At 70.3% G+C, this 48,506-nt stretch carries 46 protein-coding genes (1 of these 46 only partly in view); 17 read left to right on the top strand and 29 right to left on the bottom strand.

Annotation, left to right across the window (positions count from 1 at the left end; all coding sequences use genetic code 11):
- Positions 1–227: 227 nt before the first annotated feature.
- The 8 genes from ABDZ66_RS08515 to ABDZ66_RS08480 form a co-directional block, all read right to left on the bottom strand.
- A complete protein-coding gene (locus tag ABDZ66_RS08515; protein ID WP_343757767.1) occupies positions 228–776 on the bottom strand; it encodes an NIF family HAD-type phosphatase in 549 nt (182 codons plus the stop codon).
- A gap of 52 nt (positions 777–828) precedes the next feature.
- On the bottom strand, positions 829–1,326 hold the full coding sequence (locus tag ABDZ66_RS08510; RefSeq protein WP_343757765.1) for a hypothetical protein: 498 nt from the start codon (positions 1,324–1,326) through the stop codon (positions 829–831).
- Between the two features lie 146 nt (positions 1,327–1,472).
- On the bottom strand, positions 1,473–2,705 hold the full coding sequence (locus tag ABDZ66_RS08505; RefSeq protein WP_343757763.1) for a 2,3-bisphosphoglycerate-independent phosphoglycerate mutase: 1,233 nt from the start codon (positions 2,703–2,705) through the stop codon (positions 1,473–1,475).
- A gap of 88 nt (positions 2,706–2,793) precedes the next feature.
- Entirely contained in the window at positions 2,794–3,459 is a 666-nt protein-coding gene (gene trmH / locus ABDZ66_RS08500; protein WP_343757761.1) for a tRNA (guanosine(18)-2'-O)-methyltransferase TrmH, read from the bottom strand.
- Between the two features lie 31 nt (positions 3,460–3,490).
- Positions 3,491–4,507 carry an MBL fold metallo-hydrolase gene (locus ABDZ66_RS08495; RefSeq protein WP_343757759.1) on the bottom strand — a complete coding sequence of 339 codons (1,017 nt, stop codon included), beginning with the start codon at positions 4,505–4,507 and terminating at the stop codon, positions 3,491–3,493.
- A gap of 58 nt (positions 4,508–4,565) precedes the next feature.
- Positions 4,566–5,039 (bottom strand): hypothetical protein, encoded by a 474-nt coding sequence (locus ABDZ66_RS08490; protein ID WP_343757757.1) that lies wholly within the window; start codon positions 5,037–5,039, stop codon positions 4,566–4,568.
- Between the two features lie 41 nt (positions 5,040–5,080).
- Entirely contained in the window at positions 5,081–6,436 is a 1,356-nt protein-coding gene (locus ABDZ66_RS08485; protein ID WP_343757755.1) for a deoxyribodipyrimidine photo-lyase, read from the bottom strand.
- 66 nt (positions 6,437–6,502) lie between these two features.
- The gene (locus tag ABDZ66_RS08480; RefSeq protein ID WP_343757753.1) at positions 6,503–7,153 is read right to left on the bottom strand and encodes a trimeric intracellular cation channel family protein; all 651 of its coding nucleotides are present in this window, start codon (positions 7,151–7,153) and stop codon (positions 6,503–6,505) included.
- Between the two features lie 157 nt (positions 7,154–7,310).
- On the opposite strand from ABDZ66_RS08480, the gene rpmF reads away from it, so the two are divergent.
- Complete coding sequence (gene rpmF / locus ABDZ66_RS08475) at positions 7,311–7,493, top strand: 50S ribosomal protein L32 (RefSeq protein ID WP_055363851.1); 183 nt, start codon at positions 7,311–7,313, stop codon at positions 7,491–7,493.
- A 476-nt stretch (positions 7,494–7,969) separates the two neighbouring features.
- On the opposite strand, the gene ABDZ66_RS08470 is transcribed toward rpmF, so the two are convergent.
- Positions 7,970–10,381 (bottom strand): ATP-binding protein, encoded by a 2,412-nt coding sequence (locus ABDZ66_RS08470; RefSeq protein ID WP_343757746.1) that lies wholly within the window; start codon positions 10,379–10,381, stop codon positions 7,970–7,972.
- Positions 10,382–10,487: 106 nt separating this feature from the next.
- On the opposite strand from ABDZ66_RS08470, the gene ABDZ66_RS08465 reads away from it, so the two are divergent.
- The gene (locus tag ABDZ66_RS08465) at positions 10,488–11,414 is read left to right on the top strand and encodes an AEC family transporter (protein WP_343757744.1); all 927 of its coding nucleotides are present in this window, start codon (positions 10,488–10,490) and stop codon (positions 11,412–11,414) included.
- Positions 11,415–11,632: 218 nt separating this feature from the next.
- Complete coding sequence (locus ABDZ66_RS08460) at positions 11,633–12,052, top strand: bleomycin resistance protein (protein ID WP_343757742.1); 420 nt, start codon at positions 11,633–11,635, stop codon at positions 12,050–12,052.
- 158 nt (positions 12,053–12,210) lie between these two features.
- On the opposite strand, the gene ABDZ66_RS08455 is transcribed toward ABDZ66_RS08460, so the two are convergent.
- Positions 12,211–12,672: a hypothetical protein gene (locus ABDZ66_RS08455; RefSeq protein WP_343757740.1), complete on the bottom strand. Its 462-nt coding sequence runs from the start codon at positions 12,670–12,672 to the stop codon at positions 12,211–12,213.
- Positions 12,673–12,731: 59 nt separating this feature from the next.
- Here ABDZ66_RS08455 and ABDZ66_RS08450 point away from each other — a divergent pair, with 59 nt between their 5' ends.
- Positions 12,732–13,220, top strand: a complete 489-nt coding sequence (locus tag ABDZ66_RS08450) for a hypothetical protein (protein ID WP_343757738.1) — start codon at positions 12,732–12,734, stop codon at positions 13,218–13,220.
- Positions 13,221–13,237: 17 nt separating this feature from the next.
- On the opposite strand, the gene ABDZ66_RS08445 is transcribed toward ABDZ66_RS08450, so the two are convergent.
- Entirely contained in the window at positions 13,238–13,750 is a 513-nt protein-coding gene (locus tag ABDZ66_RS08445) for a PaaI family thioesterase (protein WP_343757736.1), read from the bottom strand.
- Positions 13,751–13,779: 29 nt separating this feature from the next.
- Between ABDZ66_RS08445 and hemW the strand changes: the two genes are divergently transcribed.
- The 7 genes from hemW (at position 13,780) to ubiE (ending at position 21,310) form a co-directional block, all read left to right on the top strand.
- Positions 13,780–14,961, top strand: coding sequence for a radical SAM family heme chaperone HemW (gene hemW / locus ABDZ66_RS08440; RefSeq protein WP_343757734.1), 1,182 nt, complete (start codon positions 13,780–13,782; stop codon positions 14,959–14,961).
- Positions 14,962–15,237: 276 nt separating this feature from the next.
- A complete protein-coding gene (gene lpdA / locus ABDZ66_RS08435; RefSeq protein WP_343757732.1) occupies positions 15,238–16,641 on the top strand; it encodes a dihydrolipoyl dehydrogenase in 1,404 nt (467 codons plus the stop codon).
- 156 nt (positions 16,642–16,797) lie between these two features.
- Complete coding sequence (locus tag ABDZ66_RS08430) at positions 16,798–17,508, top strand: hypothetical protein (RefSeq protein WP_343757730.1); 711 nt, start codon at positions 16,798–16,800, stop codon at positions 17,506–17,508.
- The gene (locus ABDZ66_RS08425) at positions 17,505–18,125 is read left to right on the top strand and encodes a hypothetical protein (RefSeq protein WP_343757728.1); all 621 of its coding nucleotides are present in this window, start codon (positions 17,505–17,507) and stop codon (positions 18,123–18,125) included. The genes ABDZ66_RS08430 and ABDZ66_RS08425 overlap by 4 nt, the downstream gene beginning before the upstream one ends.
- Before the next feature lie 114 nt (positions 18,126–18,239).
- Positions 18,240–19,319 carry an Atu2307/SP_0267 family LLM class monooxygenase gene (locus ABDZ66_RS08420; protein ID WP_343757726.1) on the top strand — a complete coding sequence of 360 codons (1,080 nt, stop codon included), beginning with the start codon at positions 18,240–18,242 and terminating at the stop codon, positions 19,317–19,319.
- Positions 19,320–19,329: 10 nt separating this feature from the next.
- A complete protein-coding gene (locus tag ABDZ66_RS08415) occupies positions 19,330–20,517 on the top strand; it encodes a BioF/Kbl family PLP-dependent acyltransferase (protein WP_343757724.1) in 1,188 nt (395 codons plus the stop codon).
- A 70-nt stretch (positions 20,518–20,587) separates the two neighbouring features.
- Positions 20,588–21,310, top strand: coding sequence for a bifunctional demethylmenaquinone methyltransferase/2-methoxy-6-polyprenyl-1,4-benzoquinol methylase UbiE (ubiE, locus tag ABDZ66_RS08410; protein ID WP_088250258.1), 723 nt, complete (start codon positions 20,588–20,590; stop codon positions 21,308–21,310).
- Between the two features lie 52 nt (positions 21,311–21,362).
- Here the strand turns inward: ubiE and ABDZ66_RS08405 are convergent, their stop codons facing one another.
- On the bottom strand, positions 21,363–21,674 hold the full coding sequence (locus ABDZ66_RS08405; RefSeq protein WP_343757720.1) for a TM2 domain-containing protein: 312 nt from the start codon (positions 21,672–21,674) through the stop codon (positions 21,363–21,365).
- 79 nt (positions 21,675–21,753) lie between these two features.
- On the opposite strand from ABDZ66_RS08405, the gene ABDZ66_RS08400 reads away from it, so the two are divergent.
- Positions 21,754–22,539 (top strand): IS982 family transposase, encoded by a 786-nt coding sequence (locus ABDZ66_RS08400; protein ID WP_343757718.1) that lies wholly within the window; start codon positions 21,754–21,756, stop codon positions 22,537–22,539.
- Positions 22,540–22,577: 38 nt separating this feature from the next.
- Here the strand turns inward: ABDZ66_RS08400 and ABDZ66_RS08395 are convergent, their stop codons facing one another.
- From ABDZ66_RS08395 to ABDZ66_RS08370, 6 genes are all read right to left on the bottom strand, one after another.
- Positions 22,578–23,306 carry a class I SAM-dependent methyltransferase gene (locus ABDZ66_RS08395; protein ID WP_343757716.1) on the bottom strand — a complete coding sequence of 243 codons (729 nt, stop codon included), beginning with the start codon at positions 23,304–23,306 and terminating at the stop codon, positions 22,578–22,580.
- 160 nt (positions 23,307–23,466) lie between these two features.
- Positions 23,467–25,293, bottom strand: coding sequence for an ABC transporter ATP-binding protein (locus ABDZ66_RS08390; protein WP_343757714.1), 1,827 nt, complete (start codon positions 25,291–25,293; stop codon positions 23,467–23,469).
- Between the two features lie 65 nt (positions 25,294–25,358).
- Positions 25,359–25,910 carry a c-type cytochrome gene (locus ABDZ66_RS08385; RefSeq protein WP_343757712.1) on the bottom strand — a complete coding sequence of 184 codons (552 nt, stop codon included), beginning with the start codon at positions 25,908–25,910 and terminating at the stop codon, positions 25,359–25,361.
- Between the two features lie 74 nt (positions 25,911–25,984).
- Entirely contained in the window at positions 25,985–26,356 is a 372-nt protein-coding gene (locus ABDZ66_RS08380; RefSeq protein WP_343757710.1) for an MGMT family protein, read from the bottom strand.
- Positions 26,357–26,535: 179 nt separating this feature from the next.
- On the bottom strand, positions 26,536–28,311 hold the full coding sequence (locus ABDZ66_RS08375; RefSeq protein ID WP_343757708.1) for an N-acetylmuramoyl-L-alanine amidase: 1,776 nt from the start codon (positions 28,309–28,311) through the stop codon (positions 26,536–26,538).
- 211 nt (positions 28,312–28,522) lie between these two features.
- On the bottom strand, positions 28,523–29,329 hold the full coding sequence (locus ABDZ66_RS08370) for a peptidoglycan-binding domain-containing protein (protein ID WP_343757706.1): 807 nt from the start codon (positions 29,327–29,329) through the stop codon (positions 28,523–28,525).
- 147 nt (positions 29,330–29,476) lie between these two features.
- Between ABDZ66_RS08370 and ABDZ66_RS08365 the strand changes: the two genes are divergently transcribed.
- Positions 29,477–30,229, top strand: coding sequence for a DsbA family oxidoreductase (locus ABDZ66_RS08365; protein ID WP_343757704.1), 753 nt, complete (start codon positions 29,477–29,479; stop codon positions 30,227–30,229).
- 88 nt (positions 30,230–30,317) lie between these two features.
- On the opposite strand, the gene ftsH is transcribed toward ABDZ66_RS08365, so the two are convergent.
- Positions 30,318–32,183, bottom strand: a complete 1,866-nt coding sequence (gene ftsH, locus ABDZ66_RS08360) for an ATP-dependent zinc metalloprotease FtsH (RefSeq protein ID WP_343757702.1) — start codon at positions 32,181–32,183, stop codon at positions 30,318–30,320.
- A gap of 258 nt (positions 32,184–32,441) precedes the next feature.
- On the opposite strand from ftsH, the gene ABDZ66_RS08355 reads away from it, so the two are divergent.
- Together ABDZ66_RS08355 and ABDZ66_RS08350 are read left to right on the top strand one after the other, a co-directional pair.
- Entirely contained in the window at positions 32,442–34,271 is a 1,830-nt protein-coding gene (locus ABDZ66_RS08355) for a stalk domain-containing protein (protein WP_343757700.1), read from the top strand.
- A gap of 229 nt (positions 34,272–34,500) precedes the next feature.
- Positions 34,501–36,267 (top strand): DUF6851 domain-containing protein, encoded by a 1,767-nt coding sequence (locus tag ABDZ66_RS08350; RefSeq protein ID WP_343757697.1) that lies wholly within the window; start codon positions 34,501–34,503, stop codon positions 36,265–36,267.
- Between the two features lie 156 nt (positions 36,268–36,423).
- Here the strand turns inward: ABDZ66_RS08350 and der are convergent, their stop codons facing one another.
- Entirely contained in the window at positions 36,424–37,746 is a 1,323-nt protein-coding gene (gene der / locus ABDZ66_RS08345; RefSeq protein WP_343757695.1) for a ribosome biogenesis GTPase Der, read from the bottom strand.
- Between the two features lie 327 nt (positions 37,747–38,073).
- Between der and ABDZ66_RS08340 the strand changes: the two genes are divergently transcribed.
- On the top strand, positions 38,074–38,940 hold the full coding sequence (locus ABDZ66_RS08340; RefSeq protein WP_343757693.1) for a sulfurtransferase: 867 nt from the start codon (positions 38,074–38,076) through the stop codon (positions 38,938–38,940).
- Between the two features lie 28 nt (positions 38,941–38,968).
- Here ABDZ66_RS08340 and xseA read toward each other — a convergent pair whose 3' ends face one another.
- On the bottom strand, positions 38,969–40,189 hold the full coding sequence (gene xseA, locus ABDZ66_RS08335; protein WP_343757691.1) for an exodeoxyribonuclease VII large subunit: 1,221 nt from the start codon (positions 40,187–40,189) through the stop codon (positions 38,969–38,971).
- A gap of 154 nt (positions 40,190–40,343) precedes the next feature.
- On the bottom strand, positions 40,344–40,733 hold the full coding sequence (gene crcB, locus ABDZ66_RS08330; protein WP_343757689.1) for a fluoride efflux transporter CrcB: 390 nt from the start codon (positions 40,731–40,733) through the stop codon (positions 40,344–40,346).
- Positions 40,734–40,811: 78 nt separating this feature from the next.
- Here crcB and ABDZ66_RS08325 point away from each other — a divergent pair, with 78 nt between their 5' ends.
- On the top strand, positions 40,812–41,729 hold the full coding sequence (locus ABDZ66_RS08325; RefSeq protein WP_343757687.1) for a magnesium transporter CorA family protein: 918 nt from the start codon (positions 40,812–40,814) through the stop codon (positions 41,727–41,729).
- 72 nt (positions 41,730–41,801) lie between these two features.
- Here ABDZ66_RS08325 and ABDZ66_RS08320 read toward each other — a convergent pair whose 3' ends face one another.
- From ABDZ66_RS08320 to ABDZ66_RS08290, 7 genes are all read right to left on the bottom strand, one after another.
- Positions 41,802–43,061: a metallophosphoesterase gene (locus tag ABDZ66_RS08320; RefSeq protein WP_343757685.1), complete on the bottom strand. Its 1,260-nt coding sequence runs from the start codon at positions 43,059–43,061 to the stop codon at positions 41,802–41,804.
- Positions 43,062–43,094: 33 nt separating this feature from the next.
- Positions 43,095–43,895 carry a nucleotidyltransferase domain-containing protein gene (locus ABDZ66_RS08315; RefSeq protein ID WP_343757683.1) on the bottom strand — a complete coding sequence of 267 codons (801 nt, stop codon included), beginning with the start codon at positions 43,893–43,895 and terminating at the stop codon, positions 43,095–43,097.
- Positions 43,883–45,136 (bottom strand): AAA family ATPase, encoded by a 1,254-nt coding sequence (locus tag ABDZ66_RS08310; protein ID WP_343757681.1) that lies wholly within the window; start codon positions 45,134–45,136, stop codon positions 43,883–43,885. Before ABDZ66_RS08310 ends, ABDZ66_RS08315 begins: the two co-directional genes overlap by 13 nt.
- The gene (locus tag ABDZ66_RS08305; protein ID WP_343757679.1) at positions 45,123–45,767 is read right to left on the bottom strand and encodes an RNA ligase family protein; all 645 of its coding nucleotides are present in this window, start codon (positions 45,765–45,767) and stop codon (positions 45,123–45,125) included. Before ABDZ66_RS08305 ends, ABDZ66_RS08310 begins: the two co-directional genes overlap by 14 nt.
- 114 nt (positions 45,768–45,881) lie before the next feature.
- Positions 45,882–46,448, bottom strand: coding sequence for a nucleotidyltransferase domain-containing protein (locus ABDZ66_RS08300; protein ID WP_343757776.1), 567 nt, complete (start codon positions 46,446–46,448; stop codon positions 45,882–45,884).
- 8 nt (positions 46,449–46,456) lie between these two features.
- Entirely contained in the window at positions 46,457–46,786 is a 330-nt protein-coding gene (locus ABDZ66_RS08295; protein WP_343757677.1) for a hypothetical protein, read from the bottom strand.
- 193 nt (positions 46,787–46,979) lie between these two features.
- Positions 46,980–48,506, bottom strand: the 3' portion of a protein-coding gene (locus tag ABDZ66_RS08290; RefSeq protein ID WP_343757675.1) for a DUF4132 domain-containing protein. Its footprint extends 465 nt past the window's final position; 1,527 of the gene's 1,992 nt are visible here — the last part of the coding sequence; its start codon lies beyond the right edge, outside the window; the stop codon is at positions 46,980–46,982.

Genomic DNA, 48,506 nt, shown 5'->3' with positions numbered 1-48,506 from the left:
CACAACGGCAGGCAGCTCAGAATGCTGAAAAGTACGTCCTGACCGGGATGGAGCAGGACGGACTCCTGCTTAAGGCCGCGTGACACGACATCGGCAGGGAAGTGGAAACTCTTGCTTGCCCAGTGCCAACGTAAGCCCCCCCTGCCCCTCTGGGGTACTCGTATGAGCCGCTTGTGGAGGGGGCTGGGGGGTGGGGCAGCCCGCCGCAGGCGCAACCAATCAAACAATCAGTCCAGAACCCGACCCCGCCACCCCCGCTTCTCCACCCGCCGCAGGTCGGGCGTGTCCGCGATGCTCAGCAGGTACCGGGCTAGGCGGGGCAGTTCGTCGTCGGTGGGGTCGCCGGTCCAGGGGGTGACGCGGACGAGATGGCCGTAACCGGAGGCCCAGTTCTGGGGTCGGTCGTCAATGGCGAGGATGCGTTCGCGGGGGTAGCGGGATCGTATCCAGGTGGCGCGGAGTTTCCGGGCGGGTTTGCGGGGTTGGAGGTCGCCGTGTTCGTCGCGGTGCCAGGAGCAGCGGTCGCGGTGCCAGAGGAATGCGGCGGTGTGGGTGAGGTCGAGGCCGGTTTCGGTGTGGATGAGTTGGAGTCCGGCGTGCATCCAGTCGAGGCTGGCGGCAGTCCAGATGGCGTGGTCGTACGCGGCGCTGGTGCTCTGGAGGAAGTCGCGCAGGTGGGGGCGGAGGGTGATATGGGCGGTGGTGTGGGTGGGGTCGGGGGTGCCGTGCCAGAGGGTTTCGTCCAGGTCGAGGATCAGGAGGGCTCTGGGGGGCATGGGTCAGGATAGGAGAAACCCCTCCGCGTGGGAGGGGTCTGTGGGGCTGGGATTACTTGTTGCCCTGGCTTTTCTTGTACTGGCCGGGTGGCATCCCGCCGGGTTTTTTCTGCAGGCCGGGGGCTTTGGCCCAGGCGGCCTGGCGGGCCATGACGTTCATGAGGGGTTGGCGGGTGCCGTCTTTGGCTTTGACGACGATGCTCTGCGCGGTGAGGGGTTGGGCGGTGGTGATGGGTTGCGCGAGGGGGTAGATCTCTCTGGCGTAGGTGGTGGTGCCGGGGACCTGGGTCATGACCTGGACCTGGGTGAGGCGGGTGGTGGGGTAGGCGGGGTTGACGACGATGCCGCCGCTGCCGAGGGTGGCGGCGGGTTGGTTGGTGGGGGTGAGGAGGGTGACTTTGACGCCCTGGCTGAGGAGGTTGAGGAGGTTGGCGGTGGTCTGGATGACGCTGGGGTACTGGAGGCTGGCGTTGATGTTGACGCTGAGGGTCTGGGCGCTGGCGCTGGCGAGGGTGGCCGCGAGGGCGGTGGTCAGGATGGCTCTGTGCATGGTGGTCCTCCGTGTTCCGTCCTGGAACGTGTTGGTTTCACCTTGCCGTGTGAATCTGACCCTGGGCTGAATGGGGGGTTGAGGTTGGGTTGCGGAAACGACCCCTCCGCCGGGGGGGCGAGGGGGCCGTGCGGGGAAGGTTGTGGTTACGCGCCGTACTTGTTGAGTTTCAGGGCGTTGGCCATGAGGAGCGGCATGAGGTCGGTGCCTTTGCGCAGGCCGAGGCTGCCTTTCAGGGCTTCGTCTTCGGTGTAGCGCTGGGCGAGGTCCTTGCGTCCGTAGTTGCTGCGGATGAGGAGCGGGACGGGGTGCCAGGAGTGGGTGGCGAGTTTGCTGGGGGTGCTGTGGTCGCCGACGATGGCGATGACGTCAGGGTTCAGCGCGAGGAGCTGGGGCAGCAGGGCGTCGAAGAGTTCAATTTTCTTGACTTTGGCTTTGAAGTCGCCGTCCTCGCCGGTGCTGTCGGTTTTCTTGACGTGGAAGTAGAAGAAGTCGTACTTGTCCCAGTTGTCGCGCAGCGCCTGGACTTTGCCGTCGAGGGCGTCTTCTTCGCCCTGCACGGTGAGGACGTCCATGCCGACGAGGCTGGCGAGGCCCTTGTACATGGGGTAGCTGGCGATGCAGGCGGCCTTGAGCTGGTAGGCGGCGTCGAAGCTGGGGAAGTGGGGGACGTCGCTGTATCCGCGGAAGAGGACGCCGTTGACCTGCGTCTCGTCCTTGAGGGCGGTTTCGGCGCGCTGCACGAAGGCGTTGACGAGGTGGGCGGTTTTCTGGCTGGCGTCGTCGTGGGCCTGGGCGGTCATGGGGGGCACGCCGGTCGCCTGGGGGTCGACGTCGCTGAGGTTCGCGCCGAGGGGGCTGCCGCCGCTGGCGCGGAAGACGACCACGAAGCGGTGCTCCGACTCGGTGTAGATCTCGACGGGGGTGCCGTCGATGTCGGGGATGGCGGCCCTGAGTTTGGTGACGATCTCGGCGTTCTTCTCGTCGCTGGGGCGGCCGGCGCGGCGGTCCTGCACGATGCGGTCGTCGCCGAGGGTGGCGAAGTTGCCGCGCACGGCGACGTCACCGGCACCGAGCTTCACGCCGATCCCGACGGCCGAGAGGGCGCCGCGTCCGACGATGTACTTCAGGGGGTCGTACCCGAAGAGGCTGAGGTGGCCGGGGCCGCTGCCGGGCGTGATGCCGGCGCCGACGAGTTCGACCTGCCCGAGCTGGCTCTGCGCGGCGAGTGCGTCGAGGTTGGGGGTCTTCGCGGCGGCGAGTTCGGTGTCGCCGTTCGTTTCGAGGGGCAGGCCGCCCACGCCGTCGAGGACGACCATCAGGATCTTGCTGTCGGTCGGTTTGGCGAGGTCGCGGATGGTGTCCAGAAGGTCGCTCATGTCTGTCAGTGTACGCCGGACACGAAGGGGGCCGGTCAGCCCATATGACCAGCCCCTCATCAACCCGCGCCGGGGGGCGGGTGACCGGTCAGGCGATGATCTGCCCGTGCTCGTCCAGCGGGGGGTACGCCTCGCCACGCTCGCGGTAGGCGGGGGCCAGGTCCGGGTACGCCCACTCGAACGCGCGGTCCGCGAGGGCCTGCGGGGTCAGTTGGGGCGTGTCGTACATCCCGGCGGCGAGCCGCTGGCGTTGCGCCTCGAACAGGATGGTGGCGGCGGCGACCGACACGTTCAGGCTCTGCACCATGCCGAACATGGGAATGATGATGTTCCCGTCGGCAGCGTCGGCGGCCTCGTCGCCCACGCCCCACTTCTCGGCGCCCAGCAGCACGCAGGTGGGGCGGGTGTAGTCGGCGTCGCGGTAGTCCACGCTGCGCTGCGAGAGGTGCGTGGCGAGCACCTGCACGCCCTGCGCCTGGAGGTCGCGGACGGCCTGCGCGGCGTCCTGGTGGCGGTTCACGGTCACCCACTTGTGGGCGCTGCCGCTCGTGGCTTCGAAGGTGTGCCCCTCGAATTCCGCGAGTTTCCCGCCCTTGGGAGCCACGGCGTGCGCTTCGAGGACGCCCACGGCGTCGCAGGTGCGGATGATGGCGGACAGGTTGTGGGGTTTGTTCACCTGGTCCATCAGGACGGTCAGGGTCGGCTGGCGTCGGCTCAGCACCCGCATGATTTTCGCGTAACGCTCCGGGGTCATAACGCTCCAGAGTACCGCACGGCGCGCAGGTTCAGGTGCGGGTGAACAGGCCCGCGCCGTCCCCGCGCGCAGTCTCGCTCAGGGCGCCTGTGCCAGCCAGATACTCCGCGAGGGCGGCGGTCTGGTCGAGCAGCAGCACCGCCTGAATGGACCGCAGGCGTGGGTGCAGCGCCAGCAGCAGGTCGTGGATGGTCATGGGGTGCGTGCAGGCGGCGAGCAGGCCGTCCAGTTTCTCGTGCGTGCGGGTGCGCAGCGCGTGGATGCGGGCGCGGGGGTCGCGCATGGGGCCGTCGTGCCCGCCCAGGGCGAGGGTCACGCCGTCCAGCGCCTCCACGCGGTCCAGCGACGCCAGGAACGCCGCCACGCCACTGCCGCGCAGGAAGCGGGCAGGCATCAGCGGCGGGGAGTTCAGCGGCAGCAGGTGATCGGCGCTGAGCAGCATGTCGTCCACGCGCAGGCAGATCTGGTTCCCCTCGTGCCCCGGCGTGTGGATGACGTGCAGCAGGTCGTCCAGCACGTCCCCATCACACAGGGGCGTGGCGACGGGGAGGGCGCGCGGCACGCTGAGGTTCGCACCCCGTCGGCGGACCCGGCCGTCCAGTTCGCTCCCGGGCGGCAGGCCCAGCCACGCGGCCTGCGCGTCGGGCGGGGTCAGCCACGCCGCGCGGAGAACGCCGGGCTCCTCGATGAACGGCACGGCGCTGTGGAACGCCGCCACGGGCGCGTCCGTGTGCCCCCGCAGGGCACTCAGGCCGCCCAGGTGGTCCGGGTGCGGATGCGTGATCACGATCCGACTCAGGGTGTCCAGGCCCACCGCCTCGCCGTGACCGGCCCGCACCGCCGCCAGTCCGGCCTGAAGGTCCCCCAGGTTGTCCGGGCCAGACCCGCCGGTATCCACCAGCGCCGCGTACGCCGGGGCGTGCGGGTCGCCACGCACCAGCAGGTAGGCGTTCGCGCGGAAGTTCGGGAAGGCCCGCACGGGCAGCGTGTACACGCGCGTGCCGCCACTCGTCACGTGCAGCGCGGGAAGAGGGACAGCGTCGGTCATGAGCGGACTCTAGCGATTCAACTGGGAGCCTGCTGCGCTGCACGCAACGGTCTGGTGTTCAGGGGGCTGACTGTTCGGGATACTGCTGCCAGAACGCCTGCCGCTGATTCACGTCAAAGAACACCACCAGGTTGTCGGTTCTGCCTTCGATCTGCCCGGACAGCGGGTCGATTTCCGCAGTGACGATGAAAACTTCCTGCATCCCAAAGTTCAACCTCACCTCGTTCTGACCGACCTGCACGGCAGTCAGGGGCCGTTCGATGAGTGGCTGCCAATCGGCGTGGCTCCCCATGCGCTCGAAGTAGCCGGACAGGAGCCAGTCGATCAGGCGGCCCGGCTGCACCCGGATTTCTTCTTCCAGCGTCGTGTCCCAGGTGATGAAGCAGTGCCCACCATCGAAGCTGAGTTCCACACCCTGACCGACATCATGCCCGGCCGGGCCGTTCAATTCGCAGTCTTCATACTCAGAGGGGCGGTAGTACACCACCTCCCTCAGCGGCTGACCGATCAACGCGGCGATCTCAGCATTCACTCTGTCACTCTTGCACACGGGCCGTCAGCGGCAGACAACGTTCAAGGGCTTTTCCCCTCTTCTCCCCACTGCCGGGCGTATTTTTCGATGTCGAATTTGCGTTTCAGGCCGCCGGCGTTCATGTAGCGGACGGTGCCGAAGATGGGGCGGCGCGTCCAGGGGCGGTCGTGCAGGCCGAACACCCAGCCGACGCCCACCCAGGAGTTCGGGTCGCGGCCGTCCTGTTCGTGGCGGTTGTTCAGCCACAGCAGCGTGTCGAAGGCCTGCTGGGGGGTGGGTGTCCATTCGATGACTTTCTTGCCCCAGTACATGCGCATGTAGTTGTGCATGCGGCCGGTGCGGGTCATCTGGCGTTGCGCGGCGTTCCAGTACGGGTCGTGCGTCTGCGCGGCGTCCAGCTGATCGCGGGTGTAGGTGTACTCGCGGCGGTCTCCGGCGTGTTCTTCCAGGGTGGCACGGGCCCAGGCGGGGAGGCCCGCGTAGCGGTCGTAGTGGGGGTTGTAGGTGGTGTAGTTGAAGCTGAGTTCGCGCCGCACGATCAGTTCTTCCAGGAAGGCGTCGGTGTCCGGGCCGGGGTGTTCGCGCGCGGCGAGCGCGGCGGTCAGCGGGGAGAGGTGTCCGTAGTGCAGGTGCGCGCTGAGGCGGCTGCTGCCGTCCACGGTGGGGTCGCTTCGCCGCGCGGCGTACCCGTCGAGTTTGCGGGTGATGAAGTCTTCGAGCAGGTCGTGCGCGGCGTTCTCGCCGCCTTCCTCCTCGCCGGGGGGGACGCTGTGGTCGATGGGGAGGGTCTTCAGGAGGCGGGTGGGGTCGGTGACGTCCTCGCCGCCGTCCCAGTCGCGCGCCCGGCGTTTCAGGTCGTGGATGTCGAGTGGGACGAGGTGGTCGTGCCACAGCCGGTGGATCTTGGGGCGGATGGTGCGCGCCGCGTACTCCTGCTTGCCGCTGACCACGCCCACGGGAATGACCGCCTCGGATTCCACCTGCACGAGCGGAACATCCAGGCGGTCGGCCAGCCACCCGCGCCACTCGCGTTGCAGGCGGGTGTAGCCCACGTCGGTCACGACGAGCGCCGCGCCCTCCCCCGCCGCGTTCAGGGCCACCTCGGGCGGGCTGCCCAGGGTCACGCGCAGCGGCACGTCCCGCGCGGCGAGGTTGGCACGCAGGTCCCGCAGGCCCTCGAGCAGGTAGGCGTAGTGGCGGGCGTTCGCCTCGGGGTAACCGGGCGTCAGGCCGAACACGGCGACCAGGGGCAGGTTCAGGCGGTTGGCCTCGCGCAAGGCGTATTCCAGGGCGTGGTTGTCGCGGGTGCGGACGCTGGCCTGCACCCACAGCAGCACGAACCCCTGGCGGCGGGGCGTGCCGGGCCGCAGGACCTGCACGCGGGTGTCATGGATCATGCCTGCCGTTGTACCAGTCGCGGTCCCTGCCGAACGGTGGGAAGGCTTACCTGCGTGCGGGGCCGTTCAGCTTCCGGGGAGGCGGCGCACCGGGAGTTTCACCCAGCCGCGCCGCGACAGCCAGCGCAGCGCGACGACCACGGCCGCGCCCGCGAACTGCGACTGGAACGGCGTGGCGTGCGCGTGCAGCAGCCACACGGTCAGCGCTCCGGCGGCGGCGGCGGTGGCGTACAGCTGGTCGCGGCGGTACATGATTTCCGGGACCTCGTTGGCGATCAGGTCGCGGATGATGCCGCCGCCCACGCCGGACAGCATCCCGGCGAACACCACGCCCAGCGGCCCCAGGCCGATGTTGATCGCGCCGATCGCGCCGGACCCCGCGAACAGGGCCAGTCCGGCCGTGTCGAACACGCTGAGGGTCCGTTCGAAGCGTGCCAGTCGCTCACCGAACGCGAAGGCCAGCGCCGAGCCGATCAGGGCCGCCCACAGGTACGTCTCGTCGCGCAGGAACAGCGGCGGCGTCTGTCCGGTCAGGGTGTCGCGGATCGCGCCGCCACCGACGGCGGTCACGCAGCCCAGCACCAGCACCCCGAACAGGTCGAAGCGTTTACGCACGCCCAGCAGCGCCCCCGACATGGCGAAGGCCACCACCCCGATCAGGTCCAGGATGCGCAGGCCGGTTTCCAGCGTGATGGGCGTCCATTGCAGTTCATGCACCTGTCAACTGTACCGGAGTGGGCGGGACGGACGCGCGGTTGCATTGGCAGCGTGCGGGGCGTCTGTGCTATACTCCCCGCTGTTGTCTCGCCCGGGTTCGTTGTGGGCAGAGAATCGCGCCCCGGCGAGAAACGCCGTGCGGCCCAGGAGAAAAATCATGGCCAAGCACCCCGTTCCCAAGAAGAAGACCAGCAAGAGCAAGCGCGACATGCGCCGCAGCCACCACGCCCTCGTCGCGCCCAACCTGACCGAGTGCCCCCAGTGCCACGCGAAGAAGCTCAGCCACCACATCTGCCCCAGCTGCGGTTACTACGACGGCCGCCAGGTGCTGGCCGTCTAAGACGCGCCGCACCGGATGAACGCCCTCCCTCCGTGGAGGGCGTCGTTCATTTGCCCTGCTCACGGGAAGGCGGGCCCGGCCCGTGACCGCTGCATACCGGATCGCCCACCCGGACAGGAACCGCGTCCCACAGGGCGTTTTCAGGACTGCCCGCATCGACTTGACGCTGCCTGCATACCGCGCTATCCTGAACTTATCAATCGAGGACATTCCTCGATCCTCTCCGAGCAACACAGCCGCAAGCCGAAACAGCCGCCTGGGAAGGCGGATTTTTCATGTTTAGGCCGTGGCCTCCCGGAAGACGGGGAGGCCGCGGCCCGACCGCTCCTGCGGCTCCCACTCGCTTCGCTCGGATTGAACGGTTCTGGTAAACCGTTCAATCCGAGCGGATGCGAGTGGGAGCAAAACGGGTTCCGGACGTGGAGTTGGCAACCCGGTGCTGTTCCGGGTTGTTAACGAAACAAACGGAATCCGTATCAGGTGGGCGTGTCCCAGGCGGGCGTCAGCTGGCCGCTGGCCGCGCGGGTGTACGGCAGCCACGCCAGCGCGACCAGCGGCACGGTCACGTCGGTACTCTTCGCTTTCACGTCCAGCGGCACGAGGTCGCTGCTGGCGGTCAGGGTCAGGGCGTCCACCTCGGCCTGCACCTGCGCCTGCAACTCCTGCAGTTGCGCCGCAACCTGCGCCAGTTCGGTCTGCGCGGCCTGCACGTCCTGCCCCTCGCGCATGGAGCGGCCCACGCCGGACACGCCGCTGCGCAGCGCGGTCGTCTTTCGCCCGCCGCCGAACAGTGCGCCCAGCACGCCCACGCCGACACTCATGGCCGTCTGCAACCCGGCCTGCTGCGCCTGCGCCTGCTGCTGCTGCACCTTCAACTGCGCGCGCGCCAGGCGGTCCTGCAACGTGGAAACCTTGCTGGCATACTTTGCGCGGAGTTTCTGCACGGCCGCGTCCCTGGCCTCCCGCCCGGCCAGACTGGCCCGCGCGCGGAAGTCCCCCTCGGCCTCGCCCGGCGCGCTGATCAGGCCGCTGCCCGGCTCCTGCCACAGCGTCAGGGGGCGGCTGCCCGCCACGAACTTCGCCGCCTCCTTCGCCCAGCGGGCGTGGTTCTTCGCGTTCAGCAGCGCCGCCGGCACGTCCGAGAAGGTCGCGCCGTCCACGCCCGACTGCTCCAGTGCGTTCGGGTCGATGTGCAGGTCGGTCGCCTCGTCCCAGTTCACGGGAATCGGGCCGTCTGTCACGTCCACCACCAGTGGGAGCACGCCCGCCACGTCCAGGCGGTACTTCACGGAGGCGTAGCGGACCTGCGTGACCGCCAGCAGCTGCGCGTGGTACTGCACGTCCGGCCGGGACGTGGGCACGAAGACCTCGGTGATGCCGGGCGGAACGACGGGCTTCGCCGGCGCAGAAGGCTGAAGGCCGATGGCCGAAGGCGAACCTCCAGCCGGGCCAGCCGCCTTCTGCCTTCCGCCATCTGCCTTCCTCTCCCCCGTCAGGCGCCGGATCTGCGTGCCGGTGATCGGCCCGGCGAGGTAACTCATGGTCCAGCGGGTCGTGAACAGCGCGGGGCGGGCCTCGTGGACGTTGTGCATCAGGAACACGCGCTTGCCCAGGCCGGACAGCAGGGCGTCGAGCTGCTCGCGGGTCAGGGCGTTCGGGCCGGCGGTCGCGCCCTGCAGCGCCTCCAGCACGCGGGCCTTGTCGTTGTCGGTCTGGAGGCGGCCGATCATCCAGGTGCCGGTGTTGCTCAGGCCCTTGTAATCGAGGTCCACGGGGTTCTGCGTGGACAGCACGACGCCCAGCCCGAAGGCCCGCGCCTGTTTCAGCAGGGTCAGCATGGGCGGCTTGCTGGGCGGGTTCCCGTTCGGCGGGAAGTACCCGGCGATCTCGTCCATGTACAGCACGGCCCGCAGGGAGCTGGTGCCGGACTGCGTGCGCATCCACGCCAGGGTGGCGTTCAGGAGCATCGACACGAAGAACATGCGCTCGGCGTCCCCCAGGTGCGCGACGCTCATGACCGACACGCGCGGTTTCCCTTCCGGCGTGAACAGGAAGCGGCCCACGTCCAGCGGCTCGCCCTGCGTCCACGCGGCGAAGCCCGGCGAGGCCAGCAGGTTGTTCAGGCTCATGGCCAGCTCGAAGCGCTCCTTGGGGGGGTAGAAGGCGTCCACGGGCATCACGCCGATCTGCGGAAAGGGCGGCGCCTGAATCCCGGCGATCAGGCCGCCCATGTCCAGCGACCGCCCCTCGCCCCACGCGTGCCCCAGCAGGTTCGACAGCAGCACGTGCTCGCGCGACCGCATGGGGTCGGCGTCGATGCCCAGCAGGCCCAGCAGGCCCGTCACGGTGCCCTGAATGCGCTCGCGCAGGGCGTCCGCGTCGTCCATGATCTCGGGGGGCGGCGCGTCGAAGCCCTTCAGGACGCTGACCGGCAGGCCCGCGCTGCCGCCCGGCGTGTACACCGCGAAATCCGCCTTCTCCCGCAGCGTGCGGATGCGCTCGCCGCTCTGGCCCCACTCGCCCAGCCCCTTGCGCCACAACGCGGCCTTCTGCGCCGCCAGATCGTCGGCGGACACGCCCGCCCGCGCGGCCTCCGCCTCGTCCACCCACGGGCGGAAATCGCCGGGCGTGAGGTCCGGGAAGGTCAGCAGCAGGTTCCCCAGATCCCCCTTCGGATCGACCGCCAGGACCGGCACGCCGTCCATCAGGGCCTCCTCGATCAGGCTCAGGCCCAGGCCCGTCTTGCCGCTGCCGGTCATGCCGATGATCACGGCGTGCGTGGTCAGGTCCGCGCTGTCGTACAGCAGCAGTTCATCCGTCGGTTGATTCGTGGCAGGGTCGACCGCCCTGCCCAGGTAGAACGCGCCCAGCTTCTCGTAATCCTGCATCTGACCTCCGGCCCACGGCTGTGTGACGCCCCCAGCATAAACACCCGGGGCCTGCCGGTCTGCACCAGCCCCCCCGGCGTGGGCCTGCGCGTGGCAGCATGGGTGGGTGCTTCAGGCCCTGAGTACCGTCCTGCTTCCCGTCATGCTCGTCGCGGGCCTGGGCGCCGCTCTCGCCGCGCGCTTCCCCATCGATCAGGCGACCGTCGCGCGGATCACGCTGTACCTGCTGTCCCCCGCGCTGGTCCTGAACGTCCTGCTGACCACGCCCGTCCAGGTCCGCGAGATCCTCGGCCTGGGCGCCGCGTACACCCTGACCGTCGCGGGCTGCCTGCTGCTGGGCTGGCTGACCGGCCTGCGCGCCCCGCAGGACCAGCGGCGCAGCCTCGCCGCGAGCGTCGGCATCTGGAACAGCGGCAACATGGGCCTGCCGATCGCGCTGTTCGCGTTCGGCCAGACGGGCTTCGCGCACGCCACGCTGCTGTTCCTGATGTCCTTCGTGGGCATGTACGTCATCGCGCCCGTCGTGTACACCGCCGGTGTGCGCCGCCCCGACCGGCCACCCCCCACAGCGGGCGGCATGCTGCTGAACATGGTCCGCCTGCCCGCCGTGTGGATGGTCGTGCTGGGCGTCACCCTCCGCGCGCTGCACCTCCAGCCCCCCGGGGGCCTGATGCGCGGCGTGGAATTGCTGGCGCAGGCGACCCTCCCCATGGTGCTGCTGTCGCTGGGCCTGCAACTCGGCTCGGGCGGCTGGCCCCGCCTGGACGCCCGGGTGTGGCTCGCCACGGCCGCGCGCCTGATCGGCGGCCCCGCCCTGGGCCTCGCCGCCGGACTCGCCTGCGGCCTGCGCGGCGAGCTGCTGGCCGTCCTGGTCCTGTCGGCCAGCATGCCCACCGCCGTGAACGCCCTGCTGATCGCCCGCGAGTATGGCGGGGACGCCGACACCGTCGCCCGCACCGCGTTCCTCAGCACCGTGCTGAGCGTCCCGACCATCGCGGCGGTCGTGACCCTGCTGCCCCGCCTGACCGGCTGAATCCCCTGCATACGCCGCATGCCGCCGGCGCAGAAACGCCGTCCGACACGGCATTTTCAGACTCCATGCACGGGGGTTGACACGCCCTGCATACCGCGCTATTCTTTCCTTATCACCGTCCGCGCAGGACGGATTTTTCGTTTTCAGGGTCGGGACGGCGCGGCGCGTAGGCCAGCCGCGCGCATCCCGCAGCCACGCCGGGCCGCTCCCGTGCAGGTATGACCGACAACCAATCCCTGGTGCCCGTAACCGGGTGGGCCGCGCTCGTGCCCGAGCTGATGGTGAGCGACCTGCCGCACAGTCTCGGCGTGTACACCCGCATGTTCGGCTTCACACTGAACTACACGCGGCCCGGGTTCGCGTACCTGAGCCTGGGCCGCGCGCAGTGGATGCTGGAGCAGGCGCACGCGGAGGGAGCGTGGCTGACGGGGCCGCTGGAACGTCCCTACGGGCGCGGCATCAAATTCCAGATCGTTCACCCGGACCTGGACGCCCTGCACGCCCGCCTGACCGGGGAAGCCTACCCGCTGTTCCAGCCGTTACGCACCGAGACGTACATGGAGGGCGACACGCCGCACACGCAACGGCAACTGCTGGTACAGGACCCGGACGGGTACCTGCTGCGCTTCACGGACTGATCATACGGACTGCCGTTTGTTTCGTTGACAACCCGGAACGGCACCGGGTCGCCAACTCCACGTCCGGAACCCGTTTCTCTCCTCCTCTGCGGAGCAGCTCTACGAGTCGCATCCGCTCGGATTGAATGGCTTATAAAGCCATTCAATCGGAGTCCGTATCAGGGGGTCACGCGCTGCGCGGCGATCAGGTCGTCCAGCCGGGCGAGGCGCCCGCGCAACGCGAGGACGTACACGGCCGGCGGGACCTCCTCCCCCAGGGTCCAGGCGCGCAGGTCGTGCGTCTCGCCCACGGTCAGCAGCCGGTCGAGGACGCGCAGGAGCGTGCGGCGGCCCTCGGCGTGCTCGGTCAGCAGCTCCGGGAGGGTCATGTCGGCCAGGGGCGCGGTGCGGCGCAGCGGCAGGTCGTGCAGGTGGCCTTCCAGGCCGATGCGCATTTCCATCTGCATCTTGCGTTCCATACCGGTCGCGCCGCGCAGGGTGTCCTCTGCGCCCGCACCCCAGGTTCCGGGCGCCAGGGTGGGGAGGGGGCGGGCGTTCAGGTCGCGCTGCACGTCGCGCGGGTCGGTGTGGCTGGCCTGCTGCCGCAGGAGATCGAGCGGATGGGCGTCGGGGGCGGTCATGCCGGACAGTCTGCCGGACGGGCGGGGCGGGAACAGGCACGCCCGCTATGCTGGGCGTCATGCAACACACCCGCACCTGGTCTGACGTGTACGGCAGTGCCCTCGCCCTGTTCGAGGGTCGCGCGGGAGGGCACGCGTGGCTGGTCGCGGCTCCCCCGTCCCTGGCGGGTGGGCTGGCAGAGGAGCTGGCGGGCGTGGACGGCAAGGGCCGCGTGACACTGATCGTGCATGAGGGCCTGACGCCGCTGCTGGCGGCGCTGCGCGAGGCGGACCCGCGCGGCGTGATCGTGGTGGCCCCGTCAGCCCTGTCGGGCGGCCCGGCGGTCAGCGTGCCGGAACGCGTGGTGAACGACGCGGGCGGCGTGGAGTACCACGAGGGCGGCGAGTTCCCCGCCTGGACGGGCGCGGACAGCGCGGGCGGCCCGGCGGGCGAGTGCGCGGCCGCGTCCGCAGCGGCCCAGGCGGGCGCGGCGGTGGTCGTGGTCAGCCCGGGGAACGTGGCGGAAGCCCTGAGCGCCTGGATGGACCGCACGCCGCACGGCCGCTGAAGTTCACTGGCAGGGGTTTACCGCAGGAGCAGACAGGTGGTCGTGGCGTGCGCGTACAGTTTGCCGGCTTCATCCACGATGCGGCCCTCGGCGATGGCGGTCTGGCGGGTGGCAGCGACGACCTGCCCCACGGCCTGCACTTCCGGGCCGCCGGCGATCAGGGGGCGCACGCAGTTGAATTTCAGTTCCAGCGTGGTGTACCCCACCCCGGCGGGCAGCGTGGTGTGAATGGCGCAGGCCAGCGCGGAGTCGAGCAGCGTGGCGAACACGCCGCCGTGCACGCTGCCGATGGGGTTGTAGTGGAATTCCTGGGGTTTCAGGCGGAACACGGCGCGGCCCTCCGTGAAGTCCTCCTCGCGCAGGGGTTCCATGCCCAGGGTCAGGCCGATGGGTGAGGCGGGCAGGTCCCCGCGGGCGATGGCGCGCAGGAATTCCAGGCCGCTGAGGGTGCGCAGGGCGGCCAGGGCAGGAGCGGTGTCGGCCCAGGTGTAGGTGCGCTGGCGGTCGTTCGTGAGGGGCGCGTCGGTCATCCGGCGAGGATACGCGTAGACTGCCGCGCGTGAGTGCCGACCCTGCCGCCCAGCCCAGCCCTGCCCCGGACGTGGTGCGGCACCTGTACGTGCACGTGCCGTTCTGCCCGACCATCTGCCCGTATTGCGATTTTCATGTCCTGACGCGCCGCGCCGGAATGGTGGAACGCTACCTGGAGCGGCTGGAAACCGAGGCGGCGGAGCTGGCCGCCACGTACGAGGTCGAGCTGGACACGGTGTACCTGGGGGGCGGGACGCCCAGTTTCCTGCGGGACGCGGAGATAGAGGCGCTGGTGGGCAGCGTGCGCCGGCACCTGGGCTGGGGGCGGCTGGAGAACACGCTGGAGGTGAACCCCGGCACGGTCACGCCGGAGCGCTCGGCGCACTGGCGGGCGCTGGGTTTCGACCGGGCCAGCGTGGGCGTGCAGAGCCTGGACGACGCGACCCTGACCTTCCTGGGCCGCCAGCATGACGCGCAGCAGGCGCGTGAGGCGGTCACGACCCTGATCGGGACGGGCTTCCGGGTGAGCGGGGACCTGATCACGGCCGTGCCGGGGCAACCGCTGGAAAGTGACATTCAGGGCCTGCTGGACCTGGGCGTGGGACACGTGAGCGCGTACACGCTGACCATCGAGCCCGGCACGGAATTCGCGCGGCGGGGCGTGACCGTGCAGGAGGAGGACGAGCGGCGCGGCTTCGAGCAGACCGAGGCGCTGCTGACCGCGCGCGGCCTGACCCGCTACGAGATCAGCAACTACGCCCGGCCCGGCCAGGAATCCCGGCATAACCTCGCGTACTGGCAGGGCCGCACGTACCTGGGCCTGGGGCCAGGGGCGGCGGGGCACTACCCGGCGGATGGCGGATGGCAGATGGCGGATGGGGGCGGGCCGCGACCGGCGGACGTGTTGACGGTGCGGCGCACGAACCCGCACCTGCACGAGTGGCTGACCGGCGAGGCGGGCGAGCCGGAAGCCATCGACGCGACCGAGTTCGTCACGGACGCGCTGTTCATGGGCCTGCGTCTGCGGGCGGGCGTGAACCTGGGGGACCTGTCGCGCCGCAGTGGCCTGGACGTGCCGCAGGTGTACGCGGCGCCCATCGCGGCGAACGTGGCGCGCGGTCTGCTGACCCTGGACGGCGGGCAGTTGCGCGCCACGGCCGAGGGCTGGTGGGTCCTGAACCGCGTGATCACGGACTTCCTGGAGGTCTGATACGGACTCCGATTGCATGGGCTGCAAAGCCCGCTGGGTCCGAGCGGATGCGACTCGGAGAGCTGCTCCGCAGAGCAGGAGAGAAACGCCCCTCCGGACGTGGAGCTGGCAATAAGGTGAAGTTCCGGATTTTCGGCGAAACAAACGGCAGTCCGTATGAACCCATCGACCATCACCCAGCGCCCCTGTTTGACCAGTCGGAGTTGTGAATGGCCCGCGTCCAGCTATGCGGGCAGGTCAGTGACGGCTCACGGGGGGCGCGTTAGACTGCCGGGTATGACGAAATCCTATGACTACGACGTGCTCGTGATCGGTGCGGGTCCCGGCGGGTACCACGCCGCCATCCGCGCCGCGCAGCTGGGCCTGAAGGTCGCCTGCGCCGAACGCGACTCGGTGGGCGGCGTGTGCCTGAACGTGGGCTGCATTCCCACCAAGGCGCTGCTGCACGCCGGTGAGCAGATCGCCGCCGCGCGGCACGCCGCCGACTTCGGCCTGACCTTCGGGGAGCAGAAGCTGGACATCGCCAAACTGAACGGCTGGAAGGACGGCATCGTCAGGAAACTCACGGGCGGGGTGGGCAGCCTGTTCAAGGCGAACAAGGTCACGCACCTGACCGGGCAGGCCAGCTTCATCGACGATCACACCGTGCAGGTCGGGGATAAGACGTACACGGCCGCGAACTTCATCATCGCGACCGGCTCAGAGCCCGCCAAACTGCCGGGCCTGGACGTGGACCAGCAGGGCATCGTGGATTCCACGGGCGCGCTGGTCATGCCGGACCCGGTGCCCGCGCGGATGCTGTGCATCGGGGGCGGCGTGATCGGCTTCGAGTTCGCGCACGTGTACAACAACATGGGCAGCAAAGTGAAGGTCATCGAGTTCATGCCGAACGTGATTCCCGGCGCGGACGCCGACGCCGTCAAGGAATTCACGAAGATCATGAAGAAGCAGGGCATCGAGATCGCCGTGCAGACCAAGGCCAACCGCGCCGAGAAGAAGGCCGACGGCATTCACGTGGAACTGGAAGACGTGAAGACCGGCGCGAAAACCACCGAGGTCTTCGACCGGGTGCTGGTGGCCGTGGGCCGCCGCCCCCGCACGGACGGCCTGAACGCCGAGAAGGCGGGCGTGCACGTCACGGAACGCGGCTTCATTCCCGCCGACTCGCGCCAGCGCAGCAACGTGCCGCACATCTACGTGGTGGGCGACGTGGCCAGCAACCCCATGCTGGCGCACAAGGCCATGAAGGAGGGACTGGTGGCCGCCGAGGTCATTGCCGGGAAGCCCGCCGAGCAGGACGCCGTCGCCATTCCCGGCGTGGTGTACACCAGCCCGGAACTCGCCTGGGTGGGCCTGACCGAGGCCGAGGCGAAAGAGAAGGGGTACGACGTGAAGACCGGCGTGTTCCCGCTCTCGGCCTCGGGGCGTGCCATGACGCTGCAGGCCACCGACGGCTTCGTGAAGATGGTCGTCGAGAAGGACACGGACCTGCTGCTGGGCGTGCACATCGTCGGCCCGCACGCCAGCGACCTGCTCGGCGAGGCCGGACTGGCCCTCGAGATGGCCGCGACCGCCAGCGACATCGCCCTGACCATCCACGCGCACCCCACCCTGGGCGAGAGCGTGCTGGAGGCCGCCGAGGCCGTGCACAAGCAGGCGATTCACATCATGAACCGCTGAGGACAGCGGCACAGGGTAGGTAACGACAGGGCAGGTGGCTTCCGGACGGACCGGGGGCCACCTGCCTTCTGTGCCCAGCAGCTGTTATCTGCGTGCCCGCTCCGTACGTCAAATCTGCGTGCAGGATCCGGGGGCGCCCACTACTGTGAACATCGTATGAAGACCATGAATGTCATCCGGCTGGGTGGGGTCGGGGCGCTGTGTGCGCTCCTGACCGCCTGCCCCAGTCCCCCGCCACCCGCCCCTATGGGTCTGACCTTCACCTTCCCGGACACCCCGGCCGTGGACACGCTGCGGTTGAGTGGCGTGGCCTTCGGCGCGAACGGGCAGTACCTGCAGACTATCGGGTACGGCGGGTATCTGGGAAGCCCTCCCAGCAACGTGGCGAACCGGGCGAACGTCTACCTGGACGGTTACTCGCTTCAGAACCTTCAGAAGAGTGCCTGCCTCTCGCCGTTCAAGGGCGGCGAGACCGACGGCATGCGGGACGTGGTGGTAACGCCGGACACCGTGCAGACCTGCAACGTGTACTTCGTGCTCTACAACGACCTGAACCGCAACGGGCGGCCGGAAAGCACCGAGGAGCTGTACCAGACGCACTCGATCTACAGTTACGCCAGCGAGGCGTTCACGTACTCGTTCACCAGTGCGGACGGGCGCACAACCGAGAGCGGCGCGCGCCGCAAGGGCTGGTCGCTGGTGGCGCACGAGGTCCGGCAGCCGTCGGCCACGCCCGGCCGGTACGTGGTGACCATGAACAGCGTGCCCGAGGCCGACGAACGCCTGAGCGTCCGCCTGCACGAACCGACGAACCGCCTGATCAGTCAGGGCGCCCTGCTGGGCGGCAACCTGAGCGGTGCGAAATGAAACGCGCCATGTGGATTCCGGCAGTGGCCCTGCTGGGCGCAGCCCTGACCGCGTGCGGCGCTTCGTCGTCCCCGACGGGCGGCCGGCCTCCCCTGCCCAGCGGCGTGGAGGTGCGCTTCCCGGCCGCGCCTGCCGGTGCCTACCTTTCCCTGGTGACGGACGGCGGCGAGAGCGTGTACCAGCTGGCCGTGCCCAGCGGGAAGACGGCCGTGGACGTGGACCCGCTGAAGTGGATGAACCAGACGGCCCGCGCCGTGGACGCCGCCACGCTGATCCCGGCGGGCGCGTCGGTGACGGTCGCCCCGGCCGCCGCGAAGGTGCTGCTACTGGAGTGGACGATGTGGCAGGACCGCAACGCGAACGGCACGCTGGACGTGGGCGAGACACTGCCACTGATGACGCATGACCGCGTGGCGTACGCCAGCGCGGCCGTGACGGCGGACTTCAGGACGCTCGTGCCGGACATGCGTCAACGCTGGAATCTGGCGCAGGGCTGGACGCGCGCCGAGCACTACGTGTACCTGCCGGACGGGAGCCGCACGTACCAGCGCAGCCTGGGGACTACGGGCCTGCAACGCTACACGCTGCACGAACCGACGCCCGTGACCAGCCAGTAGCACGCCTTCTGTCCAGTGGCCCCCGGACCTGCCGGGGGTCTTTTCTGTGCTCTTTGCCTCCCGCTCTCAGGTGTCTCCGTGCCTCCCTTTCCAAATCGATTTATAATGTGAAGCGTGGAACTCGGAATCGACAGTTTCGCGGCGGTGGTGTCCGACCCGGTCACGGGCGTGACCCTCTCACCGGCCGACCGTCTCGCCAACCTGCTCGAAGAGATCGAGGTCGCCGATCGCAGCGGCGTGCATTCCTTCGGGGTGGGCGAGCACCACCGGCCCGAGTACCTGGATTCCGCGCCGTCCCTGATCCTGGCGGCCGCTGCCGCGCGAACCAGCCGCATCCGCCTGAACAGCGCCGTGACGGTTCTGAGTGCCGACGATCCGGTGCGGGTGTTCCAGCAGTACGCCACGCTGGACCTGCTGTCGCGCGGCCGGGCGGAACTGGTCGTGGGGCGCGGGTCGTTCATCGAGGCGTACCCGCTGTTCGGCCTGAACACGCAGGACTACGACTCGCTGTTCAGCGAGAAACTGGAGTTGCTGCTGCGCCTGCGAGAAGACACGCACGTGCACTGGTCGGGCCGGCACCGCGCGCCGCTGCGGGGTCAGGGCGTGTACCCGCGCCCGCAGCAGGCGCAGTTGCCGGTGTGGGTGGGCGTGGGCGGCACGCCGGAGTCGTTCGTGCGGGCCGGGCGGCTGGGCCTGCCGCTGATGGTGGCGATCATCGGCGGGGACTTCCGGGCGTTCCGGCCGCTGGTGGACCTGTACCGCGCGGCGGGCGCGCAGGCCGGGCACGCCCCGGACACCCTGCGGGTGGGCGTGCACGCCTTCGGGTTCGTGGGGGACAGCGACGCGGGCGCGCGGGACGACTTCTGGCCGGGGTACGCGCGGATGCTGGACACGCTGGGCCGCGAGCGGGGCTGGGCGCCGCCGAACCGGGCGCAGTTCGACGCGGCGTGCGGACCGACCGGCCCGTACCTGATCGGCACGCCGGACACCGTGGCCGCCAAACTGCGGTTCGTGCACGCGGCGCTGGGTGGCGTGGACCGCCTGAGTTTCCAGATGACGAACGTGCTGATGCCGCACGCGCGGATGCTGCGCTCGGTCGAGCTGCTGGGCCGGGAGGTCGCCCCGCAGGTCGCGGACCTGGAGCGGCCGGGGGGCGTCCCCGGCTCACGGACGGCGGGGGCGCGTCGCGCCTAGACTCGGGGGTATGGCCACTTCCCTGTCCGACCGTCTGACCGCCGAACTGTCCGGCCTGCGCGAGAGCGGGCTGCTGATCCACCCGCGCGTGCTGGACAGCGCCAGCCGCGCCTGCACCCGCGTGGACGGGCGCGAGGTCGTGAACCTCGCCAGCAACAACTACCTGGGCTTCGCGGACCATCCGGCCCTGAAAGCGCGGGCCGCCGAGTACCTGGAACGCTGGGGCGCGGGGGCAGGCGCGGTGCGCACGATCGCCGGGACGCTGCGCATTCACGAGGACTTCGAGTCGCAGCTGGCGGCGTTCAAGCACACGGGCAGCGCGCTGGTGCTGCACAGCGGCTTCACGACCAACCAGGGCGTGCTGGGCGCGCTGCTGCGCGAGGGCGATCTGGTCGTCAGTGACGAACTGAACCACGCCAGCATCATCGACGGGCTGCGCCTGACCAAGGCCACCAAGAAGGTCTACAAACACGCCGACCCGGACGACCTGGAACGCCTGCTGAAAGAGCACGACACGGACGGCCTGAAACTCGTCGTGACGGACGGCGTGTTCTCCATGGACGGCGACGTGGCCCCCCTGGACCGACTGGTGGAGGTCGCCCGCCGCTACGGCGCGGTCACGTACGTGGACGACGCGCACGGCAGCGGCGTGATGGGCGAGGCGGGGCGCGGCACCGTGCATCACTTCGGCTTCGAGTACGCCGACGACGTGATCCAGGTCGGCACGCTCAGCAAGGCCTGGGGCGGCGTGGGGGGCTACGCGGCCGGGCACGGCGACCTGCGCGAGCTGCTGATCAACCGCGCCCGCCCGTACCTGTTCTCGACCGCGCAGGCGCCCGCCACGGTGGGCGCGCTGGCCGCCGCGCTGGACGAGGTGCAGCGCGACCCCACCCTGATGGAACGCCTGTGGGAGAACACCCGCTACTTCAAGGCGGAGTTGCAGGGCCTGGGCTTCGACATCTTCGGCAGCACCACGCCCATCACGCCCGTCATCTTCGGCGAGGCGACGGCCGCGTTCGAGGCGAGCCGCCTGCTGTTCGACCGGGGCGTGTTCGCCGTCGGCCTGGGCTTCCCGACCGTGCCGCGCGGACTGGCCCGCATCCGCAACATCGTGACCGCCGAGCACACCCGTGACGACCTCGACCACGCCCTCCAGGCGTACGCCGAGGTGGGCCGCACGCTAGGCATCATCTCCTGATCCCCACGGCGGGCGGGACTGGCGGAAGGCTTCCCGTCTGTCCCGCCCGCGCGCCGCTATGATCGCGGGTATGACGAACCGGCCGCCGGTGGGCGACAAGCAGGACAAGGGCAAGGACGTGCAGGCCATGTTCGCCAGCATCGCGCCCCGTTACGACCTTCTGAACCGCGTGCTGAGCCTCGGCGTGGACCGGGGCTGGCGCCGGGCGGCGGCGCAGGAGGCCCTGGCCCTGAATCCGGCGCGGGTGCTGGACGTGGCGACCGGCACGGCGGATTTCGCGCTGGAACTCAAGACCCGCGCCCCGCAGGCCGAGGTGATCGGCAGTGACTTCGTGCCGCAGATGCTCGCCATCGGCCGCGAGAAGGCCGCCGCGCGGCACCTCGACATCCGCCTGGAGGAAGGGGACGCGCTGAACCTGCCGTACCCGGACGGGAGTTTCGACACGGTGACCTGCGCGTTCGGGTTCCGGAACTTCGCGGATTACGCGCGCGGCCTCGCGGAGTTCCACCGGGTGCTGGCGCCGGGCGGGCGGGCCGTGATCCTGGAGTTCCCGCCGCCACGGCCGGGCCTGCTGGGCAGCCTGTTCCGGGTGTACTTCCAGCATGTGCTGCCGCGCATCGGCGGGCTGATCAGCGGGAACGCGGGCGCGTACACGTACCTGCCCGAGAGCGTCCTGGCGTTCCCGGAACCCGAGCGGCTGGCGGGCCTGATGCGCGCCACGGGCTTCCGCACCCGCTACCGCCTGCTGACCTTCGGCATCGCCGCCATTCACGTGGGGGACAGGCTCAAATAGTTCAGTGGCGCGGCCTGTTCTGCGCCGCGCCACTGATGAAGTCAGGTTGGAGTCAGCTACTGACCATGGCCAGCTTCACCATCTCGTGAGCCGGAACGCCCATGGTCACTGACAGGCGCTGTGCAATTTCCATGTTGGCGCTCTCGACTTTCTTCTGGTGGGCGATTGCGTCAATAAGTGCAAGAATCGCGGGAATGAACGTCCAGCAGAAGAGTAAGTAAAGAACTCCCGCGGTCGTATTGCCGACGTAGAATTGATGGATCCCCAGGCCACCCAGAAGAAGTGCAAGGATAAGGTACGTCGTCTTGTCCTTCTTCTGGGACATGAACATTTGTTGCGCGACGGCTGTCTGTTCTGTGGTCATGAGTTCAGCGTAGAGGGTTGTGATTTACCGCGAATAGGGGTTGACCTCAGCGTTGAAAAGTGCGAAAGGGACGGTGCGTATGGGCCGTCCCGATCTGACTGTATTGCCGCTCCGCGAGGCGGTTACGAACCTCAGCCACTGGATTGCACCACATATTCCAGCCAAGCTCCTCCATCGACACGAGAAAATCTCAGATGCAGACCTGCTCGCGGTCGCCATCCTCCAGAAGCTCCACAAGGTGCCCTACTTCAGTCGGTGGTGGCGTTTTCTCAAAATCAACCACTTCCCACAGTTCCCTTCTGAGCCACAGGCTCGGATTCGTCTGGCTCGCCTCACGCCAGTCGTTGAACAGCTCGCCACCGAAGTCCAGTGCCTAGACTTCGTCGCCGTGGATTCTGAGCCACTCCCAGTCTGCACGTTCAAACGGGCACCACGCTGCAAGTTTCGAGGGGCACGGTACGGCTTCAGTACGTCTGGACCCGTGTATGGATTCAAATTGCACGCGTGGTCTGCACTTCACGGTCGGATCGTCCGATACGTGATCCGACCTGCAAACGAACATGATTTCAGTGTGCTGTGGGAGATGAATCGGGAATGGCCCTCTTACGGAGCGCCAAAACAGATTGGAGACAAAGGCTACCAGTCAGGCAGCTGCCTGACGCCGCCAAAAACCAACGCAAGACAGGTCGATCCTCGCTGGAAGCCAGAGTACGGCGCGGCCAGAAAATGCATTGAGTCGGCGTTCTCCGTCCTCGTTGGAGCAGGACTCCGATGGGGGCAGGTCAAGACACTACTCAGCCTGCGACTGAAAGTGGCTCTGAACGTCCTGGCGCATAACCTGAAATTCAGCGACCTCAAAGGCTGATCGCGCCACGAACCCTGCGGCTGCACAGCTCAGCCCTCCTATTCCTCGGCTTGACCCCGCCGAAACAGCGCTGCGTGCAGGAAGGGCATCTGGAACACCTCTCCGGTCTGTTCTTCCTTCACCTGCAAGGCGCCACCCTCTATAAACTCCAGCGTAGAAAAGACCTGACGCAGATCGTCCATGGTGTACGCGATGCCACCTTCAAGGTGGCCTTGGCGCAGAAGCGTGAGGTCATCATCTTCGCTGCCCATCTGCCCCCACGCGAAGGTGCAGATGCCGAAGAGACCACCAGGTTTTAGGACAGTCTCGAGGGTACGAAGGTAGGAGATTCGACGGTGCGGTGGAAGATGATGGAAGCAGCCTGAATCATAGACCACATCGAACGGGCCGCCAGAAATGCGCTCACGCAGGACATCGCCCTCCAAGAAGGTGACACCCCCTTCGTTGGCACGCGTCTTCGCTTGGTCGATGGCGTAGGCCGACAGATCGATGCCAGTGGCTTGATACCCCTGGCGAGCGAACCAGCGGGTATTACGGCCAAGGCCACACCCGAGGTCCAGTGCCATTCGAGCCTCGCCGGGAGGGAGTAGACCCTGCCTAAACCAAGACACCAGATTGGCATCAGGAAGATCGGTATTCAGCGGGTGATGCTCCTGGCTGAAAATACGAATCCAGGGATCGACTTGCTCTCGTCGCGTCCAATCGGAACCATCCGCGAAAAGGGTGTCAAGAGCGTCCAGGAGCTGATCTACGGTCGCGATTCGCACTGCCAATGTTACCACGCACCAGAATGATCGAGTGCGATTGGGGACAAAGCGGTGTGCTGTGCGGAAGACCAACCGAGGTCTGTGTCAACCCCTATTCGCGGTGATTTGTGAACTTGCCTCATATGCATTACCCCTGATGGGTGTATCACTGCCCTGACCGTCAGGCCAGGACGGGTTCTGTCTGGTCCTCTTCTGCCTGTTCCTCGTACTGGCGGGCCTGGAGGGCCCACAGGTCGGCGTACTCGCCGCCGCGCGCGAGGAGGGCGGCGTGGGTGCCGTCCTCGATGATCTGTCCGGCTTTCATGACGAGGACCCGGTCGGCCATCAGGACGCTGCCGAGGCGGTGCGTGACGAGCAGGGTGGTGCGGCCGCGTGCCAGGGCGGCGAAGGTGTCGAACACCTCGGCCTCGCTGCGGGGGTCGAGGGCGGCGGTGGGTTCGTCGAGGATCAGCACGCGGGCGCCTCGGTACAGGGCGCGGGCGGTGGCGAGTTTCTGCCACTGACCGCCGGAGAGGTCCGCGCCGCCGAACGCCTGCCCCAGGCGGGTGTCGAGCGTGTGGGTGCCCGTCAGGACGGTGTTCAGGCCGCTGCCCTGCACGGCGGCATTCAGGCGGGCGTCGTCCTGCGGCTGCCCGAGGAGGATGTTCTCGCGCAGCGTCCATTCGAAGCGGGCGAAATCCTGGAAGACGGCGGCGACGCCCGCGCGCCAGTCGTTCAGGTCGAGGTCGCGCAGGTCGGTCTGCGCCGCGCCCGTGCCGATCAGGATGCGACCGGCGGTGGGGTCGTAGTAGCGCAGGAGCAGTTTGATCAGGGTGCTCTTGCCCGCACCGTTCTCGCCGACGATGGCGACGGTCTGCCCGGCGGGGATGGTCAGGGTCACGTCCCGCAGTGTGGGCGGCTGGTCGCGGTACGCGAAGCTGACGTTCTCCAGGGTGATGGCGCTGTCGGCGGGCAGCGAGCGCGGCTGCGCGGGGCTCTGCACGCCGCCGGGCGCGTTCAGGAAGGCGTGCAGTTTGGCGAACCAGTTCAGGTGCTGCGTGCCGTTGCTGCTCAGTTCGGTCAGGCGGCTCAGTTCCTGGCGCAGGGCGGCCAGCGCCGTGATCACCAGCGCCACGCTGCCCGCCCCGACCCGCCCGGCCTGTGCCTGCGCGACCACGAACGCGAACAGGCCCCCGGTGACGAGCAGCGACAGCGCCTCGAAGGGCAGCAGGGCCAGCAGGCCGCGGGTGCGCTGGGCGCGCAGGGTGTCCTGGTACGCGCGGGTGCGGGTCAACGCCTCGCGTTGCAGGTGCGGGGCGAGGCCGTACAGGCGGACCTCCTTGGCGTACTCGTGGCGCAGGGCCACGCGGGACAGGTAGTTCACTTCGCGCGCCTCGGGGGTGTTCTGGATGAACAGGCTCCAGCCCAGCCGGTAGAACGCCATCTGCCGGGACAGCAGCGGCAGCAGGCCCGCCACGACCACCAGCGGCACCCACCACCCGACCAGCAGCAGCGTGGCCGCCACGCTGACGGCCGCCACCACGCCGCGCAGTGCGTACACCAGCGTGGACAGCAGGTTCAGCGGGCGGTGACTCGCGCCGCCCTGAAGCACCTCGATGTCGTCGTGGAACTGCGGGTCTTCCAGCACGTCCAGGCCCTGCAATTCGGTCATGCGGCGCATCAGGCGCTGGTTCACGTGCAGGGTGTAGTGATCGGCGGCGACGCCCTGCATGACCTGCGTGACGGTCGCCGTGACCTGTGACAGCAGCGCCGCGCCCACCCACGCGACTGCCAGCGCCGGGAGGTTCACGCTCTGCCCGGCCAGCAGGCCGCTCACGCCGTCCACCGTCCACTTCCCGATCAGGATGGTCACGGCGGGCAGCGCGCCCTGCGCCGCGCCGCTCAGGAACAGGCCCGCCGTGACGGGCGGCTGGGCGCGCCACAGGTCCGGCAGGGTCAGGCGCAGGGTGCGCCACAGGTCACGGGCGGGCAGGGAGGGCTGGGTCACGAGGCCCGCAGCGTAACGCAGCGTTGCCGCCACGCGGCCTGCAGATACGCTTGACTTCCCGCGGGTCAGTTCAGGGTCTTGATGTACGCGTGGATGTTCGCCACATCCTCGTCGCTGATCTGCGCGGCGCTGAAGCGGGGCATCACGGCGCCCAGTTCACGTTCCGGCGTCCTGCCCTGGCGCAGGGCGGTCAGGAACTGCGGGTCCGTCCAGGCTTTCGGTCCGTCAGGGGTGTTCAGGGCCGGGCCGATACCGCCGCCACCGTTCGCGCCGTGACAGCCGGCGCAGTTCCCGGCAAAGACCTTCTCGCCGGCCGCGGCGTTCCCGGCGCCGGTGGGGGCCGTGGATTCAGCGGCGGGCGTGGGGCCGGGGGTGGCCGCGGCCGGTTTGGTGGACGGGGATTTGGTGGGCTGCGTTCCGGTGGAGGGGGTCGCGTTGCCCTTCGCGTCGGCGCCGCTCATGGGGGCCTGCGCCTCCTGGCCTGTTCCGGCGGCAGCGGGCGGGGTCATCAGGCGGGGGGTGGCGATCAGCAGGGTCACGCCCAGCACCAGGCCGGCCGTGACGCCCAGCGCCCAGGAGAGCACGTCACCCGCTTCACGCTGCGTTCGTCTGTTCATGTGCCGAGCATACGACTGGCCCGCCGGGACATGTGGGTGGGGTGCCGGGGGAATTTCTTCATGCCGGGCGCCGGTCACAGCAGCGGTTCGGGCGGCGCGTCCCGCTGCTCCTGCGGCCACCACTGCCGCGCGGCCAGGTCGCAGCGGCCCGAGGAATCCAGCGGCACCCCCTCGGCGCGCAGCAGGGCTTCTTGCATGTCACCGAAGCCCACCTTGTGGGTGCTGACGCGGCCCTGCGCGTTGATCACGCGGTGCCAGGGCAGGCTGGTTCCGTCGGTCGCGCTGCCCACCAGCGAGTTCATCACGAACCCCGCCTGCCGCGCCGCGCCGGGCGTGCCGGCCAGCAGCGCCAGCTGCCCGTAGGTCATGACGCGCCCCTCTGGAATACGGGCCACCAGGGCCAGGACACGCTCACGGAAGGCGGGGGCCGGGACAGGATCGGTCATGGTGTCCATTGTGCCCCGCGCGGGACCTCCCGGCGCGCCGGGTCACACGGACTGCCGGTCGTGGCGTTGACACCCCGGAACTTCACCGGGTTGCCACCTGCACGACCGGAACCCGCTTTGCTCCCACTCGCCTCCGCTCGGGTTGAAGGGTTCTGCACCCCTTTCAACCGGCGTCCGTATCAGGGGCGGGCGGCGGTGCGGGCCGCCGCGACCGGCGGGCCGGCGCGGTTCCCGTCGGCGGTCACGCCCGTGATCAGGGCCTCGCGGATGCCCTGGGCGATGCCCAGCGCCACCCGGTCGAGGTAGTTGCTGTCCTTCAGGTTCTGCCCGTCGACCGGGTGGCTGGCGAAGCCGATCTCGACCAGGGCGGCCGGGACGCGGCTGTTACGCAGGACGCTCAGCGACTGGCTGTTCTTCAGGCCCTGGTTGAACGCGCCGGTCTGGCTGACCATGCTGCCCTGCAGCAGGGCGGCCAGGGCGCTGCTGCGCGGGTGGTTGGGGTTCCACCAGGTTTCCACCCCGTAGCCTTTCAGGGCGTTGCGGGCGTCCATGGCGTTCACGTGAATGCTGACGAACAGTTGCGTGCCGGGGGTGCCCATGGCGGCGCGCAGCTGCAGGTCCGCGTTCTTGTTGCTGTTGAGTTCGCGGTCGCTGTCACGGGTCAGGACGACGTCCACGCCGGCGGGGGTGAGCAGGTCGCGGACGCGCAGCGCGACGTCCAGCGTGACCTCCTTCTCGATGACCGAACCGACCGCGCCGGGGTCGCGGCCGCCGTGCCCGGCGTCGATGACGACGCGCGGTTTCACGTAACTGGCACTCAGGGCCAGGAGGGCGGTTCCGCGCGTGGCCAGCACGGGCGGAACGGCCGCCACGGCCCGCTCCGCGGGCGACAGGGGCGTCAGGTCGGCCATGGCCGGCGACAGGTCGATGGCCAGGCGGGACAGGTCGCCGCTGGAAGGCGGGAGCAGCTGGGCACGCCAGCCGCTGCGGGCGGTGGTGGGCGCGGCGGTCAGCAGCGTGACGGTCCCGCCGCCCGCGCGGCCCTCGGAACGCCACTCGCGCAGTTCGGGGCTCAGGTCACGCTCGCCCTGCGCGGTGACGGTCAGGCCGGTCAGGTCGATGCTCAGGCCGCTGGGGCCGGGGCTGATGCGGTACGTCGCGCCGGGCGGCAGGTCCAGGACCACGCGGGTCTGGCCGGGACTCTTGCCCAGCCGGGGCGGGGCCAGCAGGTCGCCCCTGGGCGTGCCGGGCACCCGGCCGCTCAGGTCGCTGGGGCGGGCGGTGTCGTCGCCGGGCAGGGCCGGGGCGGGCGGCAGGACCTGCCCGCTGCGCGTGACGGTGTCGCCGGGCGGCAGCGAGGCGGGGGCGGCGGTCTGGGTGGGGGCGTTCAGGACGGCCCGCGCGGCCGCGCTGACCGGGGCGCTGGCCAGCACCCGGCTGCCCGGGGCGCCGCCCGTGACGCCGGCCCCGATGTCGATGATCAGCACCCGGCTGCCGGTGGCGAGGGTGGCTTCCTGGGCCTTCCAGCCGTCGTTCAGGGAGAGCGGGAAGGGCGTGATCAGGGTGGCCTGCCCGGCCCCGGCGCGGTATTCGGTGACGCTGCTGCCCAGACGGGCGGTCACGGCCGGCTGCACCCGCGCGCCCTGCACGTCCACGCGCAGGCCCGTGAAGGTGGGGGTCAGGGTGTAGGTGACGCCGGGCGCGAGATCGAACACGACGCGGGTGGCGCTGCCCTGACTGCTGGCGCGCGGGGAGCCGAAGGTGGCGTTCTGCACGCCGGTCAGGGTGATGGGGGCGCCCGGAACGGCGCTGGCGCCCGTGACGCTGACGCTGGGGGTGCTGGCGGCCGGCGCGCCGCGCTGGAAGGGGTCGGTGGTGGCTGCGGTCTGGGCCAGTCCTGAACCCGCGCCTGCCAGCAGCAGAGCAGATGAAAGGATGATGACGGGCAGCTTCATGTTGACCTGTACTGTACCTGGGGGGCGTGAGAATTGACGTGCAGCCCTCATCCGAACGAAAAACCGGCTGGTGGCCGTCCAGGCGCGCCTTCCACCACCTTCCGGCGGGTCGTCCGGCGGGGTGGCCGCTGACCGCGCGTCTCATGTAGTGGGGGCATCGCGCCGCTCGCGCGGGGCCGCGCGTCCGGCCGGCGGTCCCGGAGAGGCCGGTTCACGGGGCGGGCGGCGGCGTGAAGGTCGCGGCGTCCGCCGCGAACAGCCGCTCCCAGGTGGCGCGGTCCACCCGGCCGGTCACGGGCAGCCGGTTGCCGGCCTGAAAGGCGCGCACGGTGGCGGCCGTGACCGGCCCGAACCAGCCGTCCCCGTGTCCCGTACGCACCGGGCGCATCAGGTGAATCAGGCGGTTCTGTACGGCCAGCACGTCCGGGCCGTTCAGGCGTGGCGTCTGCAGGGACAGGGGCCGCCGGAACGGCAGCGGCGCGGCCGTGGGGGCCTGAGGGGTGCGGGTCGCCGCGTCCGGGGGGGGAGCCGGCTGGGTGGCGGCTGGCTGGGGAGTGGGGGCCTGAGGGGCGGGGGGCTGGACGGGCGTCAGGGTCACGGCCGGGGTGGGGGCGGTGGGCAGCGGGTCCGGGGGCGTGTCCAGGTACACCAGCGTGCGGGCGCGGCCGTCCGGGTCGGGTTGCAGGCGCAGGTACACGAAGCCGCCGGGGGTGCGCAGCCAGTTGTAGACGCTGCGCTGCTCGTCGCGGCTGCGCCACACGCCGTACAGGTCGCTGCCGAGCGCCGCGCCCAGTTGCAGCCGGACCTGTTCGGTGGTGCCGGGCGCGCCGACGCACTGCTTGGCGGGCGTGCCGACGCGGCTGAAACTGGCGGGGCAGTTGCGCAGCACGCCGTTCACGGCGGCAGCGGCGCGGGTGGCGGCCTGACCCAGGTCGGGCGGGGCGGCCTGGGCGCCGGCCAGTGCGCTGAGCAGCAGCGCGGTGGGCAGCAGCGTGGGGCGTGGGTGAGGACGGGGCATAGGGTAGTGGTAGCACGCCGTGGCTGACGCCCGCTGAGGGCGCGCCCGGCGTGGGTTCATGATCGGGGCGGGGGCGGGTGGCACGCGCGCGGGGGGCATTGTGCGCCAGATGCCGCTTTGTTTTGTAAAGCATGGGAGAATGGGGGCATGACCGCCTTCACCCCCTCCAGCCCCGACAAGCTCCGCGTGGACATCTGGTCCGACGTCGCCTGCCCCTGGTGCTACGTCGGCAAACGCCGCCTGGAAAGCGCCCTGACCCAGTTCCCGCAGCGTGATCAGGTCGAGGTCGTCTGGCACTCCTTCGAACTCGACCCCGGCACGCCCGCCGAGCACCCCCTGAACATGCGTGACGCCCTGGCCCGCAAGTACGGCCGCAGCGCCGACGAGGCGCAGGGCATGATGGACCACATGACCCGCGTCGCCGCCGACGAGGGCCTCGAGTACCACTTCGAACGCGCCCGCCTGGGCAACACCTTCCTGGCCCACCAGCTGATCCACCACGCCGCCGCGCACGGCCGCCAGGACGCCATGAAGGAACGTCTGCTGCGCGCCTACATGAGCGAGGGCGCACTCGTCAGCGATCCCGACACCCTGGTCCGCCTGGCCGGCGAGGTCGGCCTGGACGGCACCGAAGTGCGCGCCGCCCTGCTCGACGGCCGCCACGCGCAGGCCGTCCGCCAGGACGAGGCGCAGGCGCAGGCGCTGGGCATCAGCGGCGTGCCGTTCTTCGTGCTGGGCGGCAAGTACGGCGTCAACGGCGCGCAGGACCCCCAGACGCTGCTGGCCGCCCTCACGCAGGTCTGGCAGGAGACCCACCCCGCCCCCCTTCAGATGATCGGCGCGGACACCCCCGCCGACGGCTGCGAGGACGGCCAGTGCGCCGTACCCGGACAGAACTGACCCACGGGCAGCCAGCAGCCAGCAGATGGCTCAAGGCAGATGGCAGAGGCAGGAATTCGCCATCTGCCATCTGCTTTCTGCCATCCGCCTACGCGGGTCCCGGCGTGAGCTTCCCGGTGGGCGTGGCGGGCTCGACCGTGCGGGTGTCGGGGGCCAGGGGCGCGAGGGTGCCGCCGCCCAGCACGGTCTGCACGTCCTCGCCGCTGAGGCTCTCCCGCAGGACCAGTTCGTCCGTCAGCCGGTGCAGGACGTGGGCGTGCTCGCCCAGCAGGGCCAGTGCCCGCTGAAACTCGCCGTTCAGGATGCGGCTGACTTCCCCGTCGATGGCCTGGGCCGTGCGGTCACTGTACGCGCCCTGCCGCGGGCCGTACCCGAGATACGAGCCGCTGTCCTGCTCCAGGGCCAGCTGCCCGACCTCGCTCATGCCCCACTCGGTCACCATGCGCCGCGCGATGCCGGTCGCCTGCTGGAAGTCGCTGGCGGCCCCGGTCGTGACCTGCCCGGTCGCGACCTGCTCGGCGGCGTGCCCGGCCAGCGCCACGCAGATGCGGTCCAGCAGCGCCGCGCGGGTGTGATGCATGCGGTCCTCGGGGGTGTACAGCGCGCTGCCCAGGCTGCGCCCGCGCGGCACGACCGTCAGCTTGTGCGCCTTGTCCGCGTGGGGCAGGAGCTGGGCGGCGAGGGCGTGCCCGACCTCGTGGTACGCCGTGACCTTCCGGTCCGCCTCCCGCACCACCAGCGACCGCCGCTCCGGCCCCATCAGCACCCGGTCCCGCGCCTCGTCCACGTCCCGTCCCACGATCCGCGTCCGCCCCGACCGCGCCGCCTGCAGCGCCGCCTCGTTCAGCAGGTTCTCCAGGTCCGCGCCCACCATGCCCGCCGTGCGCCGCGCCACCACCCCCAGGTCCACGCTGGCATCCAGCGGTTTCTTCCGCGCGTGAATCCGCAGGATCTGCTCGCGGCCCCGCACGTCCGGCGCGTCCACCACCACCTGCCGGTCAAACCGCCCCGGGCGCAGCAGCGCGGCGTCCAGCACGTCCGGGCGGTTCGTGGCGGCCAGGATGATCACCTCCTGCCCGCTGGAGAAGCCGTCCATCTCGACGAGCAGCTGATTGAGGGTCTGTTCGCGTTCGTCGTTGCCGCCCTGCATGTTCACGCCGCGTTTGCGGCCGACGGCGTCGATCTCGTCGATGAAGACGATGCAGGGGGCGGCCTTGCGGGCCTGTTCGAAGAGGTCGCGGACGCGGGCGGCGCCGACACCGACGAACATCTCGACGAAGTCGGAGCCGCTGATGCTGAAGTAGGGGACGCGGGCCTCACCGGCGACGGCTTTTGCCAGGAGGGTCTTGCCGCTGCCTGGGGGGCCGACGAGGAGCACGCCGTGGGGGATGCGGGCGCCGAGCTGGTGGTACTTCTCGGGGTGGCGGAGGAAATCGACGACTTCCTGGAGGTCCTGTTTGGCCTCGTCGCAGCCGGCGACGTCGGTGAAGTTGAGTTTGATCTGGCCCTCGCTGATGACGGCGGCTTTCGACTTCCCGAACGTGCCTGCCGCGTCCGTCCCACCCCCCTGACGGCCGCGCAGCAACAGGATCACGAGTCCCACGACGAGCGCGGCGGTCAGCAGCAGACTCAGGGCGCCCAGCACGCTCAGCCGCGACGGGGCCGCATACGACACCGTCACGCCCGCCGCCTGCAGCGACGCGAGGTTCAGTGCCGGGTCGGCCGCGAGCGTGCGCGTGCGGTAGCTGCGGCCCCCCTGCAGCATGCCGCTGAGCTGCGCGGTGCCGTTCTGGTACGTGATGGTCACGCTGCTGACCTGCCGGCGCTGCAGGGCCGCCGTGAAGTCCGTCAGGTTCATCTCGCTGTTGCCGGCGCGCGGCATGGCCAGCCCCAGCACGATCAGCAGCAGCACCGCGCTGATCAGCAGCCCCCACAGCCAGGACAGCCGTTTCACGGGCGGCCCTCCGCTCCCTGCCCTGCGTCCACTCCAGCGTTGACCCCGGTCATGGTTCAGTGTATGCCGCTGCGCCGCAGCAGAACTGAAAGCGCGCCCCCCAGTTCCCCGCGCCCGCCGGGGGGCCGCCCCCCCCTCTCCCCCCCAGCCCGGACGGCCGCCGACCGCGCCCCCTGTCTCCTTAACGGTACGGTCAGGCAGCGTCCCGCGGGCCGCGCGGTACAGACACCGGTCAGGCCCAGGCGGCATACTCGGCGGATGCGGTTTCTGCGTTCCCCCTCCTGCCCTTCCGCGCCGCCCGCTCCGGGCCGCCCGCGTCGCCCCGGACGAACGCGGCTGCTGACGCTGCTGGCCCTGCTGGCGCCGCCCACGCAGGGCGGCGTTCTCACGGTCGCCCTCGCGGCGGCCGCGTCGGGAACCGTGCTGGCCGCGCAGCCCACGCTCGGGTCGGTGCAGCTGACCTTCACGGTGGACCAGACCGCCACCTTCGTGAACGGCGAGCCGGCCGCGCTGCTGGCGGCCCCCAGGGTCGTGGGCGGCCGCACGCTGCTGCCGCTGCGCGAGACGGCGGCGCTGCTGGGACAGCCGCTGCTGGGCACGGCCGGGCAGGTGCAACTCGCGCGGTTGAGCGTCGACACCCGCCAGAACAGCGCCGCCCTGAACGGTCAGACGCAGCCTGCCGGGACGGTCACCACGCTCGGCGGGGTGCTGTACGTGAGCGCCCGCACCCTGGCCGACGCCCTGAACGCCAACCTGAGCAGCGACGACGGGCGCACCTTCACCCTCACGGCGCTGCGTGACGGCGGCAACCCGCTGATCCCGCAGGCGCGCTTCAGCACCGACAAGACCGTGTACGCGCCGGGCGAACGGGTCGTGTACACCGAGTACCCCTTCGACCCGGACGGCGCGGACATCACCGCCCGCCGCTGGACCGGCCGGCAGGACGCGTACTTCCAGCCCGGCACGTACACCATCAGCCTGACCGTCACGAACGCCCGCGGGCTGCAGAGCCAGCCGTTCACGCGTTCCATCCGCGTGGAGGGCACGCCCGTCGACACTCCCCTCACGTACGCGCTGAAGTACGGCCAGCCCGGCGATTCCTTCCCGGACCCGCAGATCCTGTCCTACCCGTCCGCCACGCCCACCACCACCGAGTCGCCCAGCTACCCGCTGCTGTTCAGTGACAGCCCCGAGGTGCCCGCACAGAGCGGCGTGCTGTACCAGGACAGCCTCGCGGGCCGCGCGCGCCTGCTGGCCTACCACCTGAACGGCCTGGGCCGCCCCGCGCGGCTGTACGTCATGGCCCGCAACCTCGAGAGCCGGCCCGTCGAGGTGCGCAGCGAACGCCTGGGCGAGACGGCCCCCACCCGCATCGAGGGCATCCTGGGGCAGGTGACGCTGCTGGAGTACTTCGCGTCGGGGGGCGGCACGGTCCTGAACCTGCTGCCCGGCCAGACGGCCGCCGTGTACGCCAGCCCCACCCTGGGCGCCGGGAGCGGCGTGAACGTCATGCAGGACCTGATCACTTCGGGGCGGGTGGAACTGACCTTCCTGATGCTCGAGGACGCCCTGCCACCCACCGCGCAGGTCATGCAGCAGCTGCCGTACCTGCGCCCGGACGGCAAGCACGTGCGCGGCACCTTCCCCGGAGCGGTGCGGTCCCTGCGCGTGAACCTGGGCGCCCTGCCGGCCCGCATCGTGATCGGGGACGGGCGGGTGGATCCGGCCCTGACCGGCACGGACGTCCTGACCGGCCAGGGCGTCCGCCTGAGCGGCAACTACGGCGTGCTGTACGACCTGGAGGTCAACGGTGCGGCCGGCACCGCCGTCGCCCTCAGCCCGCGCGGCGGCCTCTACCGCGGCGCCATGAACATCCAGGACGGCCCGATCACCCAGACCATCAAGCTGCCCCGCACCGGCAACGCCCTGAAACCCGACGAGCCGGTCCTGCTGTGGCGCCCGCAGAGCGACCGGCTGAACATCGACTTCGTGCCCAGCAGCGGCAGCAACCTGCCGGTCAGCCTGGTGTTCTACCGCGCGCGGACCCTCAGCGGCTTCGGCGGGCTGATCAAGACCTACCGGCCCTGATACGGACTCCGATTGAAGGGCTTATAAAGCCATTCAATCCGAGCGGATGCGACTCGGAGAGCTGCTCCGCAGAGTAGGAGAGAAACGGGTTCCGGACGTGGAGTTGACGACCCGGTGAAGTTCCGGATTGTTGGCGAAACAAACGGAATCCGTACGAGCGCTCCACGCGGGGCGCCCGCAGCGTGATCCGCGCCGCAACTGACCGGGAATCCGCCTACACTGACACCAGATGAAGGCCTCCTTAATCTGCACGCCTGCCCGGCGCCGCCTGCTGCTGCTCGGCGCCGCGCTGTGCGCCGGGCTGACCAGCTGCCCCCGACCGCCCCCACCCACCCAGCCCGTCAGCTGCCCCCTGAGCACGCAGGCGTGGGCGGCCATCGAGGCGCCGGGCCACTCGGCGGCGCGCGTGTGGAACGAACTGGCCCTGAACGCCATCCGCAACGTCCTGCCGCAACCCACGGTGCACGCCCGCACCCTGTTCCACCTGTCGGCCGCCATGTACGACACCTGGGCCGCCTTCGACCCGGTCGCGCAGGGCGTGTTCGTGAACGAGCAGCGCGGCGGCACGCCCGCCCAGGTCGAGGAGGCCGTGAACCGCGCCGCGCACCGGGTCCTGAGCGCCCGCTTCACCGCGACCGTCCCGGCGCTCGGCGCGTGCTTCGACGACCGCCTGCGGCACCTGGGCCTGGACCCCGCCGACACCGGCACGCAGGGCGACCGGGCCAGCGCGACCGGCAACCGCACCGGGCAGGCGATCCTGGACCTGAACCGCGACGACGGCTCCAACGAACGCGGCGGGTACGCCGACACCAGCGGCTACCGCTTCGGCAACGAACCCCTGCGCCCCGAACAGCCCGGCGTCACCCTGAACGACCCGGACCGCTGGCAGCGCCTGCTGCTGGCCCAGCCGTTCACGCAGAACGGCATTCCGCAGAGCGGCCCGCAACCCTACATGGGCGCCCACTGGGGCGCCGTGAAACCCTTCGCCATGACCCGCCGGGGCCGCCATTACCACGACCCCGGCCCCGCCCCCAGCCTGAACGACCCGCAGATGCGCGCCCGCTGGATTCCGGACCTGCTGCGCCGCCAGAGTCAACTGGACGACCGCGTGGACACCACGACCGACATCTCCCCGGCCGCGCTGGGCAACAACACGCCGGGCCGCAACGACGGCGCCGGACACCCCCTGAACCCCGCCACCGGCCTCCCCTACCCGCCGAACGTGGTGCGGCTCGCCGATTACGGCCGGGTCATCGCGGAGTACTGGGCGGACGGCCCGCGCGCCGAGACGCCCCCCGGCCACTGGAACGTCCTGGCGAACGCCGCCGCCGACGCCCCCACCTTCCAGCGCCGCCTGGGCGGACGCGGCCCCGAACTGGGCCGCCTGGAATGGGACCTGAAGATGTACCTCGCCCTGAACGGCGCGCTGCACGACGCCGCCATCGCCGCGTGGGACGTCAAACGCCAGACCGACACCGCCCGCCCCATCTCTCTCGTCCGCTTCGTCGCCACGCAGGGCATGCGCGGCATTCAGGACGAGGTGAACGTCCTGGAGGAACGCGGCGGGAAGGCCATGGTGCGCGGCTGGAGTGCCGCCGCCGGCGTCCAGTGGATCGATCCGCTGCGCTGGGTGCCGTACCAGGCGGCCAGTTTCGTCAGCCCGGCCTTCCCCGGCTTCGTGTCCGGTCACTCCACGTTCAGCCGCGCGGCCGCCGAGGTCCTGACCGACCTGACCGGCAGCGCCTTCTTCCCCGGCGGCCTGCACGAGGTCACCGTCCAGCCCGGCGCGCTGCTGATCGACCGGACCAGCAACACCGTGCCCGTGCGCCTGCAGTGGGCCACGTACTTCGACGCCGCCGATCAGGCCGGGCAGTCCTGCATCTGGGGCGGGATTCACATCGAACCCGACGACCTCGCCGGGCGGCGCATCGGGCATCAGGTCGGCCTGGACGCCGTGGCCCTGGCCCGAAAGTACTTCACGGGACAGGCGCCGTGACCGGCGGCAGCGGCGTGACAGGGGGCCGCGCCGTGAACGGCTGACGGGTCATGAACAACTCCCGCCGGAGCGGGAGCAGGTGATGAAACTCATGCGGATTCCGTCTGTTTCGCTGACAACCCGGAACCCGTTTTTCTTCCTCTCGCCTCGCTCGGGTCAATCGTCGTTCTCGGCGTTCTTGCCGCGTTTGTACGGGCCTTTCTCGTTCCACTTGAGGCGCACGGGAATCCCGGCGAGTTGCAGGTCCTCGCGGATGCGGTTCTGCAGGAAGCCCTCGTAGGCGCGGGTGACGAAGTCGGCGCGGTTGCAGAAGATCGCGAACGTCGGGGGCGCGGTTTCCACCTGGGTCATGAAGTACATCTTGAGTTTCTTGCCGTGGAAGTTCGGGACGCTCTGGCGCATCTGCCAGACGCCCAGCCAGCGGTTCAGTTCGCTGGTGGGAATGCGGCTCTGCCATTTCTCGTGGAGCTTCATGGCCTCGGCCAGCATCTCGTGAATGCCGTACTCGTTGATGGCGCTGGTGTACACGCGGGGCGCGTAGCTGATGTGGTGGAGCTTCTGGTTGAGTTCCTTCTCGGTGGCCTTGAGGTCCGAGTCGGGCACGAGGTCCCACTTGTTCACGATGACGATCACGGGTTTGCCGCTGTCGTACGCGAGGTTCGCGAGTTTCAGTTCGTGGTCGCCGAGGTCGCCGGCGTTCACGACCAGCCAGATCAGGTCGCTGCGGCCGATGGCGGCCTGCGAACGCTGGATGGCGTAGTCCTCGACGGCCGTGTCGGGTTTCTTGCGGATGCCGGCGGTGTCGACGAGCACGAAGCGCTGACCGCCGTAGTCCCACTCGACGTCCAGGGAGTCGCGGGTGGTGCCGGGCATATCGGCGACGATGGCGCGGTCGGTCTGGGTGATGGCGTTCAGCAGGCTGCTCTTGCCGACGTTCGGGCGGCCGATCAGGGAGATGCGGATGGGCGCGATTTCCGGGACGTCCTCGGTGTCCTCGGGCAGGTGCTCCATGACGCGGTCGAGCAGGTCGTCGAGCCCGCGGGCGTGTTCGGCGCTGATGGCGACGGGTTCCCCGAAGCCCAGGCCCCACAGTTCGGCCATGTAGACCTCGTGCTTGGGGCTGTCGATCTTGTTCGCGGCGATGATGACGGGTTTGCCGAGGCGGCGCAGCCAGTCGGTGACCTCGTAGTCGGCGGCACTGAGGCCCTCGCGGGGGTCGAGGACGAAGATGACGGCCTGCGCGCCTTCCATGGCCCACTCGGCTTTCTGGCGGATGGCGTCTTCCCACTCGTCGCCGCTCCAGAGGCCGCCGGTGTCGATCAGGGTGATGCGGTGGTTCTGGTGCAGCATCAGGCCTTCCTTGGCGTCGCGGGTGACGCCGGGAAGGTCGGCCACGACGGCCTCACGGCGGCCGATGAGGCGGTTGAACAGGCTGGATTTGCCGACGTTGGGTCGGCCTACGATGGCGACTTTATGCATGTGGACGCTCCTTGCACGGTGTCGGTTCCGCCCCGGGCGCCTGGGGGGTTCCGCCGATTGTCCGCCGCCCCCACTGGGCGGCACGGACCACAGACTTTCCAGTATACAGACCGGCGGCCCCGCGCCCAGACGGCCCGTCACGATTCGCCCGGGAGATGCATGGCGGCGCACATCGCCTGACCGTTCGGGAGGCGTTCCAGACGGCCTTTTTCCGGCGGGCCGCATGAATTTGACAGGCCCTGCATTCCGCGCTATCTTTCAGGAATAACCGCCCATGGGGCGGGTTTTTTGTTTTGAGCCCCGCGCGGCGGGTGTAGCCTGTGGGGCATGACCTCCCACCCACCGCACCCGCTGAAGACCGCCGAGTGGCTGCTGGAGCACGCGCAGGACCCGCGCGTGCGCGTCCTGGACTGCCGGTACGCCCTGAGCGACCCGCTGGTGGGCCGCGTCGCGTTCCTGGCGGGGCACGTGCCGGGCGCCGTCTACGCCGACCTGGAAACGGACCTGAGCGGTCCCGTGCAGCCCGGCGGCGCGGGCGGCCGTCACCCGCTGCCGGACCCGGACGTGCTGGCCGGGTGGCTGGGCGGCGTGGGCGTCGGGAACGACAGCGTGGTCGTGTGCTACGACGACCCCAGTACCGGGCAGGGGTTCTACGCGGCGCGGGCGTGGTGGCTGCTGCGCTGGCTGGGGCACGCGCAGGTGTTCGTGCTGGACGGCGGCTGGCCCGCATGGCAGGCGGCAGGCGGCGCGGCGGATACCGCCGAGGCGACCCACGCGCCCACGACCTTCACGCCGCGCGTGCAGCCCGGCATGGTCGCTGGCGCGCAGGACGTGCAGGCCCGCACGCCGGGCACGGTCCTGATCGACTCGCGCGCCCCGGCCCGCTACAGGGGCGAGGTGGAACCCATCGACCGGAAGGCCGGGCACATCCCGGGCGCCGTGAACCGCGACTGGAGCGGCGTGCTGGACGGCGCGGGCCACTGGCGCAGCCCAGAGGTGCTGGGCGTCCACCTGAACGCCGGGAACTCCCCCACCATCACGTACTGCGGCAGCGGCGTGAGTGCCACACCGAACCTGCTGGCCCGCGAACTGGCCGGCGTGCCACTCGGCCCGGACAACCGCCTGTACGCCGGATCCTGGAGCGACTGGATCAGCGACCCGACGCGGCCAGTGGCCGTGGGCGCGGAGGACTGAACGGGCGACCACACCTGGGCCAGGGTGGTCATTCCCCCTGCGCCGGGCGGTCGTCTGCCGTGACCGGGACGGTGCCGTCCGTCCATTCGAGCGTGAGGGTGTCCCCGGCGCGGACCTGCGCGACGCGGGTGACGGGCTGCCCGTCCGCGCCGCGCACGAGGGCGTACCCGCGTGCCAGGGTGCGCTGCGGGGTGAGGCCCAGCGCCTGACGCATCAGGGCGTCCACGTCCTGCGCGGCGCGGTCCACCTGCCGGCCGGCGGCGGTGCGGGCGCGGTCCAGGGCCCACTGCGCGCCCGCATCGGCGTCCACGAGAACCTGCGCGGCGTGTGCGCGGACGGTGCGGGCGTCCTCCTGCGCCTGCGCGGCGGCCCCCGCGGCGGTGCGGACGATCAGGGCGGCGGCCTTGCTGGGCGTGTCGGTGCGAGTGTGCGCGACCTCGTCGGGCAGGGTGTCGTCCCGCGCGTGCCCGAGGCCCGTGATGACCGGCGCGGGAAAGGTCGCCAGGGCGCGGGCGAACGGCAGGTCGTTCAGCCACGCGAGGTCCGTGACCGCCCCGCCACCCCGGAGGACGACCAGGGCGTCCAGCGGCTCCTGCGCGTGCAGGTCGGCGGCCACCTGCACGGCGCGCAGCAGGCTGGGCGCGGCGTCGCGGCCCTGGAAGGTCGCCTCCAGGTAGACGGGGCGCAGCACCCCGGCGGCCTGGAGCGGGTCGATCTCGCGCCGGAAGTCCCCCAGGCCCGCCGCGCCGGCCGGGGCGATCACGGCGAAGCGGTCGAAGTCGGTGGGCGCGGGGTGCAGGCGGTTCAGGCCGTACACGCCCTCGCGCACCAGCGTCTCGCGCAGGGCGTCCAGGCGCAGCGCGGCGTCGCCCAGCGTGAATTCCGGCGCGATGTCCAGCACGTTCAGCGAGAACCCGTACTGCCCGTGGAAGGTCGCCTCGCAGAACAGCAGCACCTTCAGGCCCGCCGTGAGGGTCCCGCCGGTCGCGCGGCGGAACTTGCCTTCCAGACTGAAGCGTTCCCGCGCCCAGACGGTCGCGCGGCACTTGGCGATCTCGCCGTCCTCGCCGGCCTGCACGAGGTCCAGGTACAGGTGGCGGCGGTCCGTGACGCTGGCCACCTCGGCCCGCACCCACACCGCGCCGGGCACGCCGCGCGCGATGACCTGCCCCACGTATGCCAGCAACTCCGACAGTTCCAGGAACTGCTCGGGCGGCCGGACCGCTTCGGTCTTCTTGCGGCGCGTCATACGGACTCCGATGGAATGGTTTGCAAAAACCGTTCCATCCGAGCGGATGCGACTCGGAGAGCTGCTCCGCAGAGTGGGAGCAACACGGGTTCCGGACGTGGAGCCGGCAATCCGGTGAACTTCCGGGTTGTTAACGAAACGGACGGAGTCCTTATCACAGGCGACCCCCCAGCACGCGCCCCGCGACGGCGGCCAGCAGGCCCAGCGTCACGCTGAGCAGCGCGTAGGCCAGCGCCGCCGCACCCTGCCCGCGTCCCAGCAGGGTGTCGAGGTCCACGCTGAAGGTGCTGAAGGTCGTGAAGGCACCCAGCACTCCGGTCCCGAACGCCAGTCGCGCCGCGTCCGGCCAGACGCCCCGCCCCACCAGGGTCAGGGTCAGGCCCAGCAGGAACGAGCCGAGCACGTTGATCAGCAGCACCGTCACGGGCAGTCCGCCCCGGTTCAGCAGCGGCCCCAGCGCCAGCCCGGCGCCGTACCGCGCGGCCGCGCCCAGCGCTCCACCGGCCATCACCCACACCCACGCACCCATGCCCGCAGCCCTCATGCACGCAGCCCCATCCAAGCAGCATAGAGCAGCGGGGCGCGTCGTTCCCGGCACGCCGGGTCTGCCATGCTGGGCAGCATGATCCGTGTCAAACAGCTGGGCAGCGGGGAGGACCAGCCCTGGACCGGGCAGGGCAGCGGCGTGTGGGTGGACGCGCAGAACCTCGGCCCGGACGACCTCGCCTCCCTGCGCGCCACCTTCCCCCTGAACCCCCTGGCCATCGAGGACGCCCTGGAACAGGGCCACTGGAGCCGCGCCGAGGTGTACCCCGAGCATTCCTTCGTCACCGTGCGGTCCTTCGCGCGGCCCGAACAGGCCGACGAGTTCACGGAACGCCTGAGCATCTTCACGTTCCCGGACGCCGTGCTGACCATCAGCAGCGGCGGCACGCGCGCCCTGAACGCCGTGTGGCCCCTCACCGGCCGGGACAGCGTGAACACCCCACAGGAGGTCACGTACGAACTGCTCGACCACACCGCCGACACCTTCTTCACCACCGCCGACGCGCTGGAAGAACAGGCGGACGACCTCGAGGAACGCGTGTTCCAGAGCCGGCGGCAGAACCCGGTCCCGGACGTGTTCGAACTCAAGCACCGCATCGGGCAGGCCCGGCGGCTCGCCACGGACGCCCGCGAGGCGACCGCCCTGCTGGGCCGCCACGCCGGCGGCAGTCCCGCCGACCTGGTGCGCTACCGCGACGTGCAGGACTCCTTCACCCGCGCCGCCGGCCGCCTCGACAGCCTGCGGGACCTGCTCACCAGCCTGCTGGACCTGCACCTGAACCTGCAGAGCCAGCGCATGAACGAGGTCATGCGCACCCTGACCGCCGTGAGCGTGGTGTTCCTCCCCCTGACCTTCCTGGCGGGCGTGTGGGGCATGAACTTCGAATTCATGCCGGAACTGAAAAGCCCCTACGGGTACGCGCTCGCCTGGGCGAGCTTCCTGCTGATCGGCGGCCTGCTCGCCGCGTACTTCAAACGGCGCGGCTGGTGGTAAGGCAGCGGATGGCGGATGGCGGATGGCGGATGGGCAACAGCGTGTGCGCGGTGCCTCTGGCCCCGTCAAGGGCTACCCGCTACCCACTTCCCACCCCCCACTCTCCCCTTCCGGCACGGGCAGGGGGCGGGGTGGGGGGGCGTACACGGCGCGGGCGGGCACGCTGAGGGTGGTGCGTTCCGGGTAGCGCAGGGCGCTCAGGTGACCGCCGAACGCGCAGCCGGTGTCCACGTTCACGGTGTTGCCCTTCCAGCGGGGCGCGGCGTGCGGGGTGTGGCCGTACACGACCAGGGCCGCGCCGTGGTAATCGGCGGCCCAGTCGCGGCGGATCGGGAGGCCCAGTTCGTCCCGCTGGCCGTTCACGTCGCCGTACAGCGCGAAACTGCGCACGCGACCGCCGCCACGCCCGTGGTAGTGGGCGGGCAGCCCGGCGTGCGCGACGATCAAAGCGCCGCCGTCCAGCACCAGTTGCGAGGGCAGCGTCTCGATGAAGGTCCGCACCTGTGCCTGCACGTCCGGGCCCGCCTGTTCCAGTTGCGCCAGGGTGACGTCCAGGCCGTGCATGGGCCTCACGGCCTTCCCGGCCAGCGCACGGCAGAGTTTCTCGTCGTGGTTGCCGGGCACGCACAGCGCCGCGCCGCCCGCGACCATGCCCATGACGAGCCTCAGGACGCCCAGGCTGTCCGGCCCGCGGTCCACGAGATCCCCCACGAACACCGCCGTGCGCCCCTGCGGGTGCCACGCGCCGCCGCCACTCAGGTCGTAGCCCAGGTCACGCAGCAGGTCCCGCAGTTCCGGCAGACAGCCGTGCACGTCACCGATCACGTCGAAGGGGCCGGTCAGGTCGCGGCGGTCCCCGCGCAAGAGCGTGCGCCGCAGCGGCAACGTGCGCGCCTGCTCGTCACTGAACAGCACCTGCTCGTTCCGGAAGCCCTCGGCGTGCAGGCCCCGGCGGGTGCGGCGCAACTCGGCCACCTGCGCCGCCACCACGTCCGCCGGGGCGGCGGTGCGGGCCTCCAGCACGGCGCGCGGCAGGTCCAGCACCACCGGCACGGGCTTCACGTCGTGCGCCCGGGCCAGCGCCGTGACGGGCACGCGGTCCACCGGGCGCACGAACAGGCCGTCCAGCACCGCCAGCCGTCCCGCCGCCAGCCTCTCCCCCGCCGCCGAGAGCAATGACGGCACGTCCGGGTAGTCCGCCTGCGCGAACACCTCCTCCGGCGCGAAGTGCCGCGCGGCGAGGGTACTTTTGCCCGCGCCGTGCGCGCCGATCAGGACAACCAGGGACAGGGCGGGAACCGTCAGTTCGGTCAGGGCGGGCTCGGCGGACACGCCCCGTATCCTCGCACACGCCGTGCCGGAAGGTCAGACAGGGCTGCCCAGCCGCGCCCGCACCACCAGTTCACTCACGGCGCGGCGCACGTCCTCCGGCACGGCGTCCGGCAGGTGAGTCGTGGATTTTGCGGTCTCCAGTGCCTGCACCAGCCGCGCGTGCCCGGCGCGGTACACGTCCAGCGGTTCCGGGAGGGGCTCGGCCTCGCGCCCACCGCGTTTCAGGGCGATCAGGTCGGCCAGGAACGGCAGCCGCGCGTCGGCGTTCAGCACCTCCAGGTTCGCCTCGATCACGCCCGCGCGCATCAGGTGCAACCCGGTCAGGACCGTGCGGAAGGCGTACAGCAGCGGCTTCACGCGCGGCACGGGTTCCCTGGCCAGCAGCTGCCACTGGTTCGCCGTGAACCCCAGGTAGTGGTGCGCGTGCCAGCGCGTCAGCACGCCGGGGGCCAGCGCGATCAGTTCCGCGTGCAGGGGCGTCGTGTGCACCACCAGCGGCGACAGCAGCTGCTCCAGCACGTACCCGTTACGGGTCAGCAGCAGCCGCGCGAACTTCCGGACGTCATGCGACACCAGATCGAGCTCCACCACCCCGTCGTCGCGCTCCAGCGAGTACGTCTCCGGCACGTCCTCCAGACCCAGCACCTCCCGCAGCGGCAGCACGTGCCCGCCCCGCAGGTCCCAGTCGCTGTCGGGACTGGGAAACCCGTACAGGTGCGCCCCACTGACCGTCGCGAACACCAGCGGGAAGGGATGCGCCTGAACGGCGGCAGGCAGCTGCGGCGGGAAGGTCACGGGGTCCATCTTGACAGCGGCGATTTTTACAGGGTGCATGATTCACCGTCCGGGGTGAACAGTGTGACCTTGTGGGCCTCGGTCGCGTCCGGGAATTCCAGGGCGTTCAGTTGCGCGGCCAGCACGGCCGGCGGCACCGGTTCCGGGCGGGCGGCATTGCGGGCCGTGAACACCGCCGGAGGCGTCCAGGCCACGTGAATGCGGGTCAGTGCGCCGTACGCCTCGCCCAGGGCCAGTACCTGCGAACGCTGATCCCGGCGCAGGCTGGTGGCGTCCCACACGACGTGCGCGCCGCGACGCAGGCCTGCCCGGATGGCCTCGCGGGCGGCCTGCATGACCTGCCCGTTCACCGTCTGGTCCGTGTGGTCGCGGCCCAGGCGGGCGCGCAGGGCATCCAGGCTGACCACCTGCGCGCCGGAGTCGGCGCGGCCCAGCGTGCTCTTGCCACTGCCGCTCGGGCCGCACAGGACCGTCAGGCGCGCAAAGCCCCGCCGGGCGGCGTCCTGCACGCGCGCCGCCGCCTCATGCGGGGTGTGGATCACGCCCGCCTCCCAGTCCCGCAGTCCCCGGCCCAGCGCCAGGGCGTGCAACTCCGGGGACGCGCCGGGCAGCAGGGCACGCACCTCCGCGCGGAACGCAGCGTACGGATCGCCGGTCTCCCACACGCCCAGTTCGCGGGCGGCGAGTTCCAGCAGGTCGGCGGTGTCCTCGCCCCGTCGCGCGTCGCCGCTCAGGACCACGCGGCCCCGCGCGTCCGCCCGTGCCAGCAGCACCAGCAGGGGCAGCGGCACGCGCCGCGCCAGGGCTGGCACGCCCCGCTCCAGGTTGCCGTCCAGCGCGCGGTGCAGGCTGTGATGGGCGGCCACCAGCCGCAGCACCGTCAGGATCAGGCGGGGCGGCAGGCCCGAGTCCAGCAGGCGGTACGACAGGTGATCCCGCCCCCGCCGCGCATGCCGGGGCGACCGCAGGCGCACCGCGCCCGAGTCGTCGGTCTCCGCGCGGGTGGTCAGGGCCTTGCCGGTATCGTGCAGCGCGGCCGCCAGGATCAGGGCGGCGCGGTCCTCGCCGGTCAGGCCAGCCTCGTCGGCCAGCGCGTGGGCGTGCGCCACCACCAGCGCCGAGTGGACCGCCACGTTCCCCTCGGCGTGCCACTGCGCGTCCTGCGGCGTGTCGCCCAGCCGGTCCAGCAGCGGCACGAACGGACGCAGCGCCGCGTGAATCACCGGGAACGGCAGCCGCTCTCCCGCACCCAGGCGGGCGGGCAGGTCAGCGGCCCGCATCGTCCTCATTCCCCTGTCGTAACCCGTTCGCCTTCACGGGCCTGCTGAGCCAGTGGGCGTCGGTCTGCACGTGCCCGGCACGCACGAATTTCGCCACGCGGCACGGAAACTCCGCGTACGGTATCTCGCCCGTCACGCGCACCACGTAGCCCTCCATGCGCTGGGAGTCGACCGGAAGGGCACGCAGGGCCGCCTCGTTCCACACGCCCCGGTACAGTTCGCGCGGGGTGGGCACGCCCAGCCGGTCTGCCCAGGCCCGCACCTCGTCCCACGGGCGGGACACGTTGTGTTCGTCCCACACGCTGAACAGGTAGAAGTACCCGTCCAGCGCGTCGTAGCGCAGGCTGTGCACGGCGTACACGTTCTCGCCGCACAACCGCCAGCCCGCCGGGATCTCATGCCCGAAGCGGCCGCGTTCGGCCTTCACCCACGTCCGCGACGGGTGCGGGCGCGTATCGAGACTGCGGGCGTGCAGGTCATCTCTGTACAGGCTGGTGTTCTCGCCGTCGAGTTTCTCGGTCACGACGACCTCGCGGCCCAGGAAGCCGTTCAGGTCAAGGATCAGGCGGTCATCGTTCTGCAATCCTGGCGACCAGGGCAGGTGGGGGGTGGACGGGTACTTGATTCGCATGGGTTATCACCGCCCCGCAGCCTACGCACGCGCGGGCGGCGCGGCATCCGCCATCTGCGGCGGGGGCGTAGGCCTCCTGGCCCAGGTGTGCCGGGGTGTGCCACCTGTCCTGCACTACCAGTCCAGCGCCGCGCGCCGCGCCCCGATCAGCCAGTCCTGCGCGGCGTCATGGTCGGGACGTTCGGGCAGATCCGTCTCCGCGAAGGCCCGCTCGAAGTCGCGGTGCAGTTCCTCCCGCCACGCCCCGGCAGCCTCCCAGGTCAGGTGCCCGCTTTTCACGGCCAGCAGCCCTTCGCGGTGCGGGCCGACGTCCACCATGACCTCGCCGGTCCGCAGGGCGTGCGCGCCGCTGATCAGCAGGCGCAGCAGGTGCATGGCGTGCTTGGGTCGGACCTCGCCGTGCCGCTCGCGGTCCGCCTGGAGGCGGCGGAACTGCGCGCGGACGTACTCGCCGTACGTGACGTACATCAGGCGACTCAGGAACGCGCCCCGGATGTCCAGCAGCGCCTGCGCGACCGGCGTGACCTGCACGGGCATGGGCGAGAACAGCACCTCCAGCACGTTCGGGTTGGCTTTCAGGGCCAGCCGCACGAACTTACGGGCCTCCCAGTACACCTCCTCGGTGCCCGGCCCCGGCCCGGCCGGCGAGGCGAACTCCAGCTGCTCGGGCGGGTCGCTCAGGCCCCAGGTCAGGCGGGCGGGCGGCAGGTAGAACCCGCGCAGGTCCGTGTCGCTGGCGTCGTGTCCAGCCCGAAAGCGCGACTGCCCATCACGCAGGCGTACTGCACGAACGGCCGCAGGTCCCCGCGCACGGGGGGCAGGGCCTCCAGGGCGGCCCGCTCGACCTTCAGGTGCACGCGGTTCACGGCCCGCACGCGGCCCCCGAACTGCACGTCGTACACGCTGCCACCACCCGGAACGATCACACGCGCGACGATCACGCCCGCCGCGCCCGGCGGCAGGTCCCCCTGCGCGGCATGCAGGGTCACGCGGGTACCAGTGGGCAGGTCACGGGTCATGCCCGCACGCTAGCTGGCGGCGGGGGGTCGCAGCATCCGCCATCCGGCGCAGGCGAAGGGAGCAATAAAAAAAACCGCCTAGCGGGCGGTGATGTCCAAGAATATAGCGCGGTATGCAGGGACGGTCAAGATATGCGGGCGGGAGCGGGTCACGCACGCTGCATGACCCGGTCCCGGTTGGAGGCGAGGGCGTTCAGCGGGCCAGCTGGTTCAGGATCACGGGGTCGGTGATGGCGGTATCGTCGGCCAGCAGGAACGCCTTGCTGAGTACCAGGGACAGCACCCGGTCCCCGTCGAAATCCACGTCCGGGCCACTGCCCTTGCCGCCGGGGATGATGCACAGGTACTGGTCGTTGGGTTCCATCAGGATGTTGCTAGACCCCAGATGAATGCGGTACGCGCGCCGGTCGCCCTGCACCCGCAGGAACCGGCCATCCAGTGAGAGGCGGTCCCGGATTTTCAGGCGCGGAATGAGGCGTTCGAGGTACGCGGCGCGGGTCCTGGCCGTCTCGTTCAGTTCCCCGAAGGAGTACGACTGCCAGTACTCCCGGAAGCGGCCGCCCGGACCGCCGTCCTGCCACGTCGGGTCATTGCCGACGGACGCGACGCCCACGAACAGGTCCACGTCCCGCAGCACCTCCGACAGCACCAGCGGCGGGATGTCAGCCAGCGGCAGCGGATTCAGGGGCTGCTGCGCCTGATTCACCCACATGCTGTACCCGCCACCCCCGGCGTGCGCGTGATTCTCTGGCGCGGCCAGCGGGTAGAAGCGCACCTGATCCGTCGTCAGGCGCAGGTACGCGCCGGACTCCGTGCTGTCCGTCCCGTAGTCCTCGCCGACGCCCTCGATCCAGTACTCGGCGCGCAGGCCGTAGGCGGGCAGGTCACGCATGGCGGGCGGGTAGGAATCGTCCACCATCAGGCGCAGGCGGTTGCGCCACCCGCGCAGCGCCGCCAGCGCATGGAACTGATGCTGCCTGAGAATGTGCCCCGCGAAGCGGTTCGAGTACGTGCCCGTACGCCGCTCCGCGTCCGTCAGCACGTACACTTCACGCCACGCCTGCTTGAACGGCTGCCGCACGTCCAGCGCCTCCAGCCGCGCGCGCCACGCCAGCACCTCATCCACGTTCCGCCCGATCGGGTGCCACAGCGCCACGACCGAGGTCAGCGCCACCGCCACTGGCTCGCCCTGCACGTCCCGCAGGTCACCCTCAGCCCACAGCGCGGGCAGGCCGTCCACCAGCCAGATCAGGCGGCGCGCCACCGTCCCGGCCAGCGGGTGATTCAGATACCGTTCCAGCCACGCTGCGCCCACCCAGGTGCGGGGTTCGATCATCAGCGCGTCCAGCCGCTGCGCCAGGGCCGCCGTGACCTGCTCGGCCTCCTTCTGCGCGGCCTTCAACTCCTTCAGGTCCTCCGCGAAGTCCTTCTTCACGGCCGCCGGCACGCTTTTCAGCGGCTTACCAGCGCGGGAGAACTCCAGATGCGCGCCCCGCGCGTCCACGCTCAGCCGCACCTGCACGTCCCCCAGTACCTCCACCCGCTCGCCGACCACGCCCAGACCCAGGGTGGGCGTGCCCAGTTCCAGCAGTTCGTCCGGCGTCACGTTCAGGCGCGCCGCCACCACATCCAGCGCCTTGCGCACCTCCTTCAGCGTGCCCTTGAACGTCACGGTCGTGTTCAGTCGCGCCAGCGCCGACAGCGCCGCCCCAGACTCCGT

It is taken from the genome of Deinococcus depolymerans (assembly GCF_039522025.1).
Classification (GTDB): Bacteria; Deinococcota; Deinococci; order Deinococcales; family Deinococcaceae; genus Deinococcus; species Deinococcus depolymerans.
The sequence above is the reverse complement of the archived record's forward strand: the minus strand, read 5'-3'. Positions and strand labels throughout refer to the sequence as shown.

What these genes read in the sequence shown, in the direction of transcription:
- ABDZ66_RS08515 (WP_343757767.1), bottom strand. Translation starts at nt 776, where the DNA reads ATGCCCCCCAGAGCCCTCCTGATCCTCGACCTGGACGAAACCCTCTGG.
- ABDZ66_RS08510 (WP_343757765.1), bottom strand. Translation starts at nt 1,326, where the DNA reads ATGCACAGAGCCATCCTGACCACCGCCCTCGCGGCCACCCTCGCCAGC.
- ABDZ66_RS08505 (WP_343757763.1), bottom strand. Translation starts at nt 2,705, where the DNA reads ATGAGCGACCTTCTGGACACCATCCGCGACCTCGCCAAACCGACCGAC.
- trmH (WP_343757761.1), bottom strand. Translation starts at nt 3,459, where the DNA reads ATGACCCCGGAGCGTTACGCGAAAATCATGCGGGTGCTGAGCCGACGC.
- ABDZ66_RS08495 (WP_343757759.1), bottom strand. Translation starts at nt 4,507, where the DNA reads ATGACCGACGCTGTCCCTCTTCCCGCGCTGCACGTGACGAGTGGCGGC.
- ABDZ66_RS08485 (WP_343757755.1), bottom strand. Translation starts at nt 6,436, where the DNA reads ATGATCCATGACACCCGCGTGCAGGTCCTGCGGCCCGGCACGCCCCGC.
- rpmF (WP_055363851.1), top strand. Translation starts at nt 7,311, where the DNA reads ATGGCCAAGCACCCCGTTCCCAAGAAGAAGACCAGCAAGAGCAAGCGC.
- ABDZ66_RS08470 (WP_343757746.1), bottom strand. Translation starts at nt 10,381, where the DNA reads ATGCAGGATTACGAGAAGCTGGGCGCGTTCTACCTGGGCAGGGCGGTC.
- ABDZ66_RS08460 (WP_343757742.1), top strand. Translation starts at nt 11,633, where the DNA reads ATGACCGACAACCAATCCCTGGTGCCCGTAACCGGGTGGGCCGCGCTC.
- ABDZ66_RS08455 (WP_343757740.1), bottom strand. Translation starts at nt 12,672, where the DNA reads ATGACCGCCCCCGACGCCCATCCGCTCGATCTCCTGCGGCAGCAGGCC.
- ABDZ66_RS08450 (WP_343757738.1), top strand. Translation starts at nt 12,732, where the DNA reads ATGCAACACACCCGCACCTGGTCTGACGTGTACGGCAGTGCCCTCGCC.
- ABDZ66_RS08445 (WP_343757736.1), bottom strand. Translation starts at nt 13,750, where the DNA reads ATGACCGACGCGCCCCTCACGAACGACCGCCAGCGCACCTACACCTGG.
- lpdA (WP_343757732.1), top strand. Translation starts at nt 15,238, where the DNA reads ATGACGAAATCCTATGACTACGACGTGCTCGTGATCGGTGCGGGTCCC.
- ABDZ66_RS08430 (WP_343757730.1), top strand. Translation starts at nt 16,798, where the DNA reads ATGAAGACCATGAATGTCATCCGGCTGGGTGGGGTCGGGGCGCTGTGT.
- ABDZ66_RS08425 (WP_343757728.1), top strand. Translation starts at nt 17,505, where the DNA reads ATGAAACGCGCCATGTGGATTCCGGCAGTGGCCCTGCTGGGCGCAGCC.
- ABDZ66_RS08415 (WP_343757724.1), top strand. Translation starts at nt 19,330, where the DNA reads ATGGCCACTTCCCTGTCCGACCGTCTGACCGCCGAACTGTCCGGCCTG.
- ubiE (WP_088250258.1), top strand. Translation starts at nt 20,588, where the DNA reads ATGACGAACCGGCCGCCGGTGGGCGACAAGCAGGACAAGGGCAAGGAC.
- ABDZ66_RS08405 (WP_343757720.1), bottom strand. Translation starts at nt 21,674, where the DNA reads ATGACCACAGAACAGACAGCCGTCGCGCAACAAATGTTCATGTCCCAG.
- ABDZ66_RS08400 (WP_343757718.1), top strand. Translation starts at nt 21,754, where the DNA reads ATGGGCCGTCCCGATCTGACTGTATTGCCGCTCCGCGAGGCGGTTACG.
- ABDZ66_RS08385 (WP_343757712.1), bottom strand. Translation starts at nt 25,910, where the DNA reads ATGAACAGACGAACGCAGCGTGAAGCGGGTGACGTGCTCTCCTGGGCG.
- ABDZ66_RS08380 (WP_343757710.1), bottom strand. Translation starts at nt 26,356, where the DNA reads ATGACCGATCCTGTCCCGGCCCCCGCCTTCCGTGAGCGTGTCCTGGCC.
- ABDZ66_RS08375 (WP_343757708.1), bottom strand. Translation starts at nt 28,311, where the DNA reads ATGAAGCTGCCCGTCATCATCCTTTCATCTGCTCTGCTGCTGGCAGGC.
- ABDZ66_RS08370 (WP_343757706.1), bottom strand. Translation starts at nt 29,329, where the DNA reads ATGCCCCGTCCTCACCCACGCCCCACGCTGCTGCCCACCGCGCTGCTG.
- ABDZ66_RS08365 (WP_343757704.1), top strand. Translation starts at nt 29,477, where the DNA reads ATGACCGCCTTCACCCCCTCCAGCCCCGACAAGCTCCGCGTGGACATC.
- ABDZ66_RS08355 (WP_343757700.1), top strand. Translation starts at nt 32,442, where the DNA reads ATGCGGTTTCTGCGTTCCCCCTCCTGCCCTTCCGCGCCGCCCGCTCCG.
- ABDZ66_RS08350 (WP_343757697.1), top strand. Translation starts at nt 34,501, where the DNA reads ATGAAGGCCTCCTTAATCTGCACGCCTGCCCGGCGCCGCCTGCTGCTG.
- der (WP_343757695.1), bottom strand. Translation starts at nt 37,746, where the DNA reads ATGCATAAAGTCGCCATCGTAGGCCGACCCAACGTCGGCAAATCCAGC.
- ABDZ66_RS08340 (WP_343757693.1), top strand. Translation starts at nt 38,074, where the DNA reads ATGACCTCCCACCCACCGCACCCGCTGAAGACCGCCGAGTGGCTGCTG.
- xseA (WP_343757691.1), bottom strand. Translation starts at nt 40,189, where the DNA reads ATGACGCGCCGCAAGAAGACCGAAGCGGTCCGGCCGCCCGAGCAGTTC.
- crcB (WP_343757689.1), bottom strand. Translation starts at nt 40,733, where the DNA reads ATGAGGGCTGCGGGCATGGGTGCGTGGGTGTGGGTGATGGCCGGTGGA.
- ABDZ66_RS08325 (WP_343757687.1), top strand. Translation starts at nt 40,812, where the DNA reads ATGATCCGTGTCAAACAGCTGGGCAGCGGGGAGGACCAGCCCTGGACC.
- ABDZ66_RS08315 (WP_343757683.1), bottom strand. Translation starts at nt 43,895, where the DNA reads ATGCACCCTGTAAAAATCGCCGCTGTCAAGATGGACCCCGTGACCTTC.
- ABDZ66_RS08310 (WP_343757681.1), bottom strand. Translation starts at nt 45,136, where the DNA reads ATGCGGGCCGCTGACCTGCCCGCCCGCCTGGGTGCGGGAGAGCGGCTG.
- ABDZ66_RS08305 (WP_343757679.1), bottom strand. Translation starts at nt 45,767, where the DNA reads ATGCGAATCAAGTACCCGTCCACCCCCCACCTGCCCTGGTCGCCAGGA.
- ABDZ66_RS08295 (WP_343757677.1), bottom strand. Translation starts at nt 46,786, where the DNA reads ATGACCCGTGACCTGCCCACTGGTACCCGCGTGACCCTGCATGCCGCG.